Source organism: Acidovorax sp. FG60, from assembly GCF_057808995.1.
Genome location: NZ_JBMDJC010000004.1, coordinates 281258 through 337236 on the forward strand (window position 1 = coordinate 281258; position 55979 = coordinate 337236).

The 55979-nt window shown below is 65.8% G+C and carries 51 protein-coding genes (2 of these 51 running past the window's edge); 20 read left to right on the forward strand and 31 right to left on the reverse strand.

Translation table 11 applies throughout. The features are described 5' to 3' along the window. The 8 genes from ACODS0_RS08430 to ACODS0_RS08465 all read right to left on the reverse strand — a co-directional run. Positions 1-2384 carry the 5' portion of a cellulose synthase subunit BcsC-related outer membrane protein gene (locus tag ACODS0_RS08430; RefSeq protein WP_488834231.1) on the reverse strand. Its footprint begins 1936 nt before the window's first position, so only the first 2384 of its 4320 coding nucleotides appear in the window; the start codon lies at positions 2382-2384; its stop codon lies beyond the left edge, outside the window. Between the two features lie 90 nt (positions 2385-2474). Continuing rightward, the gene (bcsB, locus tag ACODS0_RS08435; protein WP_488834232.1) at positions 2475-4799 is read right to left on the reverse strand and encodes a cellulose biosynthesis cyclic di-GMP-binding regulatory protein BcsB; all 2325 of its coding nucleotides are present in this window, start codon (positions 4797-4799) and stop codon (positions 2475-2477) included. A 30-nt stretch (positions 4800-4829) separates the two neighbouring features. Further along, positions 4830-7016 (reverse strand): UDP-forming cellulose synthase catalytic subunit, encoded by a 2187-nt coding sequence (gene bcsA / locus ACODS0_RS08440; protein WP_055400303.1) that lies wholly within the window; start codon positions 7014-7016, stop codon positions 4830-4832. Next, the gene (gene bcsQ / locus ACODS0_RS08445; protein ID WP_055400301.1) at positions 7013-7795 is read right to left on the reverse strand and encodes a cellulose biosynthesis protein BcsQ; all 783 of its coding nucleotides are present in this window, start codon (positions 7793-7795) and stop codon (positions 7013-7015) included. The genes bcsA and bcsQ overlap by 4 nt, the downstream gene beginning before the upstream one ends. Further along, complete coding sequence (gene bcsP / locus ACODS0_RS08450) at positions 7792-8328, reverse strand: cellulose biosynthesis protein BcsP (RefSeq protein WP_488834234.1); 537 nt, start codon at positions 8326-8328, stop codon at positions 7792-7794. The genes bcsQ and bcsP overlap by 4 nt, the downstream gene beginning before the upstream one ends. A gap of 44 nt (positions 8329-8372) precedes the next feature. Beyond that, the gene (gene bcsD, locus ACODS0_RS08455) at positions 8373-8849 is read right to left on the reverse strand and encodes a cellulose biosynthesis protein BcsD (protein WP_488834236.1); all 477 of its coding nucleotides are present in this window, start codon (positions 8847-8849) and stop codon (positions 8373-8375) included. A gap of 332 nt (positions 8850-9181) precedes the next feature. Then, positions 9182-10312, reverse strand: a complete 1131-nt coding sequence (gene mnmA, locus ACODS0_RS08460) for a tRNA 2-thiouridine(34) synthase MnmA (protein ID WP_055398068.1) — start codon at positions 10310-10312, stop codon at positions 9182-9184. Further along, positions 10309-11250, reverse strand: a complete 942-nt coding sequence (locus ACODS0_RS08465; protein WP_055398073.1) for a LysR family transcriptional regulator — start codon at positions 11248-11250, stop codon at positions 10309-10311. The genes mnmA and ACODS0_RS08465 overlap by 4 nt, the downstream gene beginning before the upstream one ends. Positions 11251-11429: 179 nt before the next feature. Between ACODS0_RS08465 and ACODS0_RS08470 the strand changes: the two genes are divergently transcribed. The 3 genes from ACODS0_RS08470 to ACODS0_RS08480 all read left to right on the forward strand — a co-directional run bounded on the left by ACODS0_RS08470 (position 11430) and on the right by ACODS0_RS08480 (position 14688). Beyond that, entirely contained in the window at positions 11430-12521 is a 1092-nt protein-coding gene (locus tag ACODS0_RS08470) for a 4-oxalomesaconate tautomerase (RefSeq protein ID WP_488834238.1), read from the forward strand. 117 nt (positions 12522-12638) lie between these two features. Continuing rightward, the gene (locus ACODS0_RS08475) at positions 12639-13559 is read left to right on the forward strand and encodes a Bug family tripartite tricarboxylate transporter substrate binding protein (RefSeq protein WP_488834373.1); all 921 of its coding nucleotides are present in this window, start codon (positions 12639-12641) and stop codon (positions 13557-13559) included. Positions 13560-13614: 55 nt separating this feature from the next. Next, complete coding sequence (locus tag ACODS0_RS08480; RefSeq protein ID WP_488834240.1) at positions 13615-14688, forward strand: porin; 1074 nt, start codon at positions 13615-13617, stop codon at positions 14686-14688. Between the two features lie 7 nt (positions 14689-14695). Here the strand turns inward: ACODS0_RS08480 and ACODS0_RS08485 are convergent, their stop codons facing one another. The 4 genes from ACODS0_RS08485 to ACODS0_RS08500 are packed head-to-tail and all read right to left on the reverse strand — an operon-like array spanning position 14696 to position 18925. Further along, positions 14696-15529 carry an SDR family NAD(P)-dependent oxidoreductase gene (locus ACODS0_RS08485; protein WP_488834243.1) on the reverse strand — a complete coding sequence of 278 codons (834 nt, stop codon included), beginning with the start codon at positions 15527-15529 and terminating at the stop codon, positions 14696-14698. Continuing rightward, complete coding sequence (locus ACODS0_RS08490; protein ID WP_488834245.1) at positions 15526-16320, reverse strand: citryl-CoA lyase; 795 nt, start codon at positions 16318-16320, stop codon at positions 15526-15528. Before ACODS0_RS08490 ends, ACODS0_RS08485 begins: the two co-directional genes overlap by 4 nt. Before the next feature lie 17 nt (positions 16321-16337). Beyond that, entirely contained in the window at positions 16338-17864 is a 1527-nt protein-coding gene (locus tag ACODS0_RS08495; RefSeq protein WP_488834247.1) for a class I adenylate-forming enzyme family protein, read from the reverse strand. A 29-nt stretch (positions 17865-17893) separates the two neighbouring features. Continuing rightward, complete coding sequence (locus ACODS0_RS08500; RefSeq protein WP_488834249.1) at positions 17894-18925, reverse strand: tripartite tricarboxylate transporter substrate binding protein; 1032 nt, start codon at positions 18923-18925, stop codon at positions 17894-17896. 104 nt (positions 18926-19029) lie between these two features. Here ACODS0_RS08500 and ACODS0_RS08505 point away from each other — a divergent pair, with 104 nt between their 5' ends. The 5 genes from ACODS0_RS08505 (at position 19030) to ACODS0_RS08525 (ending at position 24996) form a co-directional block, all read left to right on the forward strand. After that, positions 19030-19857: an IclR family transcriptional regulator gene (locus tag ACODS0_RS08505; RefSeq protein ID WP_228897139.1), complete on the forward strand. Its 828-nt coding sequence runs from the start codon at positions 19030-19032 to the stop codon at positions 19855-19857. Positions 19858-20077: 220 nt separating this feature from the next. Next, positions 20078-21061: a LysR family transcriptional regulator gene (locus ACODS0_RS08510; RefSeq protein ID WP_488834250.1), complete on the forward strand. Its 984-nt coding sequence runs from the start codon at positions 20078-20080 to the stop codon at positions 21059-21061. 285 nt (positions 21062-21346) lie between these two features. After that, positions 21347-22813, forward strand: coding sequence for an FAD-dependent tricarballylate dehydrogenase TcuA (tcuA, locus tag ACODS0_RS08515; RefSeq protein ID WP_431151258.1), 1467 nt, complete (start codon positions 21347-21349; stop codon positions 22811-22813). Then, positions 22800-23981, forward strand: coding sequence for a tricarballylate utilization 4Fe-4S protein TcuB (gene tcuB / locus ACODS0_RS08520; protein WP_488834253.1), 1182 nt, complete (start codon positions 22800-22802; stop codon positions 23979-23981). The genes tcuA and tcuB overlap by 14 nt, the downstream gene beginning before the upstream one ends. A gap of 40 nt (positions 23982-24021) precedes the next feature. Beyond that, complete coding sequence (locus ACODS0_RS08525) at positions 24022-24996, forward strand: Bug family tripartite tricarboxylate transporter substrate binding protein (RefSeq protein WP_431151260.1); 975 nt, start codon at positions 24022-24024, stop codon at positions 24994-24996. Positions 24997-25040: 44 nt separating this feature from the next. Here ACODS0_RS08525 and ACODS0_RS08530 read toward each other — a convergent pair whose 3' ends face one another. Continuing rightward, a complete protein-coding gene (locus tag ACODS0_RS08530) occupies positions 25041-25985 on the reverse strand; it encodes a LysR substrate-binding domain-containing protein (protein WP_488834256.1) in 945 nt (314 codons plus the stop codon). Positions 25986-26091: 106 nt separating this feature from the next. On the opposite strand from ACODS0_RS08530, the gene ACODS0_RS08535 reads away from it, so the two are divergent. Continuing rightward, on the forward strand, positions 26092-26976 hold the full coding sequence (locus ACODS0_RS08535; RefSeq protein WP_488834258.1) for an N-formylglutamate amidohydrolase: 885 nt from the start codon (positions 26092-26094) through the stop codon (positions 26974-26976). Between the two features lie 21 nt (positions 26977-26997). Beyond that, positions 26998-27996 carry a Bug family tripartite tricarboxylate transporter substrate binding protein gene (locus ACODS0_RS08540; protein ID WP_121508130.1) on the forward strand — a complete coding sequence of 333 codons (999 nt, stop codon included), beginning with the start codon at positions 26998-27000 and terminating at the stop codon, positions 27994-27996. Positions 27997-28064: 68 nt separating this feature from the next. On the opposite strand, the gene bufB is transcribed toward ACODS0_RS08540, so the two are convergent. The 6 genes from bufB to ACODS0_RS08570 form a co-directional block, all read right to left on the reverse strand. After that, complete coding sequence (gene bufB, locus ACODS0_RS08545; protein WP_488834260.1) at positions 28065-29726, reverse strand: MNIO family bufferin maturase; 1662 nt, start codon at positions 29724-29726, stop codon at positions 28065-28067. Between the two features lie 152 nt (positions 29727-29878). Further along, a complete protein-coding gene (gene bufA2, locus ACODS0_RS08550; protein WP_121508129.1) occupies positions 29879-30172 on the reverse strand; it encodes a BufA2 family periplasmic bufferin-type metallophore in 294 nt (97 codons plus the stop codon). Between the two features lie 146 nt (positions 30173-30318). Beyond that, entirely contained in the window at positions 30319-30807 is a 489-nt protein-coding gene (locus ACODS0_RS08555; protein WP_121422951.1) for an NUDIX hydrolase, read from the reverse strand. 35 nt (positions 30808-30842) lie between these two features. After that, on the reverse strand, positions 30843-31343 hold the full coding sequence (locus tag ACODS0_RS08560) for a GNAT family N-acetyltransferase (RefSeq protein WP_488834264.1): 501 nt from the start codon (positions 31341-31343) through the stop codon (positions 30843-30845). A gap of 22 nt (positions 31344-31365) precedes the next feature. Then, on the reverse strand, positions 31366-32070 hold the full coding sequence (locus ACODS0_RS08565; RefSeq protein WP_218300792.1) for a riboflavin synthase subunit alpha: 705 nt from the start codon (positions 32068-32070) through the stop codon (positions 31366-31368). Between the two features lie 77 nt (positions 32071-32147). Further along, on the reverse strand, positions 32148-33503 hold the full coding sequence (locus tag ACODS0_RS08570) for an esterase-like activity of phytase family protein (RefSeq protein WP_488834265.1): 1356 nt from the start codon (positions 33501-33503) through the stop codon (positions 32148-32150). A 189-nt stretch (positions 33504-33692) separates the two neighbouring features. On the opposite strand from ACODS0_RS08570, the gene ACODS0_RS08575 reads away from it, so the two are divergent. Further along, positions 33693-33944, forward strand: coding sequence for a hypothetical protein (locus ACODS0_RS08575; protein WP_436129406.1), 252 nt, complete (start codon positions 33693-33695; stop codon positions 33942-33944). Between the two features lie 100 nt (positions 33945-34044). Here the strand turns inward: ACODS0_RS08575 and ACODS0_RS08580 are convergent, their stop codons facing one another. The 7 genes from ACODS0_RS08580 to ACODS0_RS08610 all read right to left on the reverse strand — a co-directional run bounded on the left by ACODS0_RS08580 (position 34045) and on the right by ACODS0_RS08610 (position 42382). After that, positions 34045-35421, reverse strand: coding sequence for an MATE family efflux transporter (locus tag ACODS0_RS08580; protein WP_488834266.1), 1377 nt, complete (start codon positions 35419-35421; stop codon positions 34045-34047). Beyond that, positions 35418-35939, reverse strand: coding sequence for a L,D-transpeptidase family protein (locus ACODS0_RS08585; RefSeq protein ID WP_488834268.1), 522 nt, complete (start codon positions 35937-35939; stop codon positions 35418-35420). Before ACODS0_RS08585 ends, ACODS0_RS08580 begins: the two co-directional genes overlap by 4 nt. Before the next feature lie 6 nt (positions 35940-35945). Further along, positions 35946-37652, reverse strand: a complete 1707-nt coding sequence (locus ACODS0_RS08590; RefSeq protein WP_488834270.1) for an NAD(P)-binding protein — start codon at positions 37650-37652, stop codon at positions 35946-35948. Between the two features lie 149 nt (positions 37653-37801). Then, positions 37802-39364 (reverse strand): polyamine aminopropyltransferase, encoded by a 1563-nt coding sequence (locus tag ACODS0_RS08595; protein WP_174240421.1) that lies wholly within the window; start codon positions 39362-39364, stop codon positions 37802-37804. Positions 39365-39414: 50 nt separating this feature from the next. Next, positions 39415-39636, reverse strand: coding sequence for a DUF350 domain-containing protein (locus tag ACODS0_RS08600; protein WP_055398038.1), 222 nt, complete (start codon positions 39634-39636; stop codon positions 39415-39417). A 98-nt stretch (positions 39637-39734) separates the two neighbouring features. Then, positions 39735-41225 (reverse strand): DUF4178 domain-containing protein, encoded by a 1491-nt coding sequence (locus ACODS0_RS08605; RefSeq protein ID WP_488834272.1) that lies wholly within the window; start codon positions 41223-41225, stop codon positions 39735-39737. Positions 41226-41329: 104 nt separating this feature from the next. Continuing rightward, on the reverse strand, positions 41330-42382 hold the full coding sequence (locus ACODS0_RS08610) for an SPFH domain-containing protein (RefSeq protein WP_055398033.1): 1053 nt from the start codon (positions 42380-42382) through the stop codon (positions 41330-41332). Between the two features lie 280 nt (positions 42383-42662). Here ACODS0_RS08610 and ACODS0_RS08615 point away from each other — a divergent pair, with 280 nt between their 5' ends. Further along, positions 42663-42929 carry a DUF2061 domain-containing protein gene (locus ACODS0_RS08615; RefSeq protein ID WP_055398031.1) on the forward strand — a complete coding sequence of 89 codons (267 nt, stop codon included), beginning with the start codon at positions 42663-42665 and terminating at the stop codon, positions 42927-42929. Between the two features lie 217 nt (positions 42930-43146). Here the strand turns inward: ACODS0_RS08615 and ACODS0_RS08620 are convergent, their stop codons facing one another. Continuing rightward, on the reverse strand, positions 43147-43452 hold the full coding sequence (locus tag ACODS0_RS08620; RefSeq protein WP_055398029.1) for a flagellar basal body protein: 306 nt from the start codon (positions 43450-43452) through the stop codon (positions 43147-43149). Positions 43453-43519: 67 nt separating this feature from the next. Continuing rightward, the gene (locus ACODS0_RS08625; RefSeq protein ID WP_431151272.1) at positions 43520-44470 is read right to left on the reverse strand and encodes a LysR family transcriptional regulator; all 951 of its coding nucleotides are present in this window, start codon (positions 44468-44470) and stop codon (positions 43520-43522) included. 129 nt (positions 44471-44599) lie between these two features. Between ACODS0_RS08625 and aptA the strand changes: the two genes are divergently transcribed. The 3 genes from aptA (at position 44600) to ACODS0_RS08640 (ending at position 48455) form a co-directional block, all read left to right on the forward strand. Next, entirely contained in the window at positions 44600-45961 is a 1362-nt protein-coding gene (gene aptA / locus ACODS0_RS08630; protein WP_055398024.1) for an omega-aminotransferase AptA, read from the forward strand. 139 nt (positions 45962-46100) lie between these two features. Then, on the forward strand, positions 46101-47618 hold the full coding sequence (locus tag ACODS0_RS08635) for a CoA-acylating methylmalonate-semialdehyde dehydrogenase (protein WP_488834276.1): 1518 nt from the start codon (positions 46101-46103) through the stop codon (positions 47616-47618). Positions 47619-47786: 168 nt separating this feature from the next. Further along, positions 47787-48455 (forward strand): phage tail protein, encoded by a 669-nt coding sequence (locus ACODS0_RS08640; protein WP_488834278.1) that lies wholly within the window; start codon positions 47787-47789, stop codon positions 48453-48455. A gap of 315 nt (positions 48456-48770) precedes the next feature. On the opposite strand, the gene ACODS0_RS08645 is transcribed toward ACODS0_RS08640, so the two are convergent. Continuing rightward, the gene (locus tag ACODS0_RS08645; RefSeq protein ID WP_158603285.1) at positions 48771-49259 is read right to left on the reverse strand and encodes a GNAT family N-acetyltransferase; all 489 of its coding nucleotides are present in this window, start codon (positions 49257-49259) and stop codon (positions 48771-48773) included. A 108-nt stretch (positions 49260-49367) separates the two neighbouring features. Between ACODS0_RS08645 and ACODS0_RS08650 the strand changes: the two genes are divergently transcribed. The 5 genes from ACODS0_RS08650 (at position 49368) to ACODS0_RS08670 (ending at position 53801) form a co-directional block, all read left to right on the forward strand. Then, complete coding sequence (locus tag ACODS0_RS08650; protein WP_158603284.1) at positions 49368-49667, forward strand: DUF6916 family protein; 300 nt, start codon at positions 49368-49370, stop codon at positions 49665-49667. A gap of 472 nt (positions 49668-50139) precedes the next feature. Beyond that, the gene (locus ACODS0_RS08655) at positions 50140-52482 is read left to right on the forward strand and encodes an NADP-dependent malic enzyme (RefSeq protein ID WP_488834282.1); all 2343 of its coding nucleotides are present in this window, start codon (positions 50140-50142) and stop codon (positions 52480-52482) included. A 154-nt stretch (positions 52483-52636) separates the two neighbouring features. After that, entirely contained in the window at positions 52637-53044 is a 408-nt protein-coding gene (locus ACODS0_RS08660; protein ID WP_055398013.1) for a guanyl-specific ribonuclease, read from the forward strand. 140 nt (positions 53045-53184) lie between these two features. After that, a complete protein-coding gene (locus tag ACODS0_RS08665) occupies positions 53185-53610 on the forward strand; it encodes a barstar family protein (protein ID WP_010464776.1) in 426 nt (141 codons plus the stop codon). Then, positions 53589-53801, forward strand: a complete 213-nt coding sequence (locus ACODS0_RS08670) for a hypothetical protein (protein ID WP_147433275.1) — start codon at positions 53589-53591, stop codon at positions 53799-53801. The genes ACODS0_RS08665 and ACODS0_RS08670 overlap by 22 nt, the downstream gene beginning before the upstream one ends. A 196-nt stretch (positions 53802-53997) precedes the next feature. On the opposite strand, the gene rsmA is transcribed toward ACODS0_RS08670, so the two are convergent. Both rsmA and ACODS0_RS08680 read right to left on the reverse strand, forming a co-directional pair. Continuing rightward, positions 53998-54777 carry a 16S rRNA (adenine(1518)-N(6)/adenine(1519)-N(6))-dimethyltransferase RsmA gene (gene rsmA / locus ACODS0_RS08675; protein WP_488834286.1) on the reverse strand — a complete coding sequence of 260 codons (780 nt, stop codon included), beginning with the start codon at positions 54775-54777 and terminating at the stop codon, positions 53998-54000. A gap of 30 nt (positions 54778-54807) precedes the next feature. Then, on the reverse strand, positions 54808-55979 hold the 3' portion of the coding sequence (locus ACODS0_RS08680) for a peptidylprolyl isomerase (RefSeq protein WP_488834289.1). Its footprint extends 244 nt past the window's final position; the window shows 1172 of its 1416 coding nt (coding positions 245-1416); the start codon falls outside the window, past its right edge; the stop codon is at positions 54808-54810.

Sequence of the window (55979 nt, forward strand, 5' to 3'; positions counted from 1 at the left end):
ACTTCGGGATCACGCGGAGCGCGCGCCAGCGCCACGGACAGCAGCGACTCCGCATAGCCGTAGTCCTTGGCGCCCGTGGCCATGGCTGCGGTCTGCAGGATGAGGGGCACGTCATTGGGAGACTTTTCCAGCAACCGCGCATACAGCGCCTGCGCCTGGGCATAGTCGTTGTTGGCCGCGTACATGCGGGCCAGTGCCGCCATGGCCAGGGGCTCGTCGGGCTGCTCGGCCAGCAAGGGAACGAGCGTGTCGTAGGCCGCGACCAGGTCGCCCGCCTCGCGCAGGCCATCGGCCTGGCGCACGATGTAGGCGCGGCGGATGTCGCTGAAACTCTTGCGCTCGCGGTCATTCATCGGGGCCGTCTGCAGCTGCCGCAGGATGCCCGCCAGTTCCACATCCTGCTGGGTCTTGAGCAAGGTGGCTGCGTACTGCAGGCGCAGGCCGACATCGGGCCGGGGGGTGCGCGCCAGCACCTGGCGCACCATGCCGAGTGCGCGCTGCGGATCGCCAGCGTCCGCGTAGGCCAAGGCCATGGCGCCCAGCAATTCGGGGTCTTGGGTGGCAAAGGACTCGGCCTGGGCCAGGGTGGCCAGGGCTTCCGTCTGGCGACCTTCGGCCGCCAACGCCGACGCAGCCGATGCCTGCACATGCACCCACACCCGCTTTTGCAGCGCGGCGATGTCACGGGTGCGGTGCTTTTCTGGAACGCGGTCCAGCAGGGCCAGGGCGTTGGGCCAGTCGCCGGCTTCCGAGGCGAGCAGGGCGCTGGCATACAGGGCCTCGGGCATGTTGGGGTTGGACAGCAGCAGTCCGTCCATCACGCCCCGCGCCTCGGCCACCGCGCCCATGCGCAGGTACAGGCGGGCCAGGTCCAGCCGCACCCAGGGGCTAGCCGGATCGTTCAGCAGGGCATCTTCCAGCGCTGCGCGGGCGGCGGCGGTATCGCCACGCTCCGTCGCTGCGCGGGCCTGGCCCAATGCCTGCGCAGCACGCAGGCGCCCCAGGGCTCCCACCTTTTCTTGCTGCGAGGGTGACAGCTTCTCCACCAGCGCCAGGGCTTCGGCCGCCTTGTTGTTCTGCGCCAGCACGCCCACGAGGCCCCGCACCGCGTCGGGGTTGTCGGCCTGGCGCGCGAGCACACGGCGGTAGGCCGCCTCGGCCGCGTCGTACTGGCCATCTTCGACCAACAGGTCTGCCAGGTCGGTTTCGGCCGTGACTTCGGCCGGATTCAGCCGCACAGCCTGCTCCAGCGAACGCCGCGCTACCGCTGTCTCGCCGCGTTCGCGTTCGGAGGTGGCCTGCTCGACCAGGCTCCAGTAGGTGGCGCTGTCGAGCGCCTGTTTCCAGCGGCTGGCCGAGCCCGCACGCGAGGCCCGCTCCAGCAGCCCGCGCGCGTCGGCAAACCGTTCCTGGCGCAAACGCAGGATGCCCAGGCCACCCAGCGCATCGCCGTCGGTGGGACGGGATTCGAGCACGTTCAGAAATGCGGCCTCTGCAGCATCCAGCTCGCCATCGTCCAGGGCCTGGAACCCTGCTGTCGTCCGCTGGCGCAGCGGGTCGGCCGTCCGGACGGAAGCTGCCTGGGACTGTTTTTGCAGGTTCTGGGCTTGCACCAGTCGCGTCTGCACGGCCGTGTCTCCGGGATTGGCGCGCAGGAATTCCTGGTACAGCGGGATGTCGGCCGAGCGATTGCCCGTCCATGCCAGCGCCTTGCGCCAGCTTTCCGTCGCCGCCTTGCCCACATCGGGGCGCCCGGCCAGCCGCGCCAGCTGGGCGATGCCTTCGCGGCGTGTGGATTCGCGGTAGGTCAGGTGTTGCGCCAGGGCCAGCGCAATCTGCGGGTCTTCGGGCGATTCCTGCGCCAGGCGGTTCAAACCCCGACGGGCCTCGTCCCAGCCGCCTGCTGTGGCGCCCAGCGTCTGGTAGTACTCCAGCGCCAGGGGGCCGGTGGGAGCGCGGTCTCCCAGTGCCGCCTGGTAGGTGCTCAAGGCCTGGCTGGCCTGCCCGCTGCGGGCCTGCTGGCGCGCAGTTTCGATCTGGGGTGCGCTGCGGCCCGTGCGGATGGATTCCTGCAACCGGCTGACCAGCGGGCTGCGCGGATGGGCTGCCTGCAACTGGTTCAGGTAGCGCTGGGCGCCCTCGGGGCGGCGGGCGTTGAGCTCCACCAACGCCATCCCATAGAGGGCCTGGGCGTTCTGGGGGTTGATGCGCAGCAGCTTCTGCCATGCCTCACCCGCGCGCTCCGTGTCGCCGCGCTCCTGCCAGTACTGCCCCTGGTCCAGCAGGGTCTGCTCGGCCCCAGTCTGCGCCCAGGCAACGGGGGCCATCAGCGAGGCCAGCAGCCCCATGGCAAGTGTTTGATGACGACGACGTTTGGAGGACATGCCTTCCTTCTCCCTGCGAGGCTCCCGGCCACCGAGGTGCCGGGAATGTGTTGCGTGATTCAGAAACAGCCGGGCGTGCTTTGCACCGCCTCAGCCTTTTTGCTTCAGCCGGGCCCGTGCGCGCGCTCTCAGCGACAGGTACATGATGATCGCTATCAGCACCGCCGCCGACACGCCCAGGACAATCAGCAACAGCGGGTTGCGCGAAAGAAACCACTGGGTATACAGCAAGGGGCCCAACTGACCCACATGGTAGTTTTTCTCGGCCACCAGGCTGTCCACCTGCTTGCCCCGGATGACCGTGGTGCTGCCCTGCACGTGTTTGAGCATTTCGGCATCCAGCAGTGCATCCATCACTTGCGACAGACCTGCAGGCTGGTTGCTGGCAACCAGCACCACACTGCGGCCACCGCGCAAAGGCGATTCAAAACCTGCCACCAGAGCATCGGTGCTGTCGCTGGAAAACGCAACCTGGCTGCGCCGTGCGTGCACGCTGGAGTCCTCGCCAAAGCCCCACCAGCGCAGCAGGCGGTTGGCGAAGTCCGACATCTGGAAACTCTTGGTTTCGCCCTGCAGGAGGGCCGGAATGGAACTGGCCCATTGCTTGAGCAAGGGCTGGTTGCCGCCGGAGGCAATGACCAGCAGGTCCTTGTCGGCAAGCCGCTCCACCTGCTGGGCCTGCGCCACGGTCACGCCCAGGGCAGGGTATCCCGTGACGCGCCCCATGACACCCATCAGGCCCAGATAGGCCTCGTATTCCTGCGCACCCGGCTTGTCGGGCATCACCACCGCAGATTCAGAAAGGTCTGCCATGCGTGTGAACGGGAACCCTGCATTGCCAAAGGCCGCCAGATCCGGCATGGCGATGAAATGCGGAAAACCGGAGATGTCGATGGTCGAGTCGGCCTCGACAGAGCCCCGGACGTTGTCGAGTGGTACGTCCTTGCAGGCGCCCTGCTTGACCACGTCGTAGTAGTAATGCATCTGCAGCTGCGACTGGGCCGGCAGCTTGAACAGCGGGATGTGGAACGTCTCGCGCTCCGGCGCCATCTCGCCCTTGGGCACCACCTTGGTCAGCAGGCGGTCCAGAGCGCCGGGTTCTTCATGATTCACTGCGTGCAGGGGCAACGAACGCAGGAACTGCTGGTTCACATTGATGTTGAGGGTGGACTTGTCGGGGTTCGGGCGCGGGGTATAGCGATACCGCAGGTCCACCGGGATGCCCTTCTGGCGCCATGCGAACAGGTCGGGCGGCAGGAAGAAGTTCAGGCGGATCAGGTCTGGCGAGTAGCCGGACACGTTGAGCGCATCGGCCTCGACCAGTTCACCAAATTTCACGGGCCGGTCATTGGAAAGCCAGTTGGGCGCGTCGTACGGCTTGCGGGGCTTGAGTTCCGTGACCTCGGTGATCCGTGCCAGCGGGCCGGACAGGGCCGAGGAACCGATGGCCAGTGCCTTGGCGGCAACGCCAAGCTCGGCTTCGTCCCGCCCCATGACCAGCAGCAGCTTGCCATGGCGGTCTGCCGGGTGGCTCACCACGGCCACGGTGGGGCCCTGGATGTCTGGCAGGCTCAGCCCGGCGGGCGCTTGCGCCTTGCCCGCGATCATCACCACCGCGTTGCCGCGCGCGGGGAGTTCGCCCACCAGTGACGGGAACCTCGCTCCCCGGAAACCCGCCAGCGCGCCAAACCAGGACGACATCGTACCTGCGGCCTGCAAGGTGCCCGTGTTGGGCACTGCGCCGAACACCATCGGCAGCTCCAGCGGGCGCACATCCCGGCGATCAAAGAAAGGCTGCGGCAGCAGCGCCAGATCGTTCGTCTGGGCCACGGGCGCCACCGTCAGTTCCAGCACGCTGTCGTTGCCGACGTTGGCCCACAGGCTGGAGTGCAGCGGGTCTTCGCACTCCATCGTGTAGTGGCCGATCAGCTGCAGGTTGAGCCGGTTGAACTCGGTGATGAGGCGCGGCGGGATGACGATCTCGCGCTGCAGGTTTTCGCCCGCCTGCTGCGTGGTCACCGGAATGGTGGCGGCCACCTGCTCGTTCACCAGCACCTTGATATGGGACAGGTTGGGGAGCAGGGCGGGCGAGTAGGAGTAGTTCAGCTTCAGTCGCGCGCCTGTGACCACTTCGTCGTTGCGCACGCTGAACGCCACACCGCTCGTGCCGTCCACACCCCGCAATTGCAGCGGAAACAGGGCCCCCAGGTCCTTGAAACTGGTGCGGTGTACACGCACTCCACTCTCGGTCGGTTGCGCCGCAGCCAGCATTTCCGCCCCAGCCAAGCCCGCTGGTGCAGGGGCCGCAGCAAGTTGGGATACGGGCACGGCCGTCCCTGTCAGTACCAAGGCCAGCATGGCAGGCAGCATGCGCTTGCGCGGCAGCCGCGCTGTCGGATGTCTTTTGGGAATCATGGTGTCGAGTCTTTGGAAACAGGGAAAGGCTTAACGGGGCTTGAGGGACTTGACGGCGGAGACGGTCAGTTGTCCCATGCCGCGCACTCCGATCGCAATCACGCTCCAGAGCGAGCGCAGCGGCTTGTCGCGCTGGCCCGTGCCCCAAGTGGCAATCCAGGCATCCGCCCGTGCAAAGGTCAGCGATGCCAGTTCGGCCTGCTGGCGCAGACTGAGGTTGTCGAACTTCACGCCCAGACGCCCCTTGCCACTGAACGTGACAACGGCCGGAAAAACACCTTCTTCGTCGGACCGGAACAGCGACACGGAAAGGCGGCTGCCCATGGGAATGTCGCTGTCCGCCGGAACGGACAGGCCCAGCCCGTGCTGCGAGAAATCTTCGGTCTTGCAAACCAGCGTGCGGCCGTTATCGAAGCGGATGACAGCGGGCAGGGCAGCCGCCACGCGCGGTGTGCCACGGATCTGGCGCGTCTCGCTGGCCACCGCCACACTGGCGCCCAGCAGGATGACGTTGTAGGTGGTCCAGACCATGTTGATGACCAGCGTGGTGGTTTCGTCGCCTGCGGAGGAGAACAGCTTCCAGATCCCCACCGCAAAACCCACCAGATTGATCACCAACAGCACCACATAAGGCCGTGCAATGGTCCAGTCGAAATAGGCTTTCTCGATCACGCCCCCCTTGGCCGTCACGTTGAACTTGCCCAGCTTGGGGTTGATGAAGGCAACGATCACCGGGCGCATGATGTACCAGGCCAGCACTGACTCGTACACCTCATTCCAGAACGAGTGGCGAAAGCGCCCCTGGATACGGGAGTTGGTCACGCTGGCGTGGGCCAGGTGGGGCAGCGCATAGGCGGTGATCATCAGCGCCGTGGCCTGGAACACGTGGGCCCCGAAGAACAGGTAGGCCAGCGGTGCAGTCAGAAACACCAGGCGCGGCAGTCCGTAGAAGAAATGCAGCATCGCATTCAGGTAGCACAGCCGCTGGCCGAACTTGAGACCCTTGCCAAAGAGCGGGTTGTCGGTGCGCGCGATCTGCGCCATGCCCCGCGCCCAGCGAATGCGCTGGCCTACGTGGCCGGAAAGGCTCTCGGTGGCCAGGCCCGCAGCCTGAGGCACTTCGAGGTAAGCCGTGTTGTAGCCCAGGCGGCTGAGCTTGAGCGCCGTGTGGGCGTCCTCGGTCACGGTTTCTACCGCAATGCCACCCACTTCCAGCAACTCCTTGCGGCGGATGATGGCGCAAGAACCGCAGAAGAACGACGCGTTCCAGAGGTCGTTGCCGTCCTGGACGATGCCGTAGAACAACTCGCCCTCGTTGGGCATCCGGTGGAACGTGTCCAGGTTGCGCTCAAACGGATCGGGTGAGAAGAACACGTGCGGCGTCTGCAGCATGACCAGGTTGGTGTCCTTGAAGAACCAGCCCATGCAGACCTGCAGGAAGGAACGCGTGGGGATGTGGTCGCAGTCAAAGATGGCGATGTATTCGGAACTCGTGACTTTGAGCGCCGCGTTGATGTTGCCCGCCTTGGCGTGGTGGTTGTTGTCGCGGATCAGGTAGCCCACGCCCAGCTCTTCGCAGAACTCACGGAACTCGGGACGGCGGCCGTCGTCGAGCACATACACGTGCAGGCGATCGGCGGGCCAGTCCAGGCTCATGGCCGAGAACACCGTCTGGCGCACCACTTCAAGCGGCTCGTTGTACGTCGGAATGAACACATCCACGCTGGGCCAGGTGCTGATGTCCTGGGGCATGGGAACCGGGCGGCGCTGCAGGGGCCACGCCGTCTGGAAGTAGCCAATGAGCAGCACCGCAAAGGCATACAGCTCTGCCAGCACCAGGCCATAGCCGAATGCCGCATCCAGCCAGTTGGTAAAGCCGATGGTGTCGGTAAAACGCCAGTAGATGTAACGCGACGAGGCCGAGATCGACAGCACGATCATTGCCAGCGTGGACAGGCGGCCGGGGGTCCTGCTCAGCAGCAAGGCCGCACCAAACGAACCCACCGAAAAGAGAATCTGCCCCTGGAGATCCAGCGGTACGCTGATGACCAACCCCATCAGCAAGGCACTGAACACCACAGCCGCGACACGCGCTACGGGGTGCTGCCACAGATCCCACCCGGTGATGGCATGCACCACGGTGCGCCAGTGTGCCTGGGGACTGTGGGAATCGGCGTCAGCTACCTCGTCGGCCTGCGGGCGTTGGTCGATACTCATTGCGCGGCTCCAGCCAGTGGCAGTCGCAGGCGCTGCGCAAGGACGCGCGCGCACTTGCGCAGGTCATCGGCCGCCTGGCCTTGGGGGTCATACTCCAGCACGCTCTGGTCGTAGGCGAGCGCCTCGCGCACCGCCTGGTCTTCATGGACCACGCCCACCAGACGCTCACCCAGGTTGTCCTGCATCACACGCGTGATGTCTTTGGACAACTGGCGCGCGCCGTCCACCTGATTGAGCACGTACAGCGTTTCGGAAAAATCAGGGCGCGGTGTGCAATAGGTGTGCACCAGCCGCTGCATCAGGGCCAGCGCCGCATACGATGCCGCATCGGGCAGGCTGACCACCACCACCACCTGGGCGGCCGACAGCGCCTGCTGCATATAAACAGAAGGACCGGGCGGCGTGTCGATCAGCACCACGGCATCCTCCGGCAGTTCCAGGCCCTGCAATTGCTGCTCCAGCCAGTTCGGGTGTGCGTCCAGGTGCCGCTCGAAAGCCACGCGGTCAGACTCGTTCACCACGCCATAGGGCAGCACATGCACACCCGATGGGCTTTGCACGCAGACCGAGCCCCAGTCTTCGCCTGCCAGGCTGGCGCGGGATACGCCGGCCAGAGAACGGGGATCGGCGCCGAAATGCAAGCCCAGCGCATTCTGGGGGTCCATGTCCACCACCAGCAACGTCGCAACACCTTCGCGCTGCAATGCGGTGGCCAGGTTGGCAGTCAGGGTCGTCTTGCCCACGCCACCTTTGGCAGAAACGATGGCAATCACTTTCATAGGTGGCCCTTGCGAGGCTGCCAGGCGGGCGCTGGCGCAGCGCTGGCGGCCACGGGAGCACCCGCCAGACGCGCAAAAACCGATGGGAGGTCCACCGGCAAGGACTCCTGGTGCACGGCCTGCTCTTCAGCAACAGTCGGCGCAGCCTGTCCACGCAGGCCCGCAAGACCCGCCAGGGGGGAACGCGAGGCCAGCGCAGCCGCTGGCGGCAGACGGTCTGCCGCTACTGCTGCGGGCGCGGCCACCGGGCGGGGCAACTCGGCGGCGACCGGTGCAGTGCGCTGCACTGCCACAACGGGCTCTGGTCGCGCCGAAACGGAGGCCTGAGCCTGCTGGGGAAGCGGCGCCGCAGCGGTACCGGCGCTTCGGTCTACCGAGGGCACATCATCGGCCACGGCATTGCGCACGGCAGAGACAAGGGGCCAGCGCTCGTTGGAGAGTTGGTGCTCCTGCTTGCGGGCCAGCTCATGGTAGGGGTCTGCCTTGGCCCCAAACTGCTGAAAGAGGTTCACGATGTCGTCTGAGTGTTTCATGGGTCACCGCCAATGCCGCAACATATAAATCCGAAACCCGGTGCTCAGCGCGACAGCTGAAGGTGTACACACCCCCAGGTATCTGCAGGTGCGCACTGCACCACCTTGAGTTGCCCGGCACCCGCTTGGTCGAACCAGCTTTGGTAGACCCCTTCGAGGAAACCACCCGACCAATGCACGTGGTCCGGCCCGAATGCAGCAGATACGGGCGAGAGGCTGTGGTGGATGTTCAACTGCTCAACTTCCTGCCTCAAATCGACCCAGCCCCAGTCGATGCTCGTCCAGACCGCCGTCATGCTGCGCTGCAGGTCTTCCACAGTGGCACACGCTGGCAAAGGATGGTCTGCCGCAAACCGCGCGCCCACCCGGAACATCAGCGCGCGAAGGTCTTCCGGTGGCAGGGCCGCGACAAATTCCGCTGCAAGAGCCTGGAAAAACCCTCGCCATTGCACCGAACACTGCTGCCGGACCAGGTGCGCGGCGATGTCGGGGCTCGAAGGCATGGAAACAATTTGAGACATGGTGCAAGCACGAGCAAGCTTCGGGCCCGTTTTTGACGGCCGTCAGCAAGATGAACTAAGGGTTTACCACGTGCATTTTTTGATACATGTGGTTTCAAACAGCGTTTTCGGGAATTCTAGAAGCCACGCCGTGACAAATGACGCTTGTGGCGACGAACCAAAGGTCAACTTAGTTCAACTGGCGGTAACTACGTAGAAGTTTGTGGGTGTCACGCCACAAGAATTAATTATTTACTATTTGGATTATTCAATCCATAGTCTTAATTAATTAGAAAACCCCATTTGTGGGGGTGCACCACAATCGGCTAGAGGGCTAATGTGTCCCAGATGTTTCAGTCTGTCGCACCAAAAATGACCCCGCCCCCGAGGCAGACCTCCCCGTCGTACAAGACCGCACTTTGCCCCGGCGTCACCGCCCACTGCGCCTGTGGGAAACGCAGCTGAAAACCCGCGCCGTCCGCGCTGACGACGGTGCACGCGGCGTCCTGCTGCCGGTAGCGGGTCTTGGCGGCATAGTTCCCCGGCACAGGGGGGTGGCCGGACGTCCAGCTGGCATCTTGCGCCTCCAGGGCGGAGGACAGCAGCCAGGGGTGGTCGTGCCCCTGCACCACGCGCAGCGTGTTCCTGGCCAGGTCCTTGCGGGCCACAAACCAGGGCGCATGCTCGCCGCCGCCACGCTGTGCGCCCTTCTCCTTGATTCCGCCGATGCCCAGGCCCTGGCGCTGGCCCAAGGTGTAGAACGACAAGCCCACATGCTGGCCCAGCTTGCGGCCCCGGTCGTCCAGGATGGGGCCGGGCTCATGGCTGATGTATCGGTTCAGGAACTCGCGGAACGGCCGCTCGCCAATGAAGCAGATGCCCGTGGAATCCTTCTTCTTGGCATTGGGCAGGCCAATCTCCTCGGCGATCCGGCGCACCTCGGTCTTGTGCAACTCGCCCACCGGGAACAGCGTCTTGGACAGCTGCGCCTGGTTCAGGCGGTGCAGAAAGTAGCTCTGGTCCTTGGAGGGATCCAGCCCCTTGAGCAGCTCGAACAGGCCGGAGGATGGGTTCTGACGCACGCGGGCGTAGTGCCCCGTGGCGATCTTCTCCGCTCCCAGGCGCATGGCATGATCCAGAAAAGCCTTGAACTTGATCTCGGCGTTGCACAACACGTCTGGGTTGGGCGTGCGGCCCGCCTGGTACTCACGCAAGAACTCGGCAAACACACGGTCCTTGTAGTCGGCTGCGAAGTTGACGTGTTCGATCTCGATGCCGATCACGTCGGCCACGGCGGCGGCGTCCACGAAGTCGATGTTGGACGAGCAGTATTCGCTGTCGTCGTCATCTTCCCAGTTCTTCATGAAGATGCCGACGACTTCGTGGCCCTGTTGCTTGAGCAGGTGGGCGGTCACGGCAGAGTCCACTCCGCCCGAAAGGCCCACGACAACACGTTGTTTGGGCGGTTTGGTATTGGCAGTCATTGCCCCGATTGTATTTTTTGCGCCGTGGCAGCACTGCGTGGGCGCACAGAACGCGTAGCCACCAGCAGGTCATAGAGCTGCTGCGCAGCGGGCGACAGCGATTTGCCCCTGCGTTTTATCAGCCCCATCTGGCGCGTCACCACGGGCTCGATCAGCGGAATGCTCACCAGCGTGGGATGGTCCTTGCCCGGCATGGCCAGGCTGGGCACGGCAGCCACGCCCAGGCCCGCCTCCACCAGGCCGAGCAGCGTGGTCACGTGCTTGGCCTCGTACAGGCACTGGGGGCGGTCGGGCACGTTGGCCAGCGCCAGGTCCATCAACAGACGGTTTCCCGAGGTCTTGCCCACCGACATGAAGTCGTGCTGGCCCAGCTCTGCCCAGGTGACCTTCTTGCGCCGCGCCAGCACATGGTCGCGCCGGCAGGCGGCTACGAAGCGCTCGGCCAGCACGGGCTTGAACTCGATCTCGGCCTCCTGGCTGCCGATGAAATTGAGGCCAAAGTCGGCATCGCCCTGCGCCACGGCCACCAGCACCTCGTTGGCGCTGGCGTCGTGCACCTTGACGCGGATTTTCGGAAACCGCTCGTGGTAGCGCTTGACCACCTGCGGCAAAAAGTAATACACGGCCGACGGCACGCAGGCAATCGTCACCTCGCCCATGCGGCGCGCGGCCACGTCGCCCAGGCCCATGAGCATGCCGTCCAGGTCATCCAGCCACACGCGGGTCTTGCGCGCGAAGTCACGGCCCACGGCCGTGAGCGTGACACGGCGGGTGGTGCGGTCAAGCAGGCGCACGCCCAGGGCTTCTTCGAGCTTGTCGATGCGACGGCTGAAGGCAGGCTGCGACAAGTGGATCGCCTCGGCCGCAGCACGAAAGCTCTGCAGCTCAGCCACCGCGGCAAAGGCCTGGATGTCAGCAAGATCGAATTTGTTGTTCATGGGCATGGGCTTTCAAGACGTTTCGCTGTTGCGCAGCACGCATCAAACGATCAGAACATTGCAATTCACGAACGTGATTTCACCATGTACAAGGGCTCATAGCCTATTGCGCTGCATGCATCAATCATTGTCAACAATGCAATTCACAGAACAGATGAAGCGTCGCACCATGCCGACCCATGAGCTACAACCTTCCTTGCGTTCTGATGCGTGGCGGCACTTCCCGGGGGCCGTTCTTCCTGGCCGACTGGCTGCCGCAAGACCCTGCGGCGCGCGACCGCACCCTGATCGCCGCGCTGGGCTCGCCGCATGAATTGCAGATTGACGGCCTGGGTGGAGGAAACTCGCTGACCAGCAAGGTGGCGATCGTTTCCAGGTCGGTACATGCCGACTGCGATGTGGACTACCTCTTCGCCCAAGTCAGTGTGGAAGAGGCCCGCGTGGACACGCGGCCCAACTGCGGCAACATGCTGGCGGGCGTGGGGCCCTTTGCCATCGAGCAGGGGCTGGTGCCCGCTTCCGGCCATGGAAACACCACCACGGTACGGGTCTACAACGTCAACACCCGTTCACGCATTGATGTGCAGGTGTGTACCGCTGGCGGACGGGTGCGCTACGACGGCGATGTGCATATTGACGGCGTGCAGGGCACTGCGGCACCGGTGCTGATGAACTTCCTGGACGCCTGGGGCGCCGTCACGGGCCAGATTTTCCCGACCGGCCAGCGCATCGACACCATCCACGGCCTGCAGGTCACCTGTATCGATGCCGCCCAGGTGATGGTGCTCGTGCGGGCAGCGGACCTCGGCCTGTGCGGCAACGAGAGCCCTGCAGAGCTGGATACCAATGCCGAACTGCTTTCCAGGCTGGAAGCCCTGCGATGCGAAGCCGGCCTGCGGATGGGCATGGGCGATGTGTCGAACAGCGTGCTGCCCAAGCCCGTGATCGTGTCTGCGGGCGATCAACCGGGCAGCGTCGTCTCGCGCTATTTCACACCCCACCGCTGCCACCGCTCACACGCCGTGACCGGTGCGATTGGCGTGGCTGCTGCCCACGTGCTGCCAGGCACGGTGATCACCGACTCCCTGCAGCACGCCATTGCAGGCACACGCCGTGTGGAAGTGCTGCACCCCGCCGGCCGCATTCATGTGGACGTGGAACTCACCGAAGTGGACGGCCAATTCAAGCTGGTGCAGGCCGCGCTGGTCCGCACCGCGCGAAAGATTCTGGAGGGCACGCTGTTCGTTTCAGAAAACGCATTCACCCACTGATTTCACACCCCAACCCTTTGGATGACAGGAGACAAAAAAATGATTCGCCAACACTTTGCGCCATCGCGCGCACGCCGCACCCTGATCACCGTGGCGGCCCTCGCTGCCGCTGTGCAAATGATCCCCTCCCTGGCACATGCGGCCTATCCCGACAAGCCCATCACGCTCGTGGTGCCGACCGCCGCTGGCGGTGGCAACGACGGCATGGCGCGCGTGGTGGCGCTCAAGCTGTCCACCCTGCTGGGGCAACAGGTCATTGTGGAGAACAAGGCGGGCGCCAACGGTGCCATTGCGGCGGAGTTTGTGGCCCGCGCGGCGCCCGATGGTCACACGATTCTTTTTGGCTACATCGGCACCCACGGCATGAGCCCTGCGCTGCAAAAGCTGCGCTACGACCCCATCACGCAGTTCGAGCCCATTGGCATGGTGAGCTACTCGCCCACGCTCATGGTGGTTCACCCCAAGGTGCCAGCCAAGTCGGTGGGCGAGCTGGTGGCGTTGACCAAAGCCAAGCCCCAGGACTTCAACTACGCCTCGGCCGGCAACGGCACAGCCCCGCACTTCTCCGCCGAAATTTTCAAGCTGGAAAGCGGTGCGCAAATGGCCCACGTGCCCTACCGGGGTGCCGCGCCCGCGATGAATGACACCATGGCCGGGCAGACCCAGGTCATGTTCCCCAGTCTGTTCTCAGCCTACCCCCACGTCAAGAACGGCAAGCTGCGCGCCCTGGCGCTGGCAGGCCCCAAGCGTTCATCGCTGTTGCCCGATGTGCCCACGCTCGAAGAGGCGGGCGTGAAAGGCGTCGAGATCACGCAGTGGTATGCCCTGTTTGCCCCTGGAAAAACGCCCCGGCCCGTCATCGACCAGCTCAACAAGGCCCTGAACACCGCCCTGGCCGACAAGGACGTGGCACGGCGCATTGAAGAACAAGGCGCCGTGGTGGACCCCAGCACGCCCGAGCAATTGGCCCTGACCGTACGCCAGGAGATCGCCAAGTGGAAGGGCGTCGTGCACAAAGCCCAGCTCACCCCCGATTGAGCCCCCAGAAATACCCTCGCACCCGTTTCAGATTTCAATCAGGCAGGAGACATCTATGAAAAAAAGAACAGGCAACATCGGTGCGCTTTGTGCCGCGCTGGCCAGCAGCTGCGTCGCGGCACAAACCAACGGCGTCACGCTGTATGGAACCGTGGACCTGGGGCTGCGCCACGGCAGCGGCCTCACGGCGGCCAATGCGGCAGCCCCCGGTTCGTCGCACAGCCTGGGTAGCGGCATACACACCACCAGCCGCTGGGGGCTTCGCGGCAGCGAAGACCTGGGGGGCGGTGCCAAGGCGCTGTTCCAGTTCGAGAGCGGACTGAACGCCGACACCGGCGCTTCTGCCAACGCCAGCAAGACCTTTGATCGCGCATCCTGGGTCGGTCTGGAGGGCGGATGGGGCACGCTGGCCCTGGGCCGCCAGACCACCACACTGGCGGATGCCATCTCGCCCGTGGACCCGCTGGGCATGCGCTTTGCCAGCTTCAACCCCAGCATCGGCGTGGCCGCGCTCAGCCAGCATGGCCTGGGCATCGAGTTCGGCAGTGCGGGGTCCACGTCAGGCTCGTACCGGCTGGACAACGCGATCAAGTACACAGCGCGATTTGGCGGCCTCACCGCACGGGCGATGTTGGGCACGGGTGAAGTGGCTGGAAAGACATCGGCCCTGTCGTCGCGCGGGGTTGGCATGGCCTATGCGGCCAGCGGCGTCACACTGTCAGGCGCATTCCAGACCTTCAAGGACACGAACCAGCGCACCCTGGACGGAGCCACCCTGGGCGCGGCCTACCAATGGAACACCGTGCGCCTGGCGGCCAACGCGGCACGCAGCGAGGCCGAGACAGCGGTCGGCAAGCACACGGTGCAGCGCGTGTTCTCGGCAGGCGCGACCTGGTCCGTCACGCCCCTGTTCGATCTGACGGCTGCCTACTACAAGGTGGACCGCACCCGCACGGGCGCCGCCGACGACGGCTACGGCCGCCTGGTGGCGTTTGCCGAATACAAGCTCTCGCGCCGCACGAAGGTGTATGCCGAGCTGGACAACACCCGCTGGCGCAACGGCTTCCAGGGTGCGGCGAACAAGGCCACGGCCACCGGCATCTCCGCCGGTGTGGTGCATACGTTCTGAGCCTGCCTTACACGAACTTGCCGGTGATGCCCCCGTCCACCACCAGCTCGGTGCCGGTCACGTAGGCGGCGGCATCGCTGGCGAGGAAGGCGCAGGCATGGGCCACGTCCCAGGCCGTGCCCATGCGGCCCATGGGCACCTGGCGGGCGCGCGCGGCGCGGGCTTCGTCGAGGCTGGTGTCCGAGAACATCTTCGCCACCGTGGTGGCAATGCGCGGCGTGTCGATGAGCCCCGGCACCACGGTGTTGGCGCGCACGCCCTGGCCCGCGTACTGCTGCGCCAGCATGCGGGTAAAGTGCGTGACGGCCGCCTTGGTCACACCGTAGGCCAGGTGCGGATAGCCGAGGTAGCGCATGCCCGCGATGGACGAGATGGCGATGATGGAACCCCGCCCCCGTTCCACCATGCCCGGCAGCACCTGCTGACAGGCCAGCAACAGGCTGTTCACGTTGACGGAATGGATGCGGTCGAAGTCTTCGGTGCTCGTCTCCAGCGGGCCGCCGGTCTTGCCGATGCCCACGTTGTGGTGCAGCACGTCGATGGCGCCGCCAAAGCGCTCGCGCGCCTCGGCAAACAGGCGCTGCACATCGGCCGCGTCCGCCACGTCACCCACCAGCGTGGCGGCCGTGCCACCCTCGGCGTGAATGAGCGCCGTGGTCTCTTCGGCCGAAGCTGCGTCGCGGTCCGCCACACACACGCTGGCGCCCAGGCGCGCGTAGGTCACGCAGGCCGCGCGGCCAATGCTCCAGCCCGGTCCGGCAGACCCGCCTCCGGCCACAAAGACGACGCGGCCTGACAAATCGAGCGGCAGGGCAGGTGAATGGGCTGGCGGTGCGCTCATGCGTCCGTGCCCTGGCCGGCACTGCCGCCAACGAAGGGAATGGCGTGCTCCACCGTGTCCCAGATGAAGCGGCCCGAGGGGCTTTGCTGCTCTTCCACGATGTGCGCCACCAGCCCGGCCGCGCGCGAGATCACGGCAAAGCCTCGCATCACGGCCGTGGGCACGCCGATCTCGCCCAGCAGCGCGGCCACCGCGCCGGTGGCGTTGATGGTGATGGGGCGGCCAGCCACCTCATCCACGGCCTTGGACAGCGTCTCCAGCGCACGGATCTTGTCGCCCCGCAAATCGGGCTCGGCGCAGCCCATTTCGAGCAGCTTGTAGGCGCGTGGGTCCACGGGCTTGTGCAGGTGGTGGCCAAAGCCGGGCACGGGGGATTTGAGGCCCTTGTAGTGGCGCGCAATGGTGAGCGCCTCCGCTTCAGGGTCTTGCGCCGCTGCGATGCGGTCGAGCAGGCCCGAGCAGTTCTCCATGGTGCCCACGAAGGAGCTGCCCACGGCCAGCAGGCCCGCGCTCACGGCGCCCTGCAGGTTCTCGGGCGCGCTCATGTAGATGAGCCGCGTGGCGATGGCGCTGGGCGTGAGGCCATGCTCCATGAGCACGATGAGCACCACGTCGGTGATGCGCAGGTCCACGCCGCGCGGGTTGCGGCCCAGGATCTGCATCAGCATCACCTCCGTGAAGGTCTTCTTCCCCATCAGGTCCTCCACCAGGTCCGCATCGCGGTAATGCAGGCTGGTGAGGGTGTGGGTGCACAGGCGGGTGACGGGGGTCTTGGAAGCAGGGTGGGTCATGAAATGGGTTCCTTCATTCAGGCAGTGGCCGTACCGGCCAGGGCAGCCAGGGCCGCATCGCGCACGGCAGACTTGAGCACCTTGCCCACGGGCGAGCGCGGCAGGCTCTCGTGAAAATGGATGCGCTTGGGCGTTTGCACTGGGCCCAGGCGTTCGCGCACAAACGCGATCAGCTCGGCCTCGCTCGCCGCTTCGCCGGTGCGCAGCTGCACGGCGGCCTGCACGGTCTCGCCCCACTTGTCGTCGGGCAGGCCGAACACGGTGCATTCGTGCACCGCAGGGTGCTGGCCGAGCGCGTTCTCTACGTCCACGGGGTAGACGTTGAAGCCGCCGGTGATCACCATGTCCTTGAGCCGGTCCTTGAGGTAGAGAAACCCCCGCTCGTCGATCAGGCCCCGGTCGCCGGTGTGCAGCCAGCCGTTCACCAGGGTCTCGGCGGTCTTCTCGGGCAGGCGCCAGTAGCCGGTCATCAGCAGGTCGCCGCGCGCCACCACCTCGCCCACTTCGCCCGGGGGCAGCAGGCGGCCATCGGGCGCCATGATGGCCACGTCGCTGAACCAGGTGGTGCGGCCCACCGAGGCCAGGTTGCGCTCGTCCTCGAAGTCCTCGGGGCACAGCACGGTGAGGATCTGCGGCGCCTCGGTCTGGCCGTAGGTCGTGCCCAGCACCGGGCCGAAAAAGTCGCGCACCTGGCGGATCTTGTCGGGCGGCATGGGCGCGCCGCCGTAGATCAATCGGCGCAGGCGCGGAAAGTCCGTGCGCGACGCGCCGGGCAGCGCCATCAGCATATAGACCAGCGTGGGCGGCATGAAGCACACGGTGCCACCGCGCTCGCGGAACGCCATGCGCACCGCCTCGGCGCCCGCGCCGGCCAGCACCACGTGGCAGCCGCCCTGCGCCAGGATGGGCAGGATGTATGTGGAGGTGCCGTGTGTGATGGGTGCGGCCACGATGTAGCGCTCGTGCTCGTCAAAGCCCCAGGCGTGGATCTGGTTGGCGATGTTGGCCATCCACGCGCGGTAGGGCTGCATCACGCCCTTGGGTGCACCCGTGGTGCCGCCGGTGAACTTGATGGCCTGGGTGGCGTCGTCCGGCAGATCCAGCTGCGGGCGGGGGGCGCCAGCGTGCGCAGCGGCCCAGCTGGCCAGGGTGGCGGTGCCATCGGCGGCCTGCGCGCCGGTCAGCACGCGGGTGCCGGGCGCGCCTTCGAGCAGGTCGGCGCACGCGGCGTCCAGCACCAGCAGGGTGGGCTCGGTGGCGTCGATGATGCGGCGGATCTCGGGCCGCGTGCTCTTGGGGTTAAGCGGCACCCACACCTTGCCGCAGGCCAGCACGGCCAGCAGCGCGGCGATGTGGTCGGCGCTGTTGCCCGCGCAAATGCCCACGCGGCTTTGGGGTGTGGGGTCGATGGCTGTGAAGCCCGCCGCGAGCGCTGCCACGCGGGCGGCCAGCGCGTCGTAGCGGATGGCGCCCTCGGGCGCGTCGATGGCAATGCGGTCGGGCCAGCGCTGGGCGGCCCGCCAGAAGAAGTCGATGGGGAACATGAAAGAGGTGAGGTTGTGTGGGTGATCTGTCACTCGGCGGATGCGCCCGACTCTTTCACCACTTCGCGCCACCGCTTGATCTCGGCGGCGGCAAACTGGCGCATCTTGTCGGGGGTGCCACCGTCGGGCGTGGCGGCCAGCTCCTGCAGGCGCGTGCGCACCTCGGGCTGGGCCAGCACCTTGTTCAGGGCCGCGTTGACCTGCTCGATCACGGCGCGCGGCGTGCCCGCCGGTGCGGCCAGGCCAAACCACGACTGCACATCAAAGCCCGTGTAGCCCGACTCGGCCAGCGTGGGCACGTCCGGCAGCAGGGACGAGCGCTGGGCGCTGGTGATGGCAATGGCGCGCAGCTTGCCCGCCTGCACATGCGGCAGGGCCGACGGCGTGTTGTCGAACATCGAATCCACCTGGCCGCCCAGCAGGTCGGTGACGGCGGGTGCGCTGCCCCGGTAGGGCACATGCAGCATCTTGAGCTTGGACTGCATCTTGAACATCTCGCCCGAGAGGTGGATGGACGAGCCGCTGCCCGACGACGCAAACGTGATGCCGTCCTTGGAATCCTTGGCGTAGCGCACGTAGTCGGCCAGGTTCTTGATGGGCAGCTTGGGGTTGACCACCAGGATGTTCGGAATCTTGGCGATCATGCCGATGGGCTCGAAGTCCTTGACCGGGTCGTAGCCCAGCTTGGGGTACAGCGTGGCGTTGATGGTGTTGGCGATGGTGTAGACGTAGAGCGTGTAGCCATCGGCCGGCGCGCGCGCCACGGCCTCTGCGCCCACGTTGCTGTTGGCGCCTGCGCGGTTGTCCACCACCACGGGTTGGCCCAGCTGGTCGCCGAGCTTGACGGCCACCATGCGCGCAATCACGTCCGTGGCGCCGCCCGCCGCATAACCCACCACCAGCTTGACCGGTTTGGTGGGCCAGCCCGAGGCATTGGGCTGGGCCTGCAATGGCATGGCGGCGCCGCAGGCCAGGGTGGCGACCAGCGCCAGCAGGGCGCGGCGCGGCAGGGATGGCGAAGCTTTGCGCTGACCCAGCGCGGCGGGGGTGTGTGGGCTCATGGTGTCTGTCTCCGGTGGTTCTTGGAAAAATGCCGTCGTGGCGCCCTGCTGCGTGCTCTGCGGCACACTGCGCACTGGTTGCGTTGACGAACAAATTCTTTCCCATGCCCTCCCGACCTGCGAATTCAAACGTCCGGCTGCCGGACGAACGTGTGAGTGCGCACACGGCAGACGAACCGGCCGACGACCACGGCAGCCGCACGCTGCGGCGCGGCCTGCAGGTGCTGGACGCCGTTCTGGCCCATGGCCGCGACGGCGCGCGCGTGGTGGACCTGTGCCGCGCCGCCGCGCTGGAGCGGGCCCCCGTGTACCGGCTGCTCGCCACGCTGATGGAGAGCGGCTACGTGGCGCAGCGCGGGCGCTTTCGCTACGTGGCGGGCCCGCGCCTGGCCGCCCTGGCCGAGCCCCCGGGCCAGCCCAACCTGGCCGTGCGCCTGGCGCCTGTGCTGGAGCGAGTAAGCCGCGCCTGTGGTGACGCAGCCTTTGCCATCGTGCGCGAAGGCCCCACCTCGCACTGCATTGCACGCCATGTGGGCACGCACCCGGTGCAGATCCTGGTGATCCAGGTGGGCACGCGCCAGCCGCTGGGCGTGGGCGCCGCGGGCCTGGCGTTGCTGGCGGCACTGCCCGATGCCGAGATGCAGGCCTGCATCGACGCCAACGCGCAAGATCTGCCGCGCTACGGCGGCATGACGCCCGAGCGCCTGCAGATCCTGGTGCGCGCCACGCGCGAGCGCGGCTGGTCGGTGGTGGGCAACCACGCCACGCAGGGCGTGCTGGCGGCTGGCATGGCCGTGCGCAACGCGGCGGGCGAACCCGTGGCGGCGATCAGCGTGGCATCGACCGTGGACCGCATGCCGCGCGACCGCCAGCAGCTCATCGCGCGCTGGATGCGCGAGGCGCTGGCGGCGCACCTGCCCAATGGCATCTGAGCGGGTCTGCGGCACACTCTGGCAAGCCGCAGACGGACGATGCCAGCCAGCCGACGCCGCGAACGCCACCGAAGCAATTACTATAAAAATGATAGCTCTCAGCGATGAATGGACCAGCGCCAGATGGCAATTTGGCTTCAAACCAATGCTTCCCCTGCATTTCCTCCACCCTGTTGACCGCCCTGCATCCGAGTCACGCCACGCACCCTGAGGCACGCCCATGGAACTGAGACAACTGCGCTATTTCGTGCGTGTGGTGGAGCAAGGCTCCATGAGCCGCGCTGCGCTGGACCTGGACGTGGTGCAGTCCGCGCTGAGCCAGCAAATCACCCGGCTGGAGAGCGAGCTGGCCACCCGCCTGCTGCAGCGCACGCCGCGCGGCGTCACGCCCACAGAGGCAGGGCTGGCGTTCTTTCGCGAGGCGCAGCTCACCCTGCGCCATGCCGACCAGGCCGTGCGCGCGGCGCAGCAGGCGCGGCTGTCGGGCACCGTCACCGTGGGGCTGGCGCCCACCACTTCGGGCGTACTCGGCCTGCCACTGATGCAGGCCATGCGCACACGCTACCCCGACGTGCGGCTGCACATGGTGGAGAGCATGTCGGGCCACCTCACGGCCATGCTGCATGCGCGCGAGCTGGACCTGGCCGTGCTGTTCGACACGCGCCTGCACCAGGCGCAGCAGGCTACCGGCGCGCGCCGCTGGGACATGGCGCCGCTGCTGGAGGAAGACCTGTTCCTCATCTGCGCCCGTGACCGACGGGAGGGCCCCTGCAACCCCCGTGGCCGGCAGCTGCCGGAAACCATCACCGTCGCCGAGCTGGTGCAAGAGCCGCTGATCCTGCCCACTGGCCCACACGGCCTGCGCAGCACGCTGGACACCGCCTTTGCCCGCGACCGCGTGGCGCCGCACGTGGTGCTGGAGGTGGACTCGCTCGCCATGGTGATGGCCGCCGTGGACGCGGGCCTGGGCTCCACCGTGCAGCCCTGGGCTGCCATGGGCCGCTACCCCGATGCGGCCGAGCGCTTTCAGTGCGCACGCCTCACCGACGCGCCCGCGCGCCGCGTCAACCTGCTGTGCAGCCTGCCCGACGAAGAGCTCTCGCCCGCTGCGCTGGCCGCGCGGGTGGTGCTGACGGACTGCGTGCGTGAATTGGTGACGAGCGGCCAGTGGTTTGGCACGACATGGATAGGCACATCCCCCTGAGCGGCTGCGCCGCTTCCCCCTTCTCTCATCGCTGCGCGATGGGAAGGGGGACACCGCCCTCGGTGCGGTGGAAGAGCCCGGCGTAACACCCGCCGTGCCTCATCGCAGCCATCACGATCCGTGATACCCCCATGACCTGAACCCGCTGCACGGCGGGCCTGTGTCTCCCTACAGTCGCCATCACCCCGATGAACGACACGGCAACCACGCCAGGAGACACCCCATGGGTCCCACACCCCCCTCTTCATTCCCCCGCGCGCAGCGCACCGCCGGGAGCCACCGGCCATGAGCGGCGATGCTGTGGTCGATGTGCTGGTCATCGGTGGCGGCAATGCCGCCCTGTGCGCCGCCCTGATGGCACGCGAGGCGGGCGCCAGCGTGCTGCTGCTCGAATCCGCCCCGCGCGCCTGGCGCGGCGGCAACTCGGCCCACACGCGCAACCTGCGCTGCATGCACGATGCGCCGCAGGACGTGCTGGTCGATGCCTACCCCGAGGAAGAGTTCTGGCAAGACCTGCTCAAGGTGACGGGCGGGCTGACCAACGAACACCTGGCGCGCCTGGTGATCCGCGAGTCGAGCACCTGCCGCCCCTGGATGCGCCGCCACGGCGTGCACTTTCAGCCCGCGCTGGCAGGCACGCTGCATGTGGCACGCACCAACGCGTTCTTCATGGGTGGCGGCAAGGCGCTGGTCAATGCCTACTACCGCAGCGCGGAGCAGCTGGGCGTGCAGATCCGCTACGAGGCGCTCGTGGACCGCATCGAGATGGACGGCCGCCGCTTCGTCGCCGCCCACCTGGCCAACGGCGAGCGCATTGCCGCCAAAAGCTGCGTGCTGGCCGCTGGCGGCTTCGAATCGAACCGCGAATGGCTGCGCGAAGCCTGGGGCCAGAACGAGCGCGGCGAGTGGCCGGCCGACAACTTCCTGATCCGCGGCACGGCCTACAACAAGGGGGTGCTGCTCAAGCACCTGCTTGAAGACCATGGCGCGGACCGCATTGGCGACCCCACGCAGGCACACATGGTGGCCATCGACGCGCGCGCGCCGCTGTACGACGGCGGCATCTGCACGCGCATCGACTGCGTGTCGCTGGGCGTGGTGGTCAACCGCAATGGCGAGCGCTTCTACGACGAGGGCGAGGACTTCTGGCCTAAGCGCTATGCCATCTGGGGCCGCCTGGTGGCGCAGCAGCCGGGGCAGATCGGCTACTCCATCATCGACAGCAAGGCCATTGGCCGCTTCATGCCGCCCGTGTTCCCGGGCGTGAAGGCCGACACCCTGCCCGAGCTGGCGCAAAAGCTCGACCTGCCCGTGGACACCTTCATGCGCACGCTCAACGACTACAACGCCGCCTGCCGCGTGGGCCAGTTTGACCACACCACGCTGGACGACTGCCACACCGAAGGCGTGGCGCCCGCCAAGACACACTGGGCCCGGCCCATCGACATCGGGCCGTTCTACGGCTACGCGCTCAAGCCCGGCGTCACCTTCACGTACCTCGGCCTGCACACCGACGACACCGCCGCCGTGCGCTTTGGCAACGTGCCCAGCCCCAACCTGTTTGTGGCGGGCGAAATGATGGCGGGCAACGTGCTGGGCAAGGGGTACACCGCCGGGGTGGGCATGAGCATTGGCACTGCGTTTGGCCGCATTGCGGGCACGCAGGCAGCTTTGGCCTCCAAACGGCCGGTAGCGCCAGTCGCACATGCCTCAAACGCTACAAAACAAGGAGCAAACCATGCAAACGCTTGAGGCCCTGACGCGCGACGCCCGGGCGCTGGCAAATGGCGACATCGTGCTGTCTGCGCCCGAAACCGAGGTGGCGCGCCAGCTGCAGATCTGCAACGCCTGCCGCTACTGCGAAGGCTTTTGCGCCGTGTTCCCGGCCATGACGCGGCGGCTGAAGTTTGGCAAGGCCGACATCCACTTCATCGCCAACCTGTGCCACAACTGCGGTGCCTGCCTGCACGCCTGCCAGTACGCGCCGCCGCATGAGTTTGCGGTGAACATTCCGCAGGCCATGGCCCAGGTGCGTGGCCAGACCTACGCCGACTACGCCTGGCCACCCGCGCTGGGCCAGCTGTACCAGCGCAACGGCTTGACCCTGGCCCTGGCACTGGTGGCCGGGCTCACGCTGTTCCTGTTGCTGGCCGTGGCACTGCATGGGCGAGGAATCGCCGCGCTGTGGCAGGCCCCTGTGGGCGGCTTCTACGGCATCTTCCCGCACAACCTGCTGGTGGGACTGTTCGCGCCCGTCTTTCTGTTCGCCGTGCTGGCGCTGGGCCTGGGCGTGCGCCGTTTCTGGCGCGATATCACACCCGCCACCAGCGGCGCACCGCTGAGCGCGCCCGCCACGGCCGAGGCCACCGATGCCGTGCTGCGCCTGAAGTACCTGGACGGCGGCCACGGCGACGGCTGCCACAACGAGGACGACGCCTACACCTTGTCGCGCAGGCGCATGCACCACCTCACGTTCTACGGATTCATGCTGTGTTTTGCGGCCACCAGCGTGGCCACGCTGTACCACTACCTGCTTGGCGCGCCTGCACCGTACGACCTGCCCAGCCTGCCCAAGCTGCTGGGCGGCGTGGGCGGCATCAGCCTGGCGATTGGCACGGCCGGCCTGTGGCGGCTGAATCTGCGCCGCCACCCGCAACACGGCGATGCCGCACAAAAGCCCATGGACCGCGCCTTCATCGCCCTGCTGTTCCTCACCGCCACCAGCGGCCTGGCCTTGTGGGCCGCGCGTGGCACCGCAGGCCTGCCGCTGCTGCTGTGCCTGCACCTGGGCGCGGTGATGGCGCTGTTCGCCACCATGCCCTACGGCAAGTTTGCGCACGGCATTTTCCGCACCGCTGCGCTGCTGCGCCACGCGGTGGAAAAGCGCCAGCCCCACCCCATCGGTTTGAGCGCCGACTGAGCCAACGATCCATACACCACCCACGATGAAGGAGACACCCATGAAAAAACGCACCCTGCTGCACTGCGCCCTGGCGCTGGCGACCGCCCCCCTGGCGTTCGGCGCTGCTGCGCAAGACTTTCCGCCCAAGAAGCCCGTCACGCTCGTCGTGGGCTTTGCCGCGGGCGGTGCAGCCGACGCGGCGGCGCGACTGATTGCCAAGAAGCTGGGTGAGAACATCGGCCAGTCGGTGGTGGTGGACAACAAGGGTGGCGCCGGCGGCAATATCGCGCACCAGTTCGTGGCCAATGCGGCACCCGACGGCACGGTGCTGCTGTTCGGCTCGGTGGGCCCGCTCACCATTGCGCCGCACTTGATGAAACTCACCTACGACCCGTTCAAGGACCTGGCGGCGATCTCAGGCGGCGTGAACTTCCCCAACGTGCTGGTCGTGCACAAGGCTGCAGGCGCAAAGACGCTGGCAGAGTTTGTGCAGCTGTCCAAGAAGAAGCCTGGCAGCGTTGACTTTGCCTCCACGGGCGCGGGCTCGGCATCGCACCTGGCGGGCGAGCTTTTCAACCAGCGGGCGGGCATCGACATGACCCACGTGCCCTACAAAGGTGGGGCACCCGCCTTGCAGGATTTGCTGGGCGAGCGCATCACCTCCTACTTTGCAGCCCCACCCACGGCCCTGCCGCACATCGAAACGGGCAGGCTGATCCCGCTGGCCACCACGGGTCTCACGCGGCCGGCCTATCTGCCCAATATCCCCACCGTGGCGGAATCGGGCTTTCCGGGCTTTGAGGCGCTCAACTGGTATGCGTTTGTGGCGCCGGGCAAAACGCCGGTGCCGCTGCTGGAGCGCTGGAACCAGGAGATCGTCAAGGTGCTCAACGACCCGGCCGTGAAGGACGCACTGAACAAGCACGGCCTGACGCCCCAGCCCACCTCACGCGCCGAACTCACCACCTTCATGAAGAAGGAGTCGACCCAGTGGGCTGCCATCATCAAGGAGCGCAAGCTCACGGCGGACTGAGCTGGCCTCTGCGGGAAAGCGGTGCCCCCGCCGCACCATGCAGTTCAGGCCATCTTCTTGCGCGCCGCGCTGCCGCGTGCAGAAAAGCCGGCCCGTTCGCTGCTGGCCTGGGCCTCACCCAGCAGCCAGCGTGTGAACTGCGCGACCGCTTCGTTCTCGGCCAGTGCTGCACGGCTGCACAGGTAATAGCCCCGGTCCGTGTTCACGGCCGGGCTGAAGGTCAACACCAGCTGGCCCGACGCCAGTTCGGCTTCGATCAGCATGGGCTGGATCACCGTGACCCCCATGCCCGCACAGGCTGCAACGATCAGGTTGTTGCCCAGATCAAACCCCGGGCCCAGTACGGGGGCTAGGTCTATCCCTGCGGCCTTTTGCAGCCACAGCGCCCAATTGCCGGGAAAGTTGATGTGCTGCAGCAGCGTTGCCTTGAGCAGATCACGCGGTTGGCGCAGCTTGGCCGCCAGCGCCGGGGTGCAAGCGGGCACGATCTCCCGCCCCGCCAAGTAGCGTGCACGGATGCCGCGCGGCCAAGCGCGCCCGGGGCGCTTCACATTGACCCACAGGTCCACGTCGTCGCGCGTGAAGCTCTCATCGTGGTGGAACGGCCGCAGCTCGATCTCGATGTCCGGGTGCAGCGTGTGGAACTGGCCCAGCCGTGGGACCAGCCAGCGGGTGGCCAGGGTCGGTACTACGCTGACCCGCAGCCGACGCTTTGAAGCACGCACCCCGAACCGGCTCACGGCGGTCTCCAGGCCTGCCACATGGGCCTCCACCAATTGCTGGAATTCGCGGCCCCGCGCCGTGGGTAGCACCCGGGGGCCGGAGCGGTCCAGCAGCGTGCATTCCAGTCGCTGCTCCAGCCGCTGCACTGCCCGGCTGACAGCCGCCTGGGTCACGAACAGCACACCCGCCGCCTGTCGAAAACTGCCCAGCTGGCAGACCGCAAGAAAGGCGTGCAACTCGGGCAGCGAGGGGGACTTGAACTGCATGGTGGTGATTACATCCGGTTATCAGCGCAGATCAAATTGTCGTTTGCCCGCAGGCACCTGACTCCCTACGCTTCGCCCATCTGACCCCCTTTGATTCCCGAGAACCATGCAGCTACCCGAAGCCCTTCTCCCCGCCGCGCCCGTCCAGGTGCTCCTGCCCGCCACCGATGCCGCCATCCCTTTGGTCTGCGACTCTCCGCACAGCGGCACCGACTATCCGCCCGACTTTGGCTATGCCGTCTCCACCGCCGATCTGCGCAAGTGCGAAGACACCCATGTGCACTGGCTGTGGGACGCCGTGCCGCGTGTGGGCGGCACGCTGGTGCACGCCACTTTTGCGCGCAGCTACATCGACCCGAACCGCCATGAGCACGACATCGACCCCGCCATGCTGGCCGATGCCTGGCCCGGCAATACCGCCCCTACCGCCCGCACTTTGGAGCTGGGCATGGGGCTGGTTCCCAGCCACACCCCCACGCACCAGCCCATCTACGCGCGCCGCCTGTCGGCCCAGGAGGTTGCGCACCGCATCACCCACTACTGGCGCCCATACCAACATGCGCTGGCGCACGCACTGGAGGCCGCCGCCCAGCGTGGCCCGCGTTGGCACCTGAACTTGCATTCCATGCCCAGCAACGCCTACGAGCGGCTGGGCCGCGTGGCGCCCGGCCCGCTGGCCGACGTGGTGCTGGGCGACCTGAACGGTCGCAGCTGCAGCAGCGCATTCACCCAGCGCGTGGCCGAAGCTTTCCGCCGCCGCGGCTACTGCGTGGCCATCAACGACCCCTATGCAGGCCAGGAGCTGCTGCGCCGGTTCGGGGCGCCTTCGCGGGGTCATGAAAGCCTGCAGATCGAGATCAACCGGGCCATCTACCTGAACGAGCAGACGCGGGAGCCGCTGCCACACGCCAACCGCGTGCGCGCGGACATCACCGACCTGCTGCACGAGATGGCCGCCCATATCCGCAGCGCTTGCCTGGACAACGCCTGATTTCAACCAAGAGGACCCACCATGCCCACCCCCATGAACCGCCGCCGTTTTATCGCATCGACCAGCGCCGTGACGAGCGCCATTGCCCTGCCGGCACTGGCCCAGGCGCCCGACCGCTATCCCACACGTCCGATCACGCTGGTGGTGCCGTTTCCGCCCGGAGGCGCCGTAGACAACTCCGGCCGGGCGATAGCCGACAGGCTGGGCCGAGTGCTGGGGCAGCCCGTGATTGTGGAAAACAAAGGGGGCGCTGGCGGCACCATCGGCACCACGCAGGTGGCCAAGGCCCAGCCCGATGGCTACACGCTGATCGTCACCTCGCAGACCACGCATGTGATCAACCCCGCCCTGTCGGCCAGTCTGCCCTACGACGCGGTCAATGACTTCGCCCCCATCACGCTGATTGATCGCCTGGCCAATGTGCTCTTGATCACCCCCGGCCTGCCCGTGAAGAACTTCGCCGAGTTCGTGAAATACGTGAAGGAGAACCCGGGCAAGCTGAACTACGCCTCCTCGGGCAATGGCTCGCTGGCGTACCTGAGCATGGAGCTGCTCAAGGCCAAGCTGGGGCTGTCCATCACCCACATCCCCTACAGGGGCGCTGGCCCCGCGCTGACCGACCTGCAGGCGGGCCAGGTGCACATGACCTGGAACAACCTGTCCTCCAACCTCAGCATGGCTCAGAACGGTCGCCTGCGCGCTCTGGCGGTGGCATCGCCAATCCGCGCTCCCCAACTGCCGGATGTCCCGACCTTCGACGAGCTGAAGTTGCCGGAGCTGAACCTGACTTCCTGGACAGGTCTTGCCGCACCTGCAAAAACGCCGGAATCCATCGTTGCGCAGCTCTACGAAGCGATGCGTACCGTGTTGCGTGATCCGCAAACACAAAGGGCATGGAATGACCGCGGCGCTATGCTGCCTGATACCGTGAAGCCCGCAGAGTTTCGCAAGGAGATTCAGCAGCGCATCGGTTTTTACAAGAACATCGTGAAGACCCACAAGATCTCCGTGGATCAATAGTGCCCACTCCCCATCCGTGCGGAATGGGCGAAACATATCCCCGACCTCGTGCGCATGTGGGCAAGCCATCAGTACGTTGGAACATCGCCTTCAACTGACCCATCCGCTCGCACCAGCCCATCATTCAGCAACTGCGCAAGCCAGCCGCCGAGCACGGTGGGGTCGCCTTGCCACAGGCCGCTGCCCAGCAGCGCCGCGCAGGCGTCGTGCACCGAGGCACCGGCGTGCAGCGCTTGCACCCAGGCGGCCTCGGCCGCGTCGAGCGTGCGAAAGTGCGGCTGGTGGCCTTTGCGCCAGACCAGCAGCGTGGCCGGTGCAGGCAGGGCCACGGCCTCGGGCACGTCGTCGTCGGTATGGATGGCGTTCCACACCCCCACAACGTTCGTCATGATCGCGCGCAGCAAGGCGCTGGGGTGCAGTACACCAGGGCGGGTGGTCCAGGTGTCCGACGCCTGAGCAGCCGCAGTCTCCAAGGTCGGCACATCGGCACTGTCAAAGCGGGTGCGCAGATCCCAGTCGAGCTGGGCCAGTTCATGCAGCTCAGGGTTGTCGGGGTACGCCGCGCGCAGCGTGCCCACCAGGCCTTCGCCATAGCGGTTCAGGCTGCGCGTGCGCGGCGGATGGGCCACGGCGTAGTCGCGCGCATGGGCCTCGAAGGTGTCTGACCCCATGTAGAGGCAAGTCTTGGCATAGGTGTCGGCCAGCACCTCGGCCAGCCGGGCGCGGTAGGCATGGTGGTAGATGGGCAGGCGACCTGTGATGAGGTCTTCGGGCATTTCGGGCGGCAGCGCATTCGCCAGCACGCGGTCGGCAAAGTGGCGCTGCACCGCAGCCAACCCAGTCAGGTCTGCCGTGGGGGCCAGGGTGATGGAGGTGATCGCGACAGGCTCGGGTGGGGCCACGTGCTCCGCGGCAACGCGCCGGGCGATGGCCATTTCATCCAGCAGCTCGGCCAGCGGCGGGATGTGGTCGTCGCGCTCGATCATCGCGGCCACAGCGCCAAAACGCTGGCAGGCCTGTGCGTACAGGTCCCACACCGGCTGCGCCACCGGGTGGTCGTGCGTGTCGATGATGTGGTCGCCGTTGTCGCTGTGCCCAGCCAGGTGAATTTGCTGCACCCGGTGCGCGGGCAGGGCATGCAGATAGGTCAGTGGGTCGAATCCATGGTTCACGCTGCTCACGTAGATGTTGTTCACATCCACCAGCAACAGGCAGTCGGCCTCTTGCGCAATGTGGGCCAGAAACTGCCACTCGCTCGCGCTGTCATGCCGGTAGCGGATATAGCTCGACACGTTCTCCAGCACCAGCCTGCGTCCGAGCACATCCTGTGCGCGACGGATCTGTGCGATCACATGCCGTGCAGATTCGTCGGTGTAGGGCAGCGGGTACAGGTCGTGCAACTGCTCGGGGCCAGGGCCCGTCCAGCACAGGTGGTCGGACACCCACAGCGGCTCGATACGGTCGGCCAGCGCCTTCACGCGTTGCAGATACGGCACATCCACACCCTGCGACGCACCGATGGACATGGCCACGCCATGCATGGCCACGGGGTAGTCGCGCCGGATGGCATCGATCACCGCCAGAGGTTTTCCACCGTCGATGAGGTAGTTGTCGGTGATGATTTCCAGCCAGTCCAGTGGCTGCTTGCGCGCCAGGAAATCGGCGTAGTGCTGCGTGCGCAGCCCCAGGCCAAAGCCGGTGCCGCGCGTAGCGATGAGGTCATGTGCCATGGCGAAATCAAGGTATCAAAGTGCGGGCACTGGGCAGGATCGCCGAGACTGGCACGCCCTAATGCCAGCACCGCCGCGCAAGGGCCGCCCCGCCGCGCTGGCGGTGTCCCCCTGGGGGGATGGAGCGCAGCGCCTCAGGGGGGCTTGTTGCCTTATCCCTTGATGTCGCCGATGGTGCCCTTCTCCATCAGGCACTGGGCCGCGGTCTTGGCCTTGAAGCCGTGGCCCTTGCAAGCGTTCTGGCCCTTGCAGCTGTGCTCGGCCGTGGAGCAGTCGCTATTGCCCTTGCAGTCGTGCACGTTGTAGCAGTGCACCTTGTCGTTGGCGCCGATGGCGGCGCCTTTGGAGCCCTTGGGCGCGTCGGCTGCAAAGCTGGTGGATGCCAGTGCCAGCAGCGCGGCAGACAGGGCGAAAGATGCAGTGGTCTTGGTGTTCGTGGACAGCATGGCGGGTAACTCCGTAGGCGTTAAGGGATGAGTAATCAGGTGGTTAGATCGCGCTGCACCGTGCCGCGCTCTCTGCCTGGTAATTCGTCCCCCGCACGCTGCGGGTTACATGCAGTCCAAAAACTTTTTTGCGTGGTGCCTCGGCGTTATTGCGCAGAAGGTTCGGTCACCGAAATGTCGGTGTGCACCAGCGTCAGCGGAAACCGCTGGCCCGCCAGGTAGTCCTCCAGGCAGCGCAGCAGCAGGGGGCTGCGATGGCGCTCGGGGCAGGCGCGGATCTCATCGGCCGTGAGCCACAGCGTGCGCACGATGCCGGTGTCGAGCGTGCGCCAGTCGTGGTGCGTGCCCAGCGAGCCCGCAAACGCAAAGCGCATGTAGGTGATGTCGTCGCCCGTGCGCGTCTTGGTGAAGCGGTTGAGGTACACGCCGATCAGCGCCGTGGGCTCGAAGTCGTGCGCGGTTTCTTCCAGCACCTCGCGGGCACAGGCCTGGATGGGCGATTCGCCCGGGTCCAGGTGGCCGGCGGGGTTGTTGAGCTTGAGGCCGTCGGTGGTTTCTTCCTCGACCAGCAGAAAGCGGCCGTCGCGCTCGATGAGGGCGGCCACGGTGACGTTGGGTTTCCAGCGGTGGGGCATGGCGCGCATTATGACGAGGGGCGGTGACGCCAAGCCTACAGCGTGCGCGCCATGTACACGGCGCCTTCGCCGTAGCTGGCCAGGCGGGCCTGCTGGGTGGCGTCCTGCAAGGGGTGCAGCGCATAGCCCTGCCGCTGCCAGTAGGCCTGCGAGCCCTGCACCGAGACCAGCGCGCTGTGCCGCAGCCCTTCTGCACGGGCCTGCGCCCACAGGGGCTGCAGCAACGCATGGGCCAGGCCTTGCCCCGCATGGGCAGGGAGCACGGCCATGTCGTGCAGGTACAGCGTGTCGTGTAGGGCCACGGCCTCAAAGTCGCCGTGCAGCGGGGTGACCTTGCCGCGCACGCTGCGGTAGGCCGCCAGGTAGGCGCACACCGAGCCGCCGCGCTCCAGCACCAGCGAGCAATTGGCAGGGCTGGCGAGGCGGCGGGCAAACACCTCGCCGCTCTCCACAAACCCCTCGCCATAACAGGCCAGTTGCACGGTCAGCAGGCCGGCCAGATCGCTCAGCGCCAGCGGGCGCACCACCACGGACATGAGTGAGCTTGGTTTTGATCAATCAGTGCGGCAGCACGGGCGCCTGCACGAAGTCGTCGAGCGACAAGCCCTTTTCCTTCAGCAGCGCCTCCAGCACGGGCTGCAGGCGGCCCAGGCTCTCCTGCACGGCCTCGCGCACGGTGTCCACCACGACCTGGGTGCTGCGCTCGATCTCGATATTCAGGCGGTCGCCTACCTTCTTGGCTTCAAACACCGTGGCACGGCGTGTTTCGGGAATCATCCAGATCTCGAACCAGCCCTCCTGCCGGTTCACCTCGGCCACCGTGAGGCTGGCCCCGTGGATGGCGATGTAGCCCTTGGCAAAGATGTAGCGGCGAAACGCCTCGGGCACGGCCACGCGCCACACCAGGTTGTTGTCGAACTCGCGCCGCTCGATGAGCGTGCCGGTGAAGTCCACATGGCCCGACAGCGGGTGGCCGCCAATCTCGGCACCGTCCTTGGCCGCGCGCTCCACGTTCACGCGGTCGCCCTGGCCGTAGCTGCCCAGCGTGGTGATGTTCAGGCTCTGCAGCATCACGTCGAAGTTGGCCCGCGTGGGCGACAGGATCTCGGTGACCGTGAGGCACACGCCGTCGGTGGCCACGCTGGCGCCAATGGCCAGGTCCTGGCAGAAGCCCTCGGGGAAATCGAGCGTGAACGTGCGCAGCCCTGCGCGGTCGTGGATGGCGGCAATGCCTGCCGTGGCTTGGACGATGCCTGTGAACATGGTGGCGCGGCTTGTGGAGCGTTGGAAGGGGAACCGGGAATTTTGCCACCCGGCCCCCACCGCGCGCTGGCGCCGGGTTACTTGGCTTGCAGTAGCCCGCCCACCTCCAGCAGCACCAGCTCGTTGTCATCCGCCTTGTTCGGATCGCGGCTGCTGCTGAAGGGCAGGTTGTTGTCGTTGCCCACCACGATGTGCGTGCCGTCCACGATGTCCACGTTCTCGATGGTGAAGAACGGGAAGGTCAACACACCGTTGTTCAGCGGCTTCTTGGCCAGGCGCTGCGGGTCCTGGATGTTCATGAGGTCGATGTAGCCCACCTTGCGGATCTCGCCGCCCACGTTGGCGTCGCTCATCTCCACCTTGTAGACGCGCTTGAACTTGGCCAGGTCGTGGAAGCAATCCGTGCGCTTCTGGCCTTCGGGGCAGGCCTTGTCGGCCGTGCCTTCGCCGTTGTCGCGCTCGATGATGAGGCCCATGCTGGCGTCGATCATGTTGAAGTCGCCAATCGCGTGGTGGTTGGCCTCCAGCACGTACTTCCAGTGGCGGCCGGTCCATTGCTCGGTCTTCACGTCGAACTCCAGCACGCGCAGGTACTGCTTGCCGCCCACGTTTTCATACGCCTTGGCATCGTCGTTCCACAGCGCGCCTTCGAGCAGGGCGTAGAGCTTGCTGCCGTCCTTGCTGGCGGCCATGCCTTCGTAGCCCTTGGAGCGCTTGACCACAAACGCAGTGGGCTTGGCATCAGGCGCGCCGGGCATCAGCACGCCGGGCGCATCGGGCGATCGCACGGTCTTGCCGTCCACCTGGGTCTCGAAAACGCCGAGCACCTTGCCATTCAGGTCGGCCTTGATGAGGAAGGGGCCGAACTCATCGCCAATCCACAGCGCGCCACCGGCGAACTGGAAGCTTTCGGGGTCGAAGTCGGCGCCGGTCAGGTAGCGCTTGTCGGTGCCTTCGTGCGTGATGCGAAACGGGATCTTCTTGTCCGGGTCGTGCAGGAAGATGGTCTTGTGGCGATTGAACTGGCCGCTTTGGAAATCCACGGTGTAGTGGCTCAGGTGCAGCATGAAGTCGGGCGAGTTGGCCTTGGAGCCCGCGCCGTTGTCGGTCAGGATCCAGAACGACCCATCGGCCATGCGCTTGATGCCCGAGTGGCCCTGGATGGGCTGGCCCTGGAACGGCAGCGACACGCCGGTTTCGCGGCCGCCCGACTGGCCCATCACGCTGCCCACGGCGTCCACCCGGCGGGGTGTGGTGAACTTGCCCGCCACCTGCAGGTCGTGTGGCGCGTCCTTGGGGGCGGCAATCATCGTCAGGGCGGGCAGCACCGCGTGGCCGGTCAGCGTGGCGGGGTAGGCCTGCTGGGCCAGGGCTGCAGAAGAGGCGGCGCACAGCAGGGCTGCACTGGCGGCGATGAAGGAGAGTCGGAACATGTTCATGGGGAATAAAGCCAAAACCCGCACGATGCCGCGCCCTTGTGACGCCACCATGAAAGGCAGGCACCAGGATATGCCCCGGCATGCAGCCAATGGACACGGACCTTTTGCCAGGGTCGAGAGTCACACTCGCCTTGCGCTCCCCCACCATTCCCCACCCACAACGCTGGACAGCCCCTATTCCCTATGGACACCCTTTCTGCATTGCAATCCCTCGGACTGGAACTGCCCAGCCCCGCCTACATCGCAGGCGCCATCGTGTTTGGCCTGATCGGCATGGCGGCTTACTGGCACGGCAAAAGAGCGCAGCAGCCACGCACCCGCTGGTGGGGCGTGGCGCTCATGTTCTACCCCTACGCGGTTTCGCGGACCTGGATGCTGTTTGCGGTGGGCGTGGCGCTGTGTGCGGGTCTGTGGCTGGACATGCGGCGCGGCTGAAACGCAGGCGACGGTTGTGCGCAACACGCTATTATTTTCATAGCTCATTGCGCTTGATGGATAAGCGACAGGGCCATTTTTAGTGAAAATTTCTGGCGCATCACACCAGCCGCTGCAATGCCTGGCGCCGCCATACCCCGTGGAAGTACAGCCCCTGCAGCACCAGGGCGCACAGGTACGTGGCGGGGTAGGCCACCCAGGTGGCCACCAGCCCAAACTGGCGCCCCAGCAGCCAGCCCAGCGGCACGATGAGGCAGGCCAGGCACCCCAGTGAAATGAGCGTGGGTGCCAGCACCGTGCCGCTGGCACGCATCACACTGGAATACACGCTGGCCCATCCAAAAAACACCGCGCCCCACACCGTGATGGGAAGCACGCGTGCGGCGATGTCGATCACGCGGGCGTCGGCCACAAACAGGCCCACCACCCAGGGCGCAGCGCCAAACATCAGCAAGGCCAGGCCGCCGGTGAGGAGCAGGTTCATGCGCATGCCGGTGCGCGTGACGGCCGCCAGCTGCTGCCCGTGGCCCGCACCCATGGCCTGCGCCGCAAACACCGACGACGCAATGGCCACGGCCATCGCCGGGAACAGCACATACGACATCACCTGGCTGGCGGCCCCCCACGCCGCCGTGGCTGCCGAGCCATGCGCGTTGACCAGGCTGAGCAGGCCCAGGTCGGCCAGCGAGCCGGTAATGAAGAACAGGCCCGTGGGCACGCCCAACCGCACCAGGGTGCGCAGCAAGGCAGCGTCCAGCCGCAGATGCGCGGCCAGCGCCCGCGTGGGGGCCAGCACATGCGCGCGGCGCCGCAGGTGCCAGGCCGTGTAGCCCAGCGAGCACAGCGTGGCCAGCAGCAGCGCGGCCACGCCACCCAGGATGCCCAGCGCAGGCAGCCCGAGGGCAGGCACGCCCCGGATGAACAGCGGCGCGCACACCAGCGTGACCGACAGCGACACCGCCAGCGCGCGCAGCGGCGTGACGGTGTCGCCCGTGCCACGCAGCAGCGCCGCCGTGAGCATGGAGGTGAACAGCACGGGGAACAGCACCATCATCCCCCGCGCATAGGCCACCGCCTGGGGCAGCACGTCGGCCGGCGTGCCCAGCAGCAGCATCAGAGGCCGCACGGCCAACAGCCCCAGGGCGGCCAGCACCAGGCCCAGCAGCACCCCGGCGCACAGCGTGGTGCCCGCCACGGCATGCAGCCGCGCGTGGTTGCGCGCGCCAAAGGCCTGGCCCACCAGGATGGACGACCCATTGCCCAGCCCAAAGATGAAGGCACTGAGCAGCAGGAACAGCGGCATGAACGAGGCCACCGCCGCCAGCGAGCCCGCACCCAGCAGCCGCCCCACGTAGATGTGGTTCACCGTGCCGGTGAGCGCCTGCAGGATGTTGGTGAGCACCAAGGGGCCCAGGAACACGAGAAAGCGCCGGTCGAGCGAAGGCGGCGGGCTGCCGGGGTGGGCCTTGTCCGTCATGGTGCTGCGCCCTCCATGAGCCCGGGGGTCTGGGTGCTGTGGATACACACCCGCGTGCCCGCTACCACCCGGTCAAACAGGTCGATCACATCCGCGTTGGTCATGCGCACGCAGCCGTGTGACCGCGGCACGCCCATGGGGCAGTCGTCCGGGCAGCCGTGGATGTAGATGTAGCGGCGCAGCGTGTCCACCGCTCCGCCCCGGTTCACGCCAGGCTCGCAGCCCGTCAGCCACAGGATGCGGCTCAGGATCCAGTCGCGCCCCGGGTGCTCAGCGGCCAGCGCGGGCGAATAGATCTCGCCTGTGGCACGGCGCCCCACAAACACCGTGCCCGGCGCACAGCCCGCGCCCACCTTGGCGCGCACGCGGTGCAGACCGCGGGGAGTGCAGCCGCTGCCGTTGTGTTCGCCCACGCCGTTCAGGGCGGTGGATACCGGGTAGGTGCGCAGGGTGGCCCCGTCCAGCATCAGGTGGAGCTTCTGCAGCGCCACGTCGATGTGCACTTCGGGGCCCGCCATCGGCATTCAGCCCGCCGCCACCAGCCCGGCACCGTGCCCGCGCGTGAAGGCCTCTTCAAACACCGAATAGCCCGACCAGTCGCTGTGCGCAAACGCGAGCCGCGCCGTGGTGGGGGTGGGAATCCAGGGCGATTGCTCACCATTTGATAGCTGTTTACGCTTACCTGATAAGCGCTGGATGCCAATTTGGCTTAAAAAGCCCTGCATGCCAGGTACCGGGATGGCCATGGCGTGGCCGTAGCGGGTGATGTCCACGCGTGTGGCGCGCTGGCGCAGGTCGGGGTGGGGCACGGCCAGGGTGGCCAGCGCGGCCTCAGCCCAGGGTTGCCAGGGCTGGGTGGCCAGCTGCTGGCGGCCGCCCTGCACATCGCCCAACGCCTGGTAGTAGGTGAGCACGGTGGGCCCGGCCAGCGCGGCGCCCGTGTCCAGCCGCTGGTGCCCAGCGTTCACGTACCCCAGGCCACCAGCGGTGGGGGCGGCGTAGAGCACGTTGTCCCACGCGGGGGCAGCGCCGGGGCGGTCGGTGAGCGGGCTGTCGATGTGGATGTTGGCCACCAGCCAGGGGGCCGACTGCAGGCGCTGCGCGGCGCCGGTCAAAAAAGCGGGCGGGTTGTGCACCACCCGCGCCGCCACGAACACGGGCAGCGCCACGACGCAGCGCGGCGCCTGCCAGCGCTCCACGCTGTCAGTGGCATGGTTGAAGGCGTCCACCTCCACGCCGTGGCGGGTTTCGGTGATGCGCAGCACGCTGGTGGCGGTGCGCAGCTGGCCGCCGCCATTCACAGTGTTGGCAAGCGGCTCGGCCAGGCGCTGGGTGATCCAGCCGTTGCCTTCGGGCCAGGTGAGCACGCTTTCGCGCGCCTCATCCACCGCCTCGCCCGGCGCGTGAAAACCGTGGCGGCTGGCAAAGTAGTGGATGCCCGCCCAGGCCGACACGCGCGCCACGCCCGCGCCGTAGTCGTCGCGGCAGCAGTAGTTCAGGTACCAGAGCAGGTGCTCGTCATCCAGGCCCTCTTGCGCCAGCCAAGCACTGAAAGTCATGGCATCCAGAGCCTGATGGGCGGGCGCTAGAGGCTTTTTTGGCCCCAACAGCTTGAGCGCAGGCATGGCAAACCGCGCGGCCTTCGCCTCTCGCTCCACCGCCTGTGCAAAGCGGCGGTATTGCGCCAGCGTCGCTTCGCTAACACCGTGCACGGGCAGCAGGCCTTCTTGCCACTCGCCGTCAAAAAACAGGCGCTCCTGCGGGCTGTGGCACAGGTGGCGTTCGTCGTACTGCCAGCGGCCAGCCACGCGGCGGCGCAGGCCCAGCTCTTCCAGCAGATCCTGCACCTCGCGCGCATCGTCGCCGGGCACGGGCAGGTAGTGCGCGCCCAGCGGGCAGGCAATGCCGCTCACGGCCCCGCCCCGGCTGTTGCCGCCAGCACCGTCTTCCAGCTCCAGCAGCGCAAAGTCCTCCACCCCCGCCAGCCGCAGCGACCGCGCCGCAGCGAGCCCCGCCACGCCACCGCCCGCGATGATGACCTGGGCACGGCGGACTACGCTGGGAGCGGGCAGGGTGCCGGTCTTGAGCAGGTCGCGCAGCTGGTGGCCCCGCGCCATGTCGATGCCGGTGAAGCCGCCTTCCAGCGCGCGTGGTGCACGGTCACAACCCGGCAGCAGCATGCCCGTGGCGGCCGAGGCTGCAGCGGTGGCAAGGAAGTGGCGGCGTTGCATGGGAGGCTGACTCTGATTCAGCGTTGAAGGGCGCAGCGCTCGCAACCGGCACGCTCCGATGCCAGCGCACCCGTGGAACTGGCTCTGCCAGGCCACCGGGTGCGTCCCCCTGGGGGGAAGACGCGAAGCGGCTCAGGGGGGTGTCCCATCTAGTGCTTTCCCCACTCGCGTTCGTACGTGTGCACCAGCGCCTGGTTCGACAGCCGGTTCACATCGGCCGGCACGCGCGCCATGTCGAGCGGAAAGTCGAACAACAGCGGCAGCGTGTCGGCACCCAAGAACCGCAAATCGGCTGGCAGTGCCTCGGGCAGGCGCCAGGGCCTGCGGCTGGCGATGATGAAACCCCATTCGCCAAAGCTGGGTACATGCGCGTGGTAGGGCGCCGTCTGCAGGCCGATGGATTCGATGGTCTGCGCCACCGTCCAGTAGCTTTTGCGCGCCACCAGCGGGGAAGTGGTCTGCACCACCGCGTAGCCGCTGGCGGCCAGGCGCTTGTCCAGCAGCGCGTAAAAGCTGTTGGTGTAGAGCTTGCCGATGGAGAAATTGGTGGGATCGGGAAAGTCCACCACGATGACATCAAACGTGTCCGACCCATCCTGCAGCCAGCCAAATGCATCGGTGTTGACGATCTTCACCTTGGGGTTCTGCAGCGCGTGGCCGTTGAGCTGCGCGAGGCGTGGGTTCTCGCTGAAGATCTTCGTCATGGCCGGGTCCAGCTCCACCAGCGTCACGGATTCGACCGAGGGGTACTTCAGAATCTCGCGCACGGCCATGCCGTCGCCGCCGCCCAGCACCGCCACCTTCTTGGGCGCGCCATGGGCGGCCATGGCGGGGTGCACCAGGGCCTCGTGATAGCGGTACTCGTCGGCCTGCGCAAACTGCAGGTTGCCATTGAGGTACAGCCGGTGGCCCGCGCGCCCCTGCGTGACCACGATGCGCTGGTAGGGCGACGCAGTGCTGAAGACGATGCGGTCCTGGTAGAACTTGTCTTCGGCCACGCTGGTGATCTGCTCGGCCCCCGCCAGCGCGGCCAGCAAGATGCCCAGCACCATCACGCAGGCTGCCAGGTGCGCCTTCAGGCGCCGCAACTCGTGCCGAAACAGCCACACCGCCCACAGCGCCACGGCCGCATTCATCACCCCAAACAGCAGCCCCGTGCGGATGAGCCCGAGGTGCGGCACCAAGAGCAGCGGAAACGCCATCGACACCGCCAGCGCGCCCAGGTAGTCAAACGTGAGCACCTGCGAGACCAGGTCCTTGAGCGCCACGTTGCGCTTCAAGATGCGCATCACCAGGGGGATCTCCAGCCCCACCAGCGTGCCCACCATCAACACCATGCCGTACAGCAGAAACCGGAAAGCGCCGGGCGTGTACGCATTGGCCAGGAACAGCGTGGCAGGCAAGGCTCCGCCAATCAGCGCCACCAGCAATTCGATGCGCAAGAAGTGCGCGGGCAGTTGCCGCTCGAAGTACCGCGACAGCCACGAGCCCACGCCCATGGCAAACAGGTAGGTGCCGATGATGGTGGAAAACTGCAGCACCGAATCGCCCAGCACATACGACGCCAGCGCGCCCGCAGCCAGCTCGTACAGCAGGCCGCAGGCGGCCACCACGAACACGCTGATGAGCAGGGCGATTTCGATGGGGCGGGGGCCGGCGGTGGCGCCCGGGGCCTCGGACGGCGAGGCAGGAGAAGTCAGGTCGGATTGCAAGGCAGGTACCGGCGCGCCGCAGGGGCGCGCGCCGTTTCAGGCAAGGTGCGTCAGTGAATGGCCGCCGCCACGATGATGCTGATCCCCAGGCACATCGCCGCCACAACCATAGCCAGGGCTTTGTTTTGTTTCTCGACGATCTCGCGCCACAGGTCGTAGGGCGTGATCTTGTCCACGATGACAAAACACAGCCAGAAAATGACCACGCCAATCAGCGCGTACAGCATGGACCCGAGGAAGGCTGCGGGCCGGAGCCATTCGATTCCCATCATGGTGTGAACTCCTTGAAACGGTGGTGTGTGGGTGGTGGTGGGGTGGTGAAGACGGGGCTCATGGATCTGTCTGCAGGCAGGCGCCTTGGAGCGCCCGCCTACTTGTGGCTTCCGCCGGACGAGTATCCGCCGAACGAGCCGCCCGAGCTGCGGTAGCCGCTGCCCGATGACCCCGAACAATTGCTCAGGATGATCAGCAGGATGATGATGATGATCGCAATCAGGATGATGGTGCCGCAGCCCAGGCCCGACTTGGCGGTGAAGGGGCCGGGGTCGTCGCGCTGCAGTACATCGGCCTTGTCTTCGAGCTTGAAGGCCTTGGCCACGGTGTCGCTGGCCAGCTTGTCACCGGCGGACCAGGTGACTTCGTTCGGCGTTTGCTCCAGCGACAGCAGGCCCTTGGCGCTTGCAAAGTCGCGGTTGCTGGTTTTCTGGCCCCGCGTGACCTGCCAGTAGAACTCGCCCAGCACGTAGGTGGTTTCGGCCTCGTAGGTGTACTTGAGCTCGTACTTGGTGCCCATGTAGGTGGCGGTGCGGCCGTTGGACGAGAGCTGCGGCGCACCGGTGGTGGGGCGCACCATGCTCCAGCCTTCTTCGGAATCGACCAGGAAGGCAAACCCGCGCTTCTGGTTGTAGAGCAGGTATTCGCTCCAGCCAAAGTGCTCGTCGTCGCCCGGCTCCACGCCCATGCGGTGCTGAAAACCCACCACCTGCCAGTGCACACCCTGCAGCTGGCCCTTGCTGCCCAGCGGAATGAGGGGCTGCACGGGCTCGTCCTGCTCGGCCGAGCGCAGTTCGCCGCCCACGCCGCTATCGAGGCTGATGATGCTGGCGCAGGAACCGCAGGTGATGCTTTTGGTGCCCGCCAGCTTCACCTGCACGGGCGCGCCGCAGTGCGGGCAGTTGAACTGGCGGCCTTTTTCGTCCTTGGCGGATTCGTCCTTGAGGCCCTGGAGCTGCAGGTCTTCCAGCAGTACCGACTTGCCGCGCTCCACGTTGGGCGGGGTGTGGCCGTAGTCGATGCTGACCACTTCACCGTCGGCGCTGCGCAGCTCGACCATGCCGAAGGGCTGGCCCAGCGGGGGCAGCTTGGGCAGTTCGCCCTGGGCAGAGATCAGCGATGCCTGGCCGGTGTAGGCCACGCTGTAGGGCTTGCCGTTGATGGCGGTGGTGGTGCCGATGCGAAAGCGCTCGGGCGCAGGCATTTCGCGGCCGGGGTCGATGGGGCGCGTGAAGACATAGGCACCGTTGTCCTCACCCAGCGTGGCCAGGGTGCCGTCGTTCAGGAAGGCGGCCCATTCGGTCCAGACCCCTGCATCGCCTTTGTATTGCAGGCGACCCACCAGGGTGAAGGGCACATCCTTGCCTTCGAGCTGGATGCGCCCGCTGGCCATGAGCTGCAGGGGGCTGTGGTCGTCGAACAGCTCGGCCATCTTGCCCAGGCGCGTGAGCACGTCGCCGCTGCGCACAACGGTGCTCTGGCAGTAGCCGCAGACGGCGTGCGTGGACTGCGCGCTGCGGAATTCAACCGGCGCGCCGCAGCCCGGGCAGGGCGCGCGGTAGTAACGCTGTGTGGGGTCGGTGGCCATCGTGGGGCTGCTGCCTGCGCCGCGCTACACGGCTTTGAGGCCTTTTTGGCCTCTAGCGCTTATCCCTCCAGCGCAAACAGCTATATTTATGATAGCAACCGGGTTCAGACCAGCTTCTTGAGCAGCTCAGCCTTCTTGGCGTCGAACTCTTCCTGCGTGAGGATGCCCTTGGACTTGAGTTCGCCCAGCTTTTCCAGCGTTGCCATGACCTCTTCGGGCTTGACACCCACCGGGGTCGCAGCGGCCTGCGCTGCCGCAGCAGCAGCGGGAGCCACCGGGGTCTGCAGGCCCTGCTGCAGGTTTTGCGCCAGCACCTGGCCCAGCGCCACGCCCGCGCCGAGGCCCATCGCATCGCCCGCAATGCCGCCACCACCGCCACTGGCTTCGGCGAACTTGGGGATGGCCTGCGCCGTCTGGTACTGCATGAATTTGGCCATGTCGTTGCCCACCATGCCCATGCCGATCTTCTGGTCGAGGATCTTTTGCAGCTCTTCGGGCAGCGAGACGTTCTGCACCGTGAGAGATTCGATCAAGATGCCCAGCTTGGCAAAGATGGGCGCCAGTTCCTTGACCATCGCCTCCGCAAACATCACCTGGTTGGCCGCCAGGTCCAGAAACGGCAGGCCGCTGCCCGCAATGGCGTTGCTGATGTTCTGCAGCACCAGGCCGCGCAACTGGCCTTCCAGGTCGGCCACGGGGTAGGACTCGCGCGTGCCCGAGATTTCGGTGTGGAAAGCCTTGGGGTCGGCAATGCGGAAGGCGTAGTTGCCGAACGCGCGCAGGCGCACGGCGCCGAAGTCCTTGTCGCGGATCGTGATGGGCTGGGGTGTGCCCCACTTCTGGTCGATCTGCTGGCGTGTGCTGAAGAAGTACACATCGCTCTTGAAGGGGGACTCAAAGAGCTTGTCCCAGTTCTTCAGGTACGTGAGCACCGGCAGCGTCTGCGTGGTGAGCTTGTAGGTGCCGGGACCAAACACGTCGGCCACCTGGCCTTCGTTCACGAAGATGGCCATTTGCGACTCGCGCACCACCAGCGTGCCGCCGTTCTGGATTTCCATGCCCGCCATGGGGAAGCGCCAGGCCAGCGTGCCGTCCCCCTCTTCGGTCCATTGAATGATGTCAATGAACTGTTTCTTGATGAAGTCCATGAGGGCCATGTGTGCTCCCAAAGCAAAAGAGGGGGTTGAAAAGAGCGGCCATCATAGCAACGGGGGCATGGCGCGGAGCGGCTTTTTTTAAGCCCCATCGGTGAACTGGTTCACGCGCTGAACCAGTTTGGTTGGCATGGCGCCGCCCGACCGGGATGCATGGCCGCTTGATAGTGGCTATCTCCGGCTTAGTGATGATCAATTAGCCAACGCTATTGAGAATTACTACCATTTCAACATCCCTGCTCACCACGGCAGGCCCTGATGAAGAAGTGAAAAGGAGTCCGCCATGTCCCACATCCGCCGCGCTGCCCGCCAAAACAAAACCATGCTGATGAAGACGGGTAGCTACTACGTGATCCACATCTGCGTGGCCGCCCTGGTGGCCTATGCCGTCACGGGCAACCTGTGGGCCTCGCTGACACTGAGCCTGCTGGAGCCCACGGTGCAGGCGGTGGCCTTCTTCTTCCATGAAAAGGCCTGGGACCGGGCTGCCCGGCGCGGCGCTGACGACGCCACACAGGCACCCAGCCCAGCCGCCTTGCAGGCCGTTTGAACCAACGTCTGAACCACCCGTACGAAGGAGCCCCCATGTACAGCATTCCCTTGCGCAGCCGCACCGCTACCGGCTTGGCCTTTCAACGCTGGCTCGTTCACCGGCTGGCCGGGCTGGTTGTAGCCAGCTGAGGTCGCCCGAGGCCACTCCAGCGCTGGCGCTGAAAACAACAATGCCCCGGCTGGCGGGGCATTGTCGGGAGCGCGGGAGAAACGACTCAGGCCTTCACGTCGAGCAGCGAACCCATCATTTCGTCTTGTGCCTTGATGGTCTGCAGATTGGCCTTGAAGGCGTAGGTGGCCGACATCTGCTCGACCGCCTCCTTCTCCAGCGCCACGCCCTCGGCCTCTTGCTGGCGCTGCACGGTGGCGCGCACGCCAGCGCTGTCGGCGGCCTCTTCCTGCGCCACCACCTGGCGGCGGTAGTTGGGGGTGTTCATGTTGGCCACGTTGTTGGCCGAGGCATCCAGCCGCAACTGCGCGGCCTGCAGGCCGGAACTGCCAATCGAAGAAATGGTTGCCATGGTGTGCCCCGCTCAAAAGCGCCAAAGAGTTGGCATTGTGTGCCTGCGCCGCGCTGCGGGCAAGCCATCAACCATGGGCCTCCAGTAGGCATTGCGCAAACGCCTGCGCCGCCCTCGGCGGTTGCGGCGACTTGCGCAGCACGCTCACAAACTGGCAGCGGTAGTGGAACTGTGCGGGCAGAACGGCCTGCATGAGCCCCTGGCGCTCGAAGCCTTCGGCGTAGTGGTCGGGCAGAAAACCCAGGTAGCGGCCTGAGAGGATCAGCGTGGCAATCGACTCCTGGTCGAACCCGGTGGCCTTGCGCGGCAGGCGGGTGCTGTGGCTCAGCTCCATGTTGGGCGAGTGGTAGCCCAGGCCCGCAAACTGGTAGGCGCGCAGGGATTCCCAGGTGAGCGCAGCATGGTCGGTGCCATACAGCGGGTGGCGCGCGCCGCAGTACAGCAGCATGGTTTCGGTGAACAGGTCGGCGTAGACCAGGCTCTGCGACGTGCGGTGCGCGGGGATGATGCCCACGTGGAAGCTGCCGTCGATCAGCCCACGCTCGATGGCCGGGATGGACGCCACGTGCATCTGCAGGCTGACTTCGGGCGCTTGGCTGGCAAAGAGCGCAATCGCATCGCCAATGTGCGCCGCCGGGTTGCTGGCCGTCTTGTCGAACACCGCCACCTCCAGCCGCCCGCCCATGCGGCGGTGGATGTCGTCGATGCTGCTGCGAAAGGCGTCCACGGCCGACAGCAGGCGCAGGGTCTCGTCGTACACGCGCTGCCCCTCGGCCGTGAGGGCAAAACCGGCCCGGCCCCGGCGGCACAAGGTGAGGCCCAGGCGGGTCTCCAGGTCCTTCATGTGGCGGCTGACGGTGCTGGTGCCAATGTTCAGCTCCAGCTCGGCGGCCGACATGCCGCCGCACTCGACCACGCTCTTGAAGACCTGCAAGAGGCGCAGGTCCATGTCGCTGAGCTGGCCCAGTACGGCGCGGTGTTTGGGGGAAGGGTGGGGTGGAGGTGTTTTTACTTGCATAAACCGTCAAGTAAACATTGATATTGGAGTATTGGAGAGATTAACAGGCAGCGCAACAATGCCCTACGTCAAGCCCCAGACCGCTGGGGTTGCCCGCCTTTTGTCGCCGCCTTTGCACTGGAGAACCCCATGAGCTTCGTCAACATCGAAAAACCCGCCGCTGGTGCCGAAGGCCCCCGCATGGACGCCGAATGGCTGGACGCGCACTGGATGCCCTACACGGCCAACCGCCAGTTCAAGGCCAACCCGCGCATGATCGTGGAGGGCAGCGGCGCCTACTACACCGACGCGGACGGTCGCAAGATTTTTGATGGCCTCTCGGGCCTGTGGTGTGCGGGCCTGGGCCATGGCCGCCGCGAGATCGCCGAGGCCATTGGCAAGCAGGCGATGAAGCTGGACTACGCGCCCGCCTTCCAGTTCGGCCACCCGCTGTCGTTCGAGCTGGCCAACCGGGTCAAGGAACTGACGCCTGCGGGCCTGGACTATGTGTTCTTCACCGGCTCGGGCTCCGAGTCGGCCGACACCTCGCTGAAGATGGCGCGCGCTTACTGGCGCAACAAGGGCCAGGCAAGCAAAACCCGCCTGATCGGCCGCGAAAAGGGCTACCACGGCGTGAACTTCGGCGGCATCTCGGTGGGCGGCATTGTTGCCAACCGCAAGATGTTCGGCCAGGGCATCGAAGCCGACCACCTGCCCCACACCCAGCCACCCGCTGGCTCGTTCCACAAAGGCATGCCGCCCACGGGCAAAGAGCTGGCCGACCGCCTGCTGGACGTCATTGCGCTGCACGACGCATCGAACATTGCCGCCGTGATCGTGGAACCTTTCTCGGGCTCGGCCGGTGTGGTGATCCCGCCCGTGGGCTACCTGCAGCGCCTGCGCGAGATCTGCACGCAGAACAACATCCTGCTGATTTTTGACGAAGTGATCAGCGGCTTTGGCCGCAGCGGCGCCTGGACCGGGGCAGAAGCCTTCGGCGTGACGCCCGACATCCTGAACTTTGCCAAGCAGGTGACCAACGGCGCACAACCGCTGGGCGGCGTGGTGGCCACCAAGGAAATCTACGACACCTTCATGGCGGCGGGCGGCCCGGAGTACATGCTGGAGTTCGCGCACGGCTACACGTACTCGGCCCACCCTGTGGCCTGCGCGGCGGGCATTGCGGCGCTCGACATCCTGCAGAAGGAAGACATGATCGGCCGCGTGAACGCGCTGGCGCCGTACTTCGAGCAAGCCGTGCACAGCTTGAAGGGCGCCAAGCATGTGGCTGACATCCGCAACTTTGGGCTGGCTGCTGGTTTCACCATTGCCGCGCTGCCGGGCGAGCCGGCCCGCCGCCCCTATGAAATTGCGATGAATTGCTGGAAGAAGGGCTTTTACGTGCGCTACGGTGGCGACACCATCCAGCTGGCGCCGCCCTTCATCAGCGAGAAGGCCGAAATCGACCGCCTGATCAACGCACTGGGCGATGCCCTGGCTGAAACGGCGTGATGACACACCCCCGGCCCTTGCACGGCGGCCGCTGGCCTGGCGCGCGCCGTTTCATCCGCCAGCGGGAATACTCCTGATTCAATAGCTGCTAGCGTTTTCTAGATAAGCGCTAGCGGCACTTTTTATCCATATTTTTGCCATGAACCACGACAAGAACGTCACCACCACCGTCGGCCACCTGATCGACGGCAAGATCGTTGCGGACACGGCGCGCACGCAGCCGGTGTTCAACCCCGCCACGGGCCAGTCGACCACCTGCGTGGCGCTGGCCAGCAAGGCTACTGTGGAGGCCGCCATTGCTTCGGCCGAAGCCGCCTTCCCCGCCTGGCGCAACACGCCGCCCCTGAAGCGCGCCCGCGTAATGAGCAAGCTGAAAGTCCTGCTCGAAGAAAACGCCGACAAGATCGCCGCCCTGATCACCGCCGAACACGGCAAGGTGCTGGCCGATGCACACGGTGAGCTGCAGCGTGGCATTGAAAACGTCGAATACGCGAGCTACGCGCCCGAGCTGCTCAAGGGCGAGCACAGCCGCAACGTGGGCCCCAGCATCGACTCGTGGAGTGAGTTCCAGGCGCTGGGCGTCACCGCAGGCATCACGCCCTTCAACTTCCCGGCGATGGTGCCGCTGTGGATGTGGCCCATGGCCGTGGCGTGTGGCAACACCTTTGTGCTCAAGCCTTCGGAGCGCGATCCCTCCTCCACGCTGTTCATCGCCCAGCTGGCGCTGGAAGCGGGCCTGCCGCCCGGCGTGCTGAACGTCGTCAACGGCGACAAGCTGGCCGTGGACACTCTGCTGCAGGACCCGCGCGTGAAGGCCGTGAGCTTTGTCGGCTCCACCCCCATTGCCGAATACATCTACAGCGAAGGCTGCAAGCACGGCAAGCGCGTGCAGGCCCTGGGCGGCGCCAAGAACCACGCCGTGCTCATGCCCGACGCGGATGTGGACAACGCCGTGAGCGCCCTGATGGGCGCGGCCTACGGATCGTGCGGCGAGCGCTGCATGGCCATCCCGCTGCTGGTGGCCGTGGGCGACGAAGTGGGCGACGCCGTGATCGCGGGCCTGAAGACCGAGATCGCCAAGATGAAGGTCGGCCCCGGCACCGACAACAGCAACGACATGGGCCCGCTGGTCACGAAGCCGCACTTCGAGAAGGTGAAGGGCTATGTCGACCAGGGCGTGGCAGAGGGTGCCACGCTGGTGGTCGATGGCCGCGGCGTGAAGGTTGCGGGCCATGAGGAAGGCTACTTCCTGGGCGCGTGCCTGTTCGACAACGTCAAGCCCGGCATGAAGATCTACCAGGAAGAGATCTTCGGCCCCGTGCTCGGTGTGGTGCGCGTGAAGACGCTGCAGGAAGCCATGCAGCTCATCAACGACCACGAATACGGCAACGGCACCTGCATTTTCACGCGCGACGGCGAGGCCGCCCGCTACTTCACCGACCACATCCAGGTGGGCATGGTGGGCGTGAACGTGCCCCTGCCCGTGCCGGTGGCTTACCACTCGTTCGGCGGCTGGAAGCGTTCGCTGTTCGGCGACCTGCACGCCTACGGCCCCGACGCCGTGCGCTTCTACACCAAGCGCAAGACCATCACCCAGCGCTGGCCCAGCGCCGGTGTGCGCGAGGGCGCGGTGTTCAGCTTTCCGAGCAGCCGATAGAGCGCAGCGCGCGCCCAGGGCCCGTTCAAAGTCCCCCCGAGGGGTTGACAGACAGGCCGGGGAGTGCGTTCGCGTGTGTGAAATGCCTCTTGCAGCATATTCGTTGACCGCTCCCGTGTTGCCGTCATAGTATTCCTGAGCCTATCACTCACTAATGGAGGAGAACTCATGGAAGCATTTATGGGGATGATCATGCCGGTCGGGTTCAACTACGCGCCGCGCGGCTGGGCGTTCTGCAACGGACAGACGGTTCCTATTCAGCAAAACTCAGCCATGTTCGCCTTGCTGGGAACCACGTACGGAGGGGATGGCGTGAACACCTTCGGCCTGCCGGATTTGCGGGGCAGGGTTCCCGTCGGATCACAAGCCGCTGGACCAGGATTGACCCCCATCGCACAAGGCGAGAAGGCGGGTACCAACACCAACACTGTGATTGGCACAGGCTCGGCGACGGTGACACTCAATGCCTCGAATCTGCCACCGCACACGCACCCGGCCACCTTCGACCCCGCAGGGCTCACGGGCACAACGCATTTGCAGGCGTCCACGGGCACCACGGGCACCAGCACGACTCCCGCCAATGGCTCTTTCCTCAGCGCATCGCCGAGTGGACCGAGCAGCGCGTCCATCTACTCACCGACCGCAACGGGTCCTGTCAACCTGGGCGGCGTCAGCACCGCCATTGGTGGCACAGGCGCGGTGACGGTGGGCGCCAATACCGGCGGACAGCCGTTGGCCGCCCCCGTGACGACCACTGCCATGGTGTCCAACATGCAGCCGTATCTGGGCCTCAACTACATCATTTGCATGGAAGGCATCTTCCCATCGCGCAACTGAGATCGTTGGACGGTCTCGCGCAAGCAGCGCTGCGGTCGCTGCGGTCGCTGCGTGCGGCGTGGGCACCTGTGCGGCTGTCGCATAGCTGCACTGGGGCACCTGGTCTGGGGCATGGATTGTCTGCAGCCAGGTGGCCAGCAAGCGCCGCAGCTTGTTCTGCGGCCCCCGGCACCGTGATCTACTTGCAGTGTGTCCCCGTTGGCGATGCAGGAACCGCCCCACGGATGGCGTTGCCTTCAAGCGCTACGCGGTCAGGCACATTTCATTCCCCCGTCGAAGATGGCTTCAACAACGGAGCGATTGCGCTGGCAGGTCTCACTGCGAAGTGCTTCTCCAGATCATCTGTACGAACAGATCGTCTTCGGTCACGGAAGTGAATCCGCATTTTTGATACAGACACTGCGCTGGACCGTTGTATCGCCCTACCGCCAGACACAGTGGCAGGCCCTGCGCTGCTGCATGGCGCTGCAGCGCAGCCAACGCAGCCATTGCAGCGCCGCTGCGGCGAGCTGGCGGCGCAATGGCGATATCCACCAGACGCAATTGTTCGGGTGAGGCGTCTACCACCATGCGCCCTATTGGCTGGCCGGAACGCAGCAGTACCAACTGGCGGGCCAAGGGGAACTGGTGGCGGTAGCCGGTCTCCTGTGCATTGAACTGCATGGCTATCAACTGCTGGAGCATCGCGAGGTCGGGGATGGCCTGCTGGAGGTCATCGCGGGTAGATAGATAGAGTTCCAGCAGAAAAGGCTGATCGTCGTCGGCCCTCTCACGCAGGGCGAATGGTTCAGATAGCAAATACACAGTGGATTCTCGGCTGTAGGATGTTGAGTGGGTCGTGGATACCAGCCCATTCTGGCAACTCAATGGCCTGTATCCAACCCTTTTGTGATCCCTCAACACACGCCATCGATGAGCACCACTTTTGAATCCGTCAACACCCTGGTGGGCAGTCCCTTCGTCGCACTGACAGAGCATGGCCCTGTGGAGCTGGTTTTGGTAGAAGCTACCGAACGGGCGCGCGGCCATTTGCCAGAGCAATTTCGGACACCGTTCACACTGCTATTTCATGGACCAGATGTTCCAAGGCTTTCTCAGGCAACGTACACCCTGAGCCACCCGCAATTGGGAAGTGTGCAGTGGATGCTGGTGCCCAGCATGCCGGATACGCGCTCGCCGAACATCGCCCGCTATGAGGCGCTGTTTGGCTAACAGCTTGCCCCCATGGGAAGCACCGCTAACGATAGCGCCCGCTTCGATCTGTTGCCCGCTGGAGCTGGAAACGGACTGAAAACCGTCGATGACAGAAGGACCGCTGCAGTCCATTTCTGCGGTCTTTTTTCCGTATCTCGGCCATGGACTGCGCTGACCGCAAAACAGCCCTGGCTGGGAACGATTGTGGTGAAGCCCACAGCTTCGCAGCTCGAAGCTCCAGGCCGGACGGGCTCGAAGCGGAGCTCCAGGCCACTTCGGCAGCGGTTGCATAAAGGTTGCACTTCGCGCTGGAGCGATCCGCCGCATTCCAACCCAGACGGCAAAGCTGAATTTCCCATGTAAGCAGATTCGCTTACTAGGGTTTTTACCGAACGCGGCCTACAATCGCCCACCCTTACGAAAGCTGACAACCTGCGCCGGACCTGCTTGAACCGGCGTGGCATTGACACCCCAAGCTGGAGACAATTGAATGCCCGAAAACACCACGGCCCAGAACAACAACGATTCCGACAAGCGCGCCCAGTTGCGCCGTGCCGCTCTCGAGTACCACGAGTTTCCCAAGCCCGGCAAGATCGCCATTGCCGCCACCAAGCAGATGGTCAACCAGCATGACCTGGCGTTGGCCTACTCGCCCGGTGTGGCTGCACCTTGCGAAGAAATCGTCAAGGACCCGGCCAATGCCTTCCGCTACACCTCGCGCGGCAATCTGGTAGCCGTCATCACCAACGGCACCGCCGTGCTGGGCCTGGGCGACATCGGCGCGCTGGCCTCCAAGCCTGTGATGGAAGGCAAGGGCGTTCTGTTCAAGAAATTCGCCGGCGTGGATGTGTTCGACATCGAGATCGACGAAAAAGACCCCAAAAAGCTGGTGGAAGTGATCGCCGCGCTGGAGCCGACCTTCGGCGCCATCAACCTCGAAGACATCAAGGCCCCCGATTGCTTCTACGTGGAGCGCGAGCTGCGCAAGCGCATGAAGATTCCGGTCTTCCACGACGACCAGCACGGCACGGCCATCACGGTGGCGGCGGCCATCGTGAATGCGCTGAAGGTGGCGGGCAAGAAGATCGAGGAGGTGAAGCTGGTCACCAGCGGCGCGGGTGCAGCGGCGCTGGCCTGCCTGAACCTGTTGCTCAAGGTGGGTTTGCAGCGCAAGAATGTGTTTGTCACCGATCTGGCTGGTGTGGTCTACGAGGGCCGCGAAGAGCTGATGGATGACGACAAGCGCCAGTTCATGCAAAAGACCGACGCGCGCAAGCTGGCCGAGGTGATGGTGGGGGCGGACGTGTTCCTGGGCCTGTCGGCGGGCAATGTACTCAAGCCCGAAATGGTGGCCACCATGGCCGAGCGCCCGGTGATCTTCGCCCTGGCCAACCCCAACCCCGAAATCACGCCCGAGCTGGCGCACAGCGTGCGCAGCGACATCATCATGGCCACGGGGCGTTCGGACTACCCGAACCAGGTCAACAACGTCCTGTGCTTCCCGTATATCTTCCGCGGCGCACTCGACTGCGGCGCCACTACCATCACCGATGAGATGGAAATCGCGGCCGTGCACGCCATCGCCGAGCTGGCCCAGGCCGAGCAGAGCGAAGTGGTGGCCGCAGCCTATGTGGGCGAGAAGCTGTCATTCGGCCCCGAATACCTGATTCCCAAGCCGTTCGACCCGCGGCTGATGATGAAGATTGCACCGGCCGTGGCCCAGGCGGCCATGGACAGCGGCGTAGCCCAGCGCCCCATCGCCGACATGGACGCGTACCGCGACCGGCTGCAGACCTTTGTCTACGCCTCCGGCACGACGATGAAACCCATCTTCGACGCAGCACGCACCGCCGCCAAAAAGCGCGTGGCCTACGCCGAGGGTGAGGAAGAACGCGTGCTGCGCGCCGCGCAGATCGTGGTGGACGAGAAGGTGGCCCGCCCGACGCTGATCGGCCGCCCCGCCATCATTGCCCAGCGCATCGAAAAGTTTGGCCTGCGCCTGAAGGAAGGCGTGGACTACGACGTGGTCAACACCGACTTCGACCACCGCTACCGCGACTTCTGGCAGACCTACCACCGCATGACCGAGCGCAAGGGCATCACCCAGCAGGTCGCCAAGATCGAAATGCGCCGGCGCCTCACGCTCATCGGCGCCATGATGCTGCACAAGGGCGAGGTGGACGGCCTGATCTGCGGTACCTGGGGCACCACCGCCAACCACCTGATGTACATCGACCAGGTGATTGGCAAACACGCGGGCGGCGCGGACAGCACGGCACAGGACGTGCCGGTGTACGCCTGCATGAACGGCCTGATGCTGCCCGGGCGCCAGGTGTTCCTGGTGGACACCCACGTCAACTATGACCCGACGCCCACCGAGCTGGCGGAGATCACCGCACTGGCTGCCGAGGAAATGATGCGCTTTGGCGTCAAGCCCAAGGCCGCGCTGCTGTCGCACTCCAACTTTGGCACCAGCAACCACCCCAGCGCCGTCAAAATGCGCCAGACACTGGAGCTGCTGCGCCAGCAGGCCCCCTGGCTGGAAGTGGACGGCGAAATGCATGGCGACGTGGCACTGGATGGCAAGGCCCGCGCGGCCGTCATGCCCAGCAGCGAGCTGACGGGTGACGCCAACCTGCTGGTATTCCCCAACATCGATGCTGCCAACATTGCCTACAACCTGCTCAAGACCGCCGCGGGCGGCGGCATCGCCATCGGCCCCGTGCTGCTGGGCGCGGCCAAGCCGGTCCATATCCTGACGCCCAGCGCCACCGTGCGCCGCATTGTGAACATGACAGCACTTACCGTGGCCGATGCCAACGTTTCAAGATAAGCCAAGAATTGATAGCAAGCGCTAACTTAAAGAGCTTACTTCTCCCTTCAGCGTCTGCCCAATCTTTGTGCAGACGCTTGCTTTTTGGGGGCCGTTGAGCGACACTAGCGGCTCGAAATTTCGGGTTAACCCGTAGTTTCTGAAAGGTTCGTTGATGCTGAAGGCTGTAGCCACCCGGGCGCGCAAAGCAGGGTTTTTGTGTGTTTTGGGTGTTGCGTTCGTGTTGTCCCCGGTAGCGGGGCATGCCCGGAACTCCCCGTCCACCGACGGCTCCATCCCCCCTATCGCATTGGCCGAGTTGCCGCCCCAAGGGCGAGCGACGTATGCGCTGATCCGTGAAGGAGGGCCCTTTCCGTATGACAAGGACGGAACAGTTTTTGGCAATCGCGAGCGGCTGTTGCCCGCCCACAAGCGGGGCTACTACCGTGAGTACACCGTCAGAACACCAGGATCGCGCAACCGGGGAGCCCGGCGCATTGTGTGTGGCGGCAAGCCCCGGGTTCCGGACGCCTGCTACTACACCAGCGATCACTACGCCAGTTTTCGCGAGATCGTCGAGTGACCCCCGTTGCGCTGCACGCAGGCCAGAGATACGCTGGCAGCGGTAAGCGCGCCCCCTTGAATCCCCCACCCGCAGGCTGCATCCCGCAGCCCTGCGAAATGCCAGAAGTTTGTGGACTTTAAAAAGAAAGAGTAGCGGAGATGCAGACGCCACTTCGTAAAGACCTGGAAACGCCACTGCGTGGCGTGCGCACCAACATCGTGCAGTCCATTCGCGCTTTCCGCGTGCAGGACCTGCAGGATGCGGCCACCTCCATGGGTCACCATTTCTTGTACGCCAACCTGGCCCACGCGCAGTCCAAGCAGGATGTGCTGGACCTGATTGCCGGGCAATTCACCTTCCCGTCGCACTTCGGCAAGAACTTTGATGCGTTGTACGACTGCATGACGGATCCCTTGCATAAATCGGGCCCGCAGCCTGGTTTCATCGTGGTGCTGGAGCAGATCCCCGCCACGGGCAAGTTCGACAAGGAAGCGCGTGAACAACTGCTCGATATCTTCCGCGACGCCGCCGACTACTGGGGCGACCGCAAGATACCGTTCCGGTGTTTCTATTCTTTTCTGTAGCCCGTTCTGCATCCACCAGCCAAGCAGAACGGGCGAACGAGGCTACCGGCACCCAACAAGGTGTCGAGGGCATTGAAATCGGCACGGATTCCGCCGAAAAAATGCCGACCGACAAGCTTGTCGATGTCTCCCCGATGGCGCTGCGCATGAGCAGCCCTTTCAACGCGGGTTACTGGCTGAGCGCGGCCTGAATTCGGTACATCCCCCTGAGGCGCTGCGCGCCTTCCCCCTTCTCTCGAATTGCTGCGCCATTCGGGAAGGGGGACGATGCCCTCGCGGCGGGGCGGCCCTTGCTTGGCATCTCTCGCCTGGGGCGCGCCAGTTGTTGACGCTTTGCAGCCAAATCAGGCACTAGCGCTTATGCATCAAGCGCTAGCAGCTATTAATTTATGAGCATTCCTGCGCCAGAGCGACAAACTCGCTCACCGGCACTTCCTCGGCGCGGCGCTGGGTGTCGAAGGTGCCGGCGAACTGGCGCGCTTCGAGCCAGCGGCCCAGGGTGTGGCGCAGCAGCTTGCGGCGCTGGCTGAAGGCGACCTGCACCAGTTCTTCCAGCAGGGGCACCGACAAAGGCGCAGGCTCTGCGTGCGGCACCATGCGCACGACGGCGCTGTCCACGCGTGGGGGTGGGTCAAAGCTCTCAGGCGGCACGAACAGCACGTTTTCCATGGCGTAGCGCCACTGCAGCATGACTGACAGGCGCCCATAGTCGCTGGTGGCAGGCTTGGCCACCATGCGGTCGATCACTTCCTTTTGCAGCATGAAGTGCTGGTCTTCGATGACTTGCACATGGTCCAGCAAGTGGAACAGGATGGGCGTGGAGATGTTGTAGGGCAGGTTGCCCACCACGCGCAGCTTGAGGTCGGGCAACGCGGCTTTCTCGCGCATGGCCAGTGCCAGCGCGGTGAAGTCCACCTTGAGCACGTCGGACTCGATCACTTCCAGCTGACCGTGCAGCCGCAGGCGCAAGGCCAGATCGCGGTCCAGCTCGATGACCGTGAGGCGCCCCAGACGCTCGACCAGGGGCTGGGTCAGCGCCGCGAGGCCCGGCCCGATCTCAACCATGGGCTGGCCCGGCTGGGGTGCAATGGCCTGCACGATGTCTTCGATGATGGCCTTGTCGGACAGAAAATGCTGCCCGAAGCGCTTGCGGGGGATGTGTTTCAACGCGTGCTTACCTGTCTGATCATCGATCGGTCACTGCGGTGGCTCGCGGTATTCGACATACGCGCGTCCGCGCAGCTCCTGCGCCCAGGTGGCGTAGGCCTCGTCCAGTTTCTTCTCGCGCACGGTGTCGCGCGCCATGTCGCGCTGCTCGCGCTGGGTGAGCTTGGCCTCGCGGCGCTCCAGCAGCTGGATCAGGTGCACGCCGAAACGCGAAACCACGGGTTCGCTGATGTCGCCGGGCTTGAGGGCGTTCAGGGCCTGCTCGAACTCGGGCACATAGCGGCCGGGGGTGGCCCAGCCCAAGTCGCCACCTTCCTTGGAGCTACCGTCCTGCGAGTGCTCGCGGGCCAGCGCCGCAAAATCGGCCTGCCCCATCTGCACACGGCGGCGGTAGTCGGCCAGGCGAGCGGCGGCGGCGCTTTCGGAAAGTTGCGGCCCCGTGCGCAGCAGGATGTGGCGGGCATGGTTTTGCACCACCGTGGTGGGCACGCCAGCCGTGACTCGCTCGATCACCTTGAGCACGTGGAAGCCCGCTGGCGAGCGCACGGGCCCGACGATGCTGCCTACGGGCAGGCCCAGCGTGGAGTTCACAAACAGCTCGGGATACCGGTCGGCCGGGCGCAGGCCCAGCTGGCCGCCCGCACGCTGCCCCTCGGGCGCGTCCGAAAACTCGCGGGCCACGGCCGCAAAGTCTTCCCCCGCGCGCACCTTGTCGGCCGCGCGCTGGGCGCGTGCCTGGCGCTCCGCCACCTGCACGGGGCTCGCGTTCTCGGGCACCAGCACCAGCACATGGCCCAGGTTGATCTCCATCGAAGCGACATCGTTGCCCTTTTGCTGCTCGCGCAGGTACTGGTCGATGTCCAGGTCGGTGACTTTCACGCGCGCCTCCACCTCGCGCTCGCGCAGGCGCTGCAGCAGCAACTGGTTGCGCAATTCCTCGCGGAAGCGCTCCTTGCCCATGCCGTCCCGCGCCAGGCGGCGGTAGAGGTCATCGACCGACATGTTGTTCTGGCGGGCCACGCCCTGTTCGGCCTGCGACACGGCGTAGTCATCCACCTTGAGGCCCGATTCCTTGGCTTGCTGCAGCTGTGCGCGCTCCAGGATGATGCGCTCCAGCACCTCGCGCGCCAGCAGCTCCCGGGGCGGCATGGCACCCCCTTGCTGGGCCAGCTGGGCTTCGGCGCGGGCCAGGCGCGCGCGGA

What these genes read in the sequence shown, in the direction of transcription:
- ACODS0_RS08570 (WP_488834265.1), bottom strand. Translation starts at nt 33,503, where the DNA reads ATGTTCCGACTCTCCTTCATCGCCGCCAGTGCAGCCCTGCTGTGCGCC.
- ACODS0_RS08505 (WP_228897139.1), top strand. Translation starts at nt 19,030, where the DNA reads ATGCCCTCCCGACCTGCGAATTCAAACGTCCGGCTGCCGGACGAACGT.
- ACODS0_RS08565 (WP_218300792.1), bottom strand. Translation starts at nt 32,070, where the DNA reads ATGTTCACAGGCATCGTCCAAGCCACGGCAGGCATTGCCGCCATCCAC.
- ACODS0_RS08485 (WP_488834243.1), bottom strand. Translation starts at nt 15,529, where the DNA reads ATGAGCGCACCGCCAGCCCATTCACCTGCCCTGCCGCTCGATTTGTCA.
- ACODS0_RS08475 (WP_488834373.1), top strand. Translation starts at nt 12,639, where the DNA reads ATGATCCCCTCCCTGGCACATGCGGCCTATCCCGACAAGCCCATCACG.
- ACODS0_RS08655 (WP_488834282.1), top strand. Translation starts at nt 50,140, where the DNA reads ATGCCCGAAAACACCACGGCCCAGAACAACAACGATTCCGACAAGCGC.
- ACODS0_RS08665 (WP_010464776.1), top strand. Translation starts at nt 53,185, where the DNA reads ATGCAGACGCCACTTCGTAAAGACCTGGAAACGCCACTGCGTGGCGTG.
- tcuB (WP_488834253.1), top strand. Translation starts at nt 22,800, where the DNA reads ATGCAAACGCTTGAGGCCCTGACGCGCGACGCCCGGGCGCTGGCAAAT.
- ACODS0_RS08510 (WP_488834250.1), top strand. Translation starts at nt 20,078, where the DNA reads ATGGAACTGAGACAACTGCGCTATTTCGTGCGTGTGGTGGAGCAAGGC.
- ACODS0_RS08625 (WP_431151272.1), bottom strand. Translation starts at nt 44,470, where the DNA reads ATGCAAGTAAAAACACCTCCACCCCACCCTTCCCCCAAACACCGCGCC.
- ACODS0_RS08600 (WP_055398038.1), bottom strand. Translation starts at nt 39,636, where the DNA reads ATGATGGGAATCGAATGGCTCCGGCCCGCAGCCTTCCTCGGGTCCATG.
- bcsB (WP_488834232.1), bottom strand. Translation starts at nt 4,799, where the DNA reads ATGATTCCCAAAAGACATCCGACAGCGCGGCTGCCGCGCAAGCGCATG.
- ACODS0_RS08585 (WP_488834268.1), bottom strand. Translation starts at nt 35,939, where the DNA reads ATGGCGGGCCCCGAAGTGCACATCGACGTGGCGCTGCAGAAGCTCCAC.
- ACODS0_RS08535 (WP_488834258.1), top strand. Translation starts at nt 26,092, where the DNA reads ATGCAGCTACCCGAAGCCCTTCTCCCCGCCGCGCCCGTCCAGGTGCTC.
- ACODS0_RS08650 (WP_158603284.1), top strand. Translation starts at nt 49,368, where the DNA reads ATGAGCACCACTTTTGAATCCGTCAACACCCTGGTGGGCAGTCCCTTC.
- bufA2 (WP_121508129.1), bottom strand. Translation starts at nt 30,172, where the DNA reads ATGCTGTCCACGAACACCAAGACCACTGCATCTTTCGCCCTGTCTGCC.
- ACODS0_RS08580 (WP_488834266.1), bottom strand. Translation starts at nt 35,421, where the DNA reads ATGACGGACAAGGCCCACCCCGGCAGCCCGCCGCCTTCGCTCGACCGG.
- ACODS0_RS08620 (WP_055398029.1), bottom strand. Translation starts at nt 43,452, where the DNA reads ATGGCAACCATTTCTTCGATTGGCAGTTCCGGCCTGCAGGCCGCGCAG.
- ACODS0_RS08635 (WP_488834276.1), top strand. Translation starts at nt 46,101, where the DNA reads ATGAACCACGACAAGAACGTCACCACCACCGTCGGCCACCTGATCGAC.
- ACODS0_RS08560 (WP_488834264.1), bottom strand. Translation starts at nt 31,343, where the DNA reads ATGTCCGTGGTGGTGCGCCCGCTGGCGCTGAGCGATCTGGCCGGCCTG.
- ACODS0_RS08590 (WP_488834270.1), bottom strand. Translation starts at nt 37,652, where the DNA reads ATGCAACGCCGCCACTTCCTTGCCACCGCTGCAGCCTCGGCCGCCACG.
- ACODS0_RS08480 (WP_488834240.1), top strand. Translation starts at nt 13,615, where the DNA reads ATGAAAAAAAGAACAGGCAACATCGGTGCGCTTTGTGCCGCGCTGGCC.
- bcsA (WP_055400303.1), bottom strand. Translation starts at nt 7,016, where the DNA reads ATGAGTATCGACCAACGCCCGCAGGCCGACGAGGTAGCTGACGCCGAT.
- ACODS0_RS08610 (WP_055398033.1), bottom strand. Translation starts at nt 42,382, where the DNA reads ATGGCCCTCATGGACTTCATCAAGAAACAGTTCATTGACATCATTCAA.
- ACODS0_RS08575 (WP_436129406.1), top strand. Translation starts at nt 33,693, where the DNA reads ATGGACACCCTTTCTGCATTGCAATCCCTCGGACTGGAACTGCCCAGC.
- tcuA (WP_431151258.1), top strand. Translation starts at nt 21,347, where the DNA reads ATGAGCGGCGATGCTGTGGTCGATGTGCTGGTCATCGGTGGCGGCAAT.
- ACODS0_RS08470 (WP_488834238.1), top strand. Translation starts at nt 11,430, where the DNA reads ATGAGCTACAACCTTCCTTGCGTTCTGATGCGTGGCGGCACTTCCCGG.
- ACODS0_RS08660 (WP_055398013.1), top strand. Translation starts at nt 52,637, where the DNA reads ATGCTGAAGGCTGTAGCCACCCGGGCGCGCAAAGCAGGGTTTTTGTGT.
- ACODS0_RS08530 (WP_488834256.1), bottom strand. Translation starts at nt 25,985, where the DNA reads ATGCAGTTCAAGTCCCCCTCGCTGCCCGAGTTGCACGCCTTTCTTGCG.
- ACODS0_RS08490 (WP_488834245.1), bottom strand. Translation starts at nt 16,320, where the DNA reads ATGACCCACCCTGCTTCCAAGACCCCCGTCACCCGCCTGTGCACCCAC.
- ACODS0_RS08525 (WP_431151260.1), top strand. Translation starts at nt 24,022, where the DNA reads ATGAAAAAACGCACCCTGCTGCACTGCGCCCTGGCGCTGGCGACCGCC.
- ACODS0_RS08605 (WP_488834272.1), bottom strand. Translation starts at nt 41,225, where the DNA reads ATGGCCACCGACCCCACACAGCGTTACTACCGCGCGCCCTGCCCGGGC.
- aptA (WP_055398024.1), top strand. Translation starts at nt 44,600, where the DNA reads ATGAGCTTCGTCAACATCGAAAAACCCGCCGCTGGTGCCGAAGGCCCC.
- ACODS0_RS08615 (WP_055398031.1), top strand. Translation starts at nt 42,663, where the DNA reads ATGTCCCACATCCGCCGCGCTGCCCGCCAAAACAAAACCATGCTGATG.
- ACODS0_RS08555 (WP_121422951.1), bottom strand. Translation starts at nt 30,807, where the DNA reads ATGCCCCACCGCTGGAAACCCAACGTCACCGTGGCCGCCCTCATCGAG.
- bufB (WP_488834260.1), bottom strand. Translation starts at nt 29,726, where the DNA reads ATGGCACATGACCTCATCGCTACGCGCGGCACCGGCTTTGGCCTGGGG.
- ACODS0_RS08465 (WP_055398073.1), bottom strand. Translation starts at nt 11,250, where the DNA reads ATGAACAACAAATTCGATCTTGCTGACATCCAGGCCTTTGCCGCGGTG.
- mnmA (WP_055398068.1), bottom strand. Translation starts at nt 10,312, where the DNA reads ATGACTGCCAATACCAAACCGCCCAAACAACGTGTTGTCGTGGGCCTT.
- bcsD (WP_488834236.1), bottom strand. Translation starts at nt 8,849, where the DNA reads ATGTCTCAAATTGTTTCCATGCCTTCGAGCCCCGACATCGCCGCGCAC.
- ACODS0_RS08495 (WP_488834247.1), bottom strand. Translation starts at nt 17,864, where the DNA reads ATGTTCCCCATCGACTTCTTCTGGCGGGCCGCCCAGCGCTGGCCCGAC.
- bcsQ (WP_055400301.1), bottom strand. Translation starts at nt 7,795, where the DNA reads ATGAAAGTGATTGCCATCGTTTCTGCCAAAGGTGGCGTGGGCAAGACG.
- bcsP (WP_488834234.1), bottom strand. Translation starts at nt 8,328, where the DNA reads ATGAAACACTCAGACGACATCGTGAACCTCTTTCAGCAGTTTGGGGCC.
- ACODS0_RS08540 (WP_121508130.1), top strand. Translation starts at nt 26,998, where the DNA reads ATGCCCACCCCCATGAACCGCCGCCGTTTTATCGCATCGACCAGCGCC.
- ACODS0_RS08500 (WP_488834249.1), bottom strand. Translation starts at nt 18,925, where the DNA reads ATGAGCCCACACACCCCCGCCGCGCTGGGTCAGCGCAAAGCTTCGCCA.
- ACODS0_RS08640 (WP_488834278.1), top strand. Translation starts at nt 47,787, where the DNA reads ATGGAAGCATTTATGGGGATGATCATGCCGGTCGGGTTCAACTACGCG.